This is a genomic window from Acinetobacter sp. WCHA39, assembly GCF_002165385.1.
In the GTDB taxonomy this organism is placed as follows: domain Bacteria; phylum Pseudomonadota; class Gammaproteobacteria; order Pseudomonadales; family Moraxellaceae; genus Acinetobacter.
The window spans coordinates 114861-172531 of sequence record NZ_NHRP01000003.1 but is presented as its reverse complement, the minus strand read 5'-3'; the positions used below and the strand labels follow the sequence as shown (position 1 = coordinate 172531).

Here is a 57671-nt window from a genome sequence, read left to right as displayed (position 1 = left end):
GAAACCAAATGGATTCAACAATTAAATTTTAAAGACCAAAATTTAAAGCTAGGTGCAATTATTGCCACTGCTGATCCGCGAGATCGAAAATTTAAACAGATTTTAAAAGCACATCAAGATGCCAGCCCTCTATTTAGGGGGATTCGTAAAATGGCTTCTTGGCATGAGGATTCTGGTATTTTTCGTTGGTGTGATCAAGCACATTTATATCAGTCTAAAAAATTCCTTAAAGGCTTTGAACAACTTGCCAAAATGGATTTATCTTTTGATGCGTGGACTTATTCAACACAAATTTCAGAAATTACAAAATTAGCGAAACAATTTCCTCAAACACCTATAGTCGTTGATCATTTAGCAACACCCGCAGGACTTTTTGGCCCTATTGGCAAAAAAACTGGTCAAACACCTTCACAACGTGCCGCCATTTTCCAGCAATGGCAGCGTGATTTGGCAGTTCTGGCTGAGCAGAAAAATGTTTATGCCAAGATTTCAGGGCTGATGATGCCCGTGTTAGGACACCGATTTTATCAACAATACCGTACTGCAACCGTCTATGAAATGGTGAATTTATTAACACCATTGATTCAACATGCAATACAGGTATTTGGCCCAGATCGAATCATTTTTGCTTCAAATTTTCCTATGGATAAAGCTAATACAACGCTAAGCGATTTGATCCAAGCTTATATTGAAATGATCACACCTTATGGTGATCAAGCGATGTATTCCATTTTTAGACAAAACGCTGCCAATTTTTATCAATTAAATTAGAGTCATCATATGAAAAGTTTTAATCAAAAGGTTGCTGCAATTACGGGTGCAGGTTCTGGAATCGGTCAACAACTTGCAATTTTATTAGCACAGCAAGGCGCTGATTTAGCTTTGAGCGATGTGAATGATCAAGGTTTAGCTGAAACATTATCTTTAGTAAAACAGTATCCTGTGAAAGTCACTTTAACCAAATTAGATGTTTCTCATCAGCAAGCTGTACGTGAATGGGCGGAGAATAGTTTCAAAGATCATGGCAAAATCAATTTGATTTTTAACAATGCTGGCGTTGCATTAGCAAGCACCGTAGAAGGTATGAGCTATGAAGAAATGGAATGGATTTTTAATATTAATTTTTGGGGTGTTGTCTACGGCACAAAAGAGTTTTTGCCTTATTTAAAGCAAAGTGGTGAAGGGCATATCATTAATATTTCTAGTTTATTTGGACTCACTGCTCAACCTTCTCAAAGTGCTTATAACGCAACAAAGTTTGCTGTGCGTGGTTTTACCGAATCATTACGTCAAGAATTAAATATGCAAAATAATGGTGTCAGTGCGACTTGTGTACATCCAGGTGGTATACGAACCAATATCGCTAATAGTGCTCGTATGAGTGACAGTATCCGTTCTTTGGGTATGAATCCAGCAAAGGCTAGTCGATCATTTAATAAAGTCCTGAAAACCCCACCAGAAGAAGCTGCAAAAATCATTTTAGAGGCGGTCAAACATGACAAAGCTCGGGTATTGATTGGGAATGATGCCAAAATTTTAGATTTGATTCAGCGGATTACACCAACTCATTATTCTCAAGCATTAGATTTTTTAACCCAAAAAACTTTGAAAAAAAGTTAAAATATTCTGCAATCTAAGGATGCTCATTTAATTTGTGTGAGCATCCTAGTGGATTCATTTTAATGTGAATCATCGTCTATCATTATGTTTTATATGTAGAAAGTAAAATGCTGGTTTCACTATTATAAATACCAGAAATATTTCGAATTCGTTCGAGTGCCTTGTCAAAATTTTCTAAACTGTCGGACTGTAATTCAACCAAAATATCCCATTTTCCGTTTGTAGTATGCAGACGTTCAACGGCTGATTCTAAGCGTAATTCACGAATAACCGCTTGCGCTTTGGTTCCTTCCACCATGATATTCATCCAAGCACGGATAATATTTTTTTCCACATTTGGGCGGAAGCGTACAGTATATCCCGTGATGATGCCCGTCGATTCCATATATTCAATTCGCTTTTGTACCGTTGCTCTTGATACACGTGTTTTTGCGGCCAGATCTGTAATTGAGATCCGGGCATTATCTTTGAGTAAACCTAAGATAATATGATCAATATTGTTCATTTTGATACTTACTATTAGCAAATTGATAAAAATTAATTCATTTTAATCATTATAACGAATTTTGTGAATCAATTTGATTCTTAATAATAATCAATATACGAAGCCCCAAACATTTTTTTCGAATGAATCAAGAGATCTATGTTGACACGGAACGATGGGGTAAGCGGAAACCTTTGCAGTAAGGGAATCTGTACATAACAGGGACAATTGATTAATTAAGGAAAAGATGATGTCTTTATCATATGCGGCTCAAAATGGTAGTGCTTGGCAAACCTTTCTCACTCAAGTAGATCGTGTAGCACCTTATTTGGATGCCGACCTCAGCAACTTTGTCAACACACTGAAAACACCAAAACGTACGCTAATTGTTGATGTGCCAATCGTGATGGATGATGGCACAATTCGTCATTTTGAAGGCTATCGCGTACAGCACAATCTCTCTCGTGGTCCTGGAAAGGGTGGTATTCGTTATCACCAAGATGTTGAGTTGAATGAGGTCATGGCCTTATCAGCATGGATGACCATTAAAACTGCGGTGCTTAATCTCCCATTTGGCGGAGCAAAAGGTGGTGTTCGTGTCAACCCAAAAGAACTTTCAACACGTGAATTAGAGCGTTTAACTCGTCGTTTTACCAGTGAAATTAGCCCAATTATCGGCCCACAAATTGATATTCCTGCACCTGATGTTGGTACTAATGCCAATATCATGGGCTGGATGATGGATACTTATTCAAGTATTAAAGGTCACACGGTTACGGGTGTTGTAACTGGAAAACCTGTGCATTTAGGTGGTTCACTCGGCCGTGTTCGTGCAACAGGTCGTGGCGTATTTGTTACAGGTATGCAAGTTGCAGAGCGTATCAAATTACCTATCGAAGGCAGCAAAGTTGCCGTTCAAGGCTTTGGTAACGTAGGTAATGAAGCTGCTTACTTGTTTAATCAGGCAGGTGCAAAAATTGTTGCTGTGCAAGATCACACAGGCACAATTTTTAATGCTGAAGGTTTTAACGTAAAAGCATTACAAAAGCATGTTGCTGAACAGGGTGGCGTGAAAGGTTTTGCTGAAGCGACTGTGATCTCGGATGAAGAATTCTGGGATGTCGATATGGATATTCTGATTCCAGCAGCATTAGAAGGTCAGATTACTGTTGAACGTGCACAAAAACTCAAAGCGAAAATTGTGCTTGAAGGTGCAAACGGACCAACTTATCCAGAAGCAGATGATGTATTCGTTAGCCGTAACATTACTGTAGTTCCTGACGTAATTTGTAACGCAGGTGGTGTAACCGTCAGTTATTTTGAATGGGTTCAAGATATGGCGAGTTATTTCTGGAGCGAAGACGAAATTAATGAACGTCTTGACAAGCTGATGATTCAAGCCATGAGTGATGTGTGGAATACCGCAGCGCAAAAGCAATGTAGCTTGCGTACAGCAGCTTATATTTTAGCGTGTGAACGTATCCTCAAAGCTCGTAAAGAGCGTGGTATTTTCCCGGGATAAACCATCCATAAAGTTAAAGCAAACGGCTCATTGAATATTCAATGAGCCTGCATATCAAAACAGGAAGTGAGTAAATAAAATGAGCGAAGTCGCAATTACACGTAACAATTTTAATGATTGGATGGTGCCTGTTTTTGCTCCAGCAAATTTCATTTTGGTTCGTGGTGAAGGTTCTCGTATTTGGGATCAAAACGATAAAGAATATATCGATTTTGCAGGTGGTATTGCGGTTAATGCTTTAGGTCATGCCCATCCAGTTGCGGTAAATGCTTTAACAGAACAAGCTCAAAAACTTTGGCACATTGGTAATGGTTATACCAACGAGCCAGTATTACGCCTTGCAAAACAATTGGTTGAAAGTACATTCGCTGACAAAGTATTTTTCTGTAATTCTGGTGCAGAAGCGAACGAAGCAGCATTAAAACTGGCACGTAAAGTTGGTTTACTCAGTGGTAATCCAAATAAAAATCATATTGTTGCATTTAAAAATGCATTCCACGGTCGAACTTTGTTTACTGTAACAGCGGGTGGACAACCTAAATATTCTCAAGATTTTGCACCTTTACCGGGTGGAATCGAGCATACGGCATTTAATGATTTAGATGCTGCTAAAGCTATTATTACTGAAAATACCTGTGCGGTGATTGTAGAACCGATCCAAGGCGAAGGTGGTGTGTTACCCGCTGACATCGAATTTTTGAAAGGCTTACGTGCGTTGTGCGATGAAAAAGGCGCTGTGCTGATTTTTGATGAAGTACAAACAGGCGTTGGCCGTACAGGTTCACTTTATGCCTACATGAATACAGGCGTAACTCCAGATATTTTAACGACAGCAAAAGCCTTAGGTGGTGGTTTCCCAATCGGCGCAATGATTACTACAGATCATTATGCCAACATGTATGCGGTGGGTGATCACGGTACGACTTATGGTGGTAACCCATTGGCTTGTGCAGTGGCAGGTGCGGTGTTTGAATTCATCAATACACCAGAAGTTTTAGACGGTGTTAAAAAACGTCATCAATATTTCATCGATGCTTTGCATAAAATCAATGCTGAATATGGTTTATTCAAAGAAATCCGCGGTCAAGGTCTATTAATTGGTTGCGTTCTGAAAGATGAATATGCAGGCAAAGCAAAAAATATCGTGACCTTAGCGGGTGAAGAAGGCTTGTTGGCGTTGGTTGCAGGTACTGATGTCGTACGTTTTACCCCTTCACTGATTATTCCAATGGAAGATATTGACGAAGGTTTAAATCGTTTTGCTCGTGCCTTAGCACGCCTCTAAATCTTGTTGTGAGCATCTAACCATGATGATTGTTAGACATGCAGCGCATCGGGACTTAGATGATATTTATCGTTTAGCGCAAAGAGCAGGAGAGTCGGGCATTGGCTTGACCTCCTTACCAGAAAACAAAGAAATCTTAGCTGAACGTATTACACGTACGACTCACACTTTAGCGGGCTTAACCGAAAAGTGTGAGGCAAGTTATTTGTTTGTTTTAGAAGATACCAGTATTCACAAAATTGTGGGTGTGAGTGCGATTGAAGTTGCAGTGGGGTTAAAAGAACCATTTTACAACTTCCGTGTAGCAAAACAGGTGCATGCCTCTAAAGCCTTAAATGTGTATAAGACTTTAGATACTCTTTTTTTAAGTAATGATCATACTGGTTGCAGTGAACTCTGCACTTTGTTCCTTGATCCTGAATACCGCAAAAACCAAAACGGTAAGTTTTTATCAAAAGTACGTTTTCTGTTTATTGCAGCGTTTCGTTCTTTCTTTGAAGAAAGATTGATTGCTGAGATGCGTGGTTTTTCAGATCAAAATGGACATTCGCCATTTTGGGATTCGCTCGGTTATCTATTTTTTGATATGGATTTTGCAGCTGCGGATTATTTAAGTGGTGTAGGACAAAAAGCGTTTATCGCAGAACTCATGCCGAGATTTCCAGTCTATGTTGATTTGCTGACCTCAGAAGCGCGTGCTGTGATTGCTGAAGTACATCCGCACACATTGCCTGCGGCGAAAGTGCTGATGTCAGAAGGGCTTAAATATCAGGGTTATGTGGATATTTTTGATGCAGGACCAACACTGGAAGCCAATACCGCTGAACTACGTGCAGTCAAAGAGAGTCGTTTGCTCAACGTTCAAATCACTGAGCAAGTTGAAACGACAGAAACTCATTTTTTGGTTGCGAATGACCAATACCAAGATTATTGCGTGTTGTTGATCAATAACAAAATCACTGAAAGTGACACTTTGTACATGACAGCAGCACAAGCACAAGCACTGAATATTGCTGAACACGATCAAGTACGCGTTTTAGCATTAGAAAAAATGGAGAAGAACTAATGTCACAAGGTGCATTATTAATTGATGGTGCTTGGATCCAAGGACAAGGAACCGCATTCAGTAAAACCAACCCTGTTAACAATCAGCAAATTTGGGCAGGTCATGAAGCCAGCCAAGCTGATGTTGAGCAGGCATGTCTTGCTGCTCGTCAGGCATTTCCTGCTTGGGCACGTATGCCGTTAGAAGATCGTATCGCAATTATTGAACGTTTTGCGAGTCTACTTGAGCAGAATAAAAATGAATTGGCTCAAGTGATTAGTCAAGAAACCAGTAAACCACTTTGGGAAACATTGACCGAAGTGCAATCGATGGTTGGCAAAGTCGCGATTTCAATTCGTGCTTATGATCAACGTACGGGTTTCAGTGAAACTAGAATGCCAGATGGTATTGCTTCACTACGTCATCGTCCACATGGTGTTTTGGCTGTATTTGGTCCATATAACTTCCCAGGTCATTTGCCAAATGGTCATATTGTTCCTGCATTGATTGCAGGCAATACCGTAGTGTTTAAACCAAGTGAACTTACCCCTTGGACTGCGGAAGAAACGGCAAAGTTATGGCAGCAAGCAGGTTTGCCGAATGGCGTATTGAATATCGTACAAGGTGGGCGTAGTACAGGTGAGGCACTTGCTGCGGCTGAACAAATTGATGGTTTGTTGTTCACAGGTAGTGCGAATACAGGTTATCACTTGCATAAGCAAATGGCAGGCGCGCCTGAAAAAATCCTTGCTTTGGAAATGGGTGGCAATAATGCCCTCATCATTGACGAAGTAACAGATATTGATGCGGTCGTGAATTTAGCTATTCAATCCGCTTTTGTTTCGGCAGGACAACGTTGTACTTGTGCACGCCGAATCATTGTCAAGCAGGGTGTAAATGGTGATGCCTTCATTCAACGTTTTGTGGAAGTCGCGAAGAATCTAGTTGTTGGTGAGTGGAATGCTGAACCACAACCATTTATGGGTGGTGTGATTTCTTCTCGTGCTGCTGAACAAATGTTAGTAGCACAAACTAAACTGATTGCTTTAGGCGCAAAACCATTATTAGAAATGACACGTCCACAAGCAGACAGTTCATTGTTGACCGCAGGTATTTTAGATTTAACACAGGTGGATGGTATTCCTGATGATGAATACTTCGGTCCATTGACGACGATTTATCGCTATAACACTTTTGATGAAGCATTAAGCATCGCCAATAACACTCGCTTTGGTTTGGCGGTTGGTTTGGTTTCACCTGATCGCGATTTATTTGATCGTGTGTTGATTGAAGCACGTGCGGGTATTGTGAATTGGAATAAACCATTGACTGGTGCTTCAAGTGCAGCACCGTTTGGTGGAGTAGGTGCTTCTGGTAATCACCGAGCGAGTGCCTTTTATGCAGCAGATTATAGTGCTTGGCCAATGGCATCATTGGAAAGTGATAACGTGACGCTTCCTGCAAAATTATCACCGGGCATTGTGCTCTAAGACGGATCGCATCGGGACACATGGAGAATAAAATGTCTGGTTATGAAATCAATTTTGATGGTTTAGTTGGTCCTACGCATCATTATGCGGGCTTATCATTTGGTAATGTGGCTTCAACTAAAAACCGTAATAATGCATCAAATCCTAAGCTTGCGGCAAAACAAGGCTTGAAGAAAATGAAAGCCCTTGCAGACTTAGGGCTTAAACAAGGCGTGTTTGCACCACAAGAGCGTCCGCATGTACCAACACTGCGTCGTTTAGGCTTTACGGGTAGTGATATTGATGTAATTGCTCAAGCTATGCGTACGGCACCTGCGTTGTTATCATCATTGAGTTCAGCTTCATCAATGTGGACCGCGAACTCGTGTACGGTATCACCATCGGCTGACAGTGCTGACGGGCGGATGCATTTTACTGCTGCAAACCTAAATAATAAGTTCCATCGATCAATTGAGCATCATACAACGACTCGTATTCTTCAAGCGATGTTCAAGAATGATGTATATTTCGCGCATCACGAAGCATTGCCAGAAGCTGCTTTATTTGGCGATGAAGGTGCAGCCAATCATAATCGTCTAGGTGGTGCTTATGATCAGGCTGGCGTGCAAGTTTTTGTTTACGGTCAACAACAACTTGGTGGTACGGTTGCACCACAAAAATTCCCTGCACGTCAAACACGTGAGGCGAGTGAAGCGATTGCGCGTTTACATCGGTTAGATGCAAAGCGTACTGTATTTATTCAGCAAAATCCTGACGTGATTGATCAAGGCGTATTTCATAATGATGTGATCGCCGTGAGTAACCAACAGGTGTTGTTCCATCACCAACATGCTTTTTTAAATCAAGCTGCAGCCTTAGATGAAATTCGTCACAAGATGGCCGAAATTGAACAAGAGTTTGTTTCGATTGAAGTGCCTGAAAGTCGAGTGAAGGTTGAAGATGCTGTTTCAACTTATTTATTCAATAGTCAAATCTTAACCCGTGCTGATGGTGGCATGAGCATTGTTGTACCAGAAGAATCTCGTCAGAACTCAGCCGTTTGGAGTTACTTAAATGACATGATTCAAATGGGAACACCAATTGACGACATTAAAGTATTTGATCTGCGTGAAAGTATGCGGAATGGCGGCGGACCTGCATGTTTAAGACTTCGTGTTGCTGTAAACGACGCTGAGCTGAATGCAGTCAATCCAAACTTGTTCATGAATGATGCTTTGTTCAAAACACTGAATCAGTGGGTGGATCAGCATTATCGTGATGAGTTAACGCAGGATGATTTGGCTGATCCAAGTTTATTGATTGAGAGCCGTACTGCGCTAGATGAACTCACTAAGATTTTAAATTTAGGCTCGGTTTATCACTTCCAAAGATAAAACAGCAAAGAACGGCTTTTAAGGATGAAAGTACATGGTTGATCTACTCGCGTTGACTTTAGCGCAACAGGAACCCGAGCAAATGCAGGGTGAAACAGTTGAGTTTACATGGCAATGGCTAGGTGAAGGGTTACTGCAATGTACACCTAAAACAGCGTATAGAAAAACCATGGTGCTTTCTGCTGGAATTCATGGTAATGAAACAGCACCGATTGAATTATTGTCTCGCATCATTAGTGACCTATTTGCTGAGCATTTAAAATTAGCGGTGCGTGTACTCTTTGTTTTAGGTAATCCTAAGGCAATTCGACAAGGTGTTCGTTATCTCGAAAATGATATGAACCGAATGTTTTGTGGTGCATATCAGCAGTTAGCACAAGATGATGAAACGCATCGAGCAGCACAATTAGAACAGTTTACTTCAGAGTTTTTTGAGCAAAGTCAGTTTGAAGCACAGCGCTATCATTATGATATGCACACTGCAATTCGTGCATCATTACTGCCTGTATTTGCATTATTTCCCTATCAAACACAGCCCTATGATGACTTCCTGATTCAAAGTTTGAATGCTGCGGATTTGGATGCTTTGGTGTATCACAATGCGGTTGGAAAAACCTTTACTCATTTTACTGCTGAACGATGTCAAGCGGCGAGTAGTACCTTGGAGTTAGGCAAAGCAAAGCCGTTTGGTCAAAATGATTTAGCTGAATTTGCGAGTACGGATCAGGTTTTACGTGCGGTACTTTCAGAGCAGGCTTTGCCATGTAGACAAAAGCCAAGTATTCGCCAATTTAAGGTGGTGGACTCCGTTCTAAGGCAGAGTGACGATTTCCAATTGCAATTAAGTGCTGATGCACCTAATTTTTCGACCTTTCAGAAAGGTGAGGTGATTGCAACTCAGCAAGCAGGCAATTATGTCGTCGATAATCAACAAGTTTGGATTTTATTTCCAAATCCAAATGTGAAGATGGGCTTGAGAGCTGGACTGGTTTTAAAGGAAATTGGGTAGCATACACTACATCGACTTTTAAAAAATGGATGTGATACGGAATAGGCGTAAATGGAGTTTGAATATGGATGTTCAGTAGAAAACAAAAGATCGGAAAAAATATCCATTGGATATTCATTTTTATGAAGTGGAAAGCAAGGACAGGTTGTCATAAAAAGATAGTTGGAGTGATCGTGTATGATTAACAATATGGAAGTGGGTAAGCCGCTAAAACGTGCCATGACGAAACGTCATTTGGTGATGATTTCATTAGGTGGTGCAATTGGAACGGGCTTATTTTTAGGCTCAGGTGATGTGATTTCACAGGCAGGTCCCATTGGTGCGATTCTCTCTTACCTGCTTGGTGGTATCATTGCCTACATGGTGATGCTGTGTTTAGGTGAGTTGGCAGTACAGATGCCAGTTTCGGGTTCATTTGGTGAATATGCCAGAACCTATATTGGACCAGGCACGGGCTATATGATCACATGGTTGTATTGGTTGACGTGGACTGCAACATTAGGTACTGAATTCACAGCTGCAGCTTTACTCATGCAGGAGTGGTTTCCTTCCATATCCATGTGGACATGGACCTTATTATTTGCAGCACTGGTCTTTACGCTGAATGTGAGTTCCACTCGGTTATTTGCTGAGTCGGAATTTTGGCTATCTTTGGTTAAAGTTCTCACCATTATCTGTTTTATTGCATTGGGCCTAGCCGCTATTTTTGGCTTGATCTCCTATCATGGTCATGAGTCAGCACCGCTGTTTAGTAAATTGACCGAGCATGGTTGGTTCCCAAATGGTATTTACCCAATTTTTGCCACAATGCTGATCGTTAATTTTGCATTCTCTGGTACAGAACTGATTGGGGTTGCCGCAGGGGAAGCTGAAGAACCTGCGAAAACGGTACCGAAAGCAATTAATGCTGCAATTTGGCGTTTATTGATTTTCTTTGTTGGTACGATTGTGGTGATTTGTGCATTACTGCCTTATGAAATGGCAGGACTCAATGCAGAAGGCGTAAGTAATAGTCCATTTGTAACGGTATTTAATTACATCGGCATTCCATATGCAGAAGATATTATTCGTTTTGTGATTATTACTGCACTTTTATCGGCTGCTAACTCAGGCTTATTTGCTGCTTCTCGAATGATGTGGTCATTGTCAGCGCAGAATCAACTTCCTAAAGTGTTTGCTAAATTGACACGTTCAGGTACGCCAATTATTGCCATTATTGTCACCATGTTTGGTGCAATTCCTGGTTTATTATCTGAACAATTTGCGCCTGAAACCATTTTTAAAAATTTACTGGGTGTTGCTGCTTTTACTATGGTCGTGGTTTGGATCTCAATTTGTGTGAGCCAATTTAACTTCCGTAGACAATGGATTAAGTCTGGTAAAACCGTAAAAGACCTTAAATTTGCTGCACCGTTGTTTCCGTTGACACCAATTTTAGGTGGGGCCTTCTGTGTCATTACTTGTATTAGTATGGTGGCAGATCCTTCAATGCAAGTTGGTTTTGTCTGCTGTGTTCTATTTATCATCGCCTGCTATGCAAGCTACTATATGTTTTATAAAAACAAAGCTTAACTGTATAAGCTAATCTTTCATAACAGACGAATCTACACTCAGAATCTTTGAGTTGAGATTCGTCTTTTTTACTTTAGAAAATGACGATTTGGCTGTTTATAAAATGTAAAGAACTTCAAATAGAGATGACAAAAAAGAGCAAGTGCCGTAGTACTTGCTCTTTTCATTTGATTTAGGATATTTGCTTATAGGTAAATATCGCTAGTCATGTTTTAGAAGAATCCAGCAGGTTTAGTTGAGTAGCTGACTAAAAGATTCTTGGTTTGTTGATAGTGATCTAACATCATTCTGTGGTTTTCACGACCAACGCCTGATTTTTTATAACCACCAAAAGCAGCATGAGCAGGATAGATGTGGTAACAGTTTGTCCAAACACGTCCTGCTTCAACTGCTCGACCAGCGCGGTATGAAGTATGTGCAGAACGAGCCCAAACGCCAGCACCTAAACCATAGATGGTGTCATTTGCGATTTTGATGGCTTCATCAAAATCTTTGAACGTTGTTACAGATAGAACTGGTCCAAAAATTTCTTCTTGGAAGATCTGCATCGCGTTGTGTCCTTTGAAGACAGTTGGTTCGATATAGAAACCTTCACCCACTTCTTGTCTAGCACCACCACCCGTAAGAAGTTCAGCACCTTCTTCTCGACCCATGTTAATACAACGTAGGATTTTTTCCTGTTGTTCTTGTGAAGCTTGTGCACCAACCATTGTTTCAGTATCAAGTGGATGTCCAACTTTGATACGTTTCACACGCTCAATGGCTTTTTCTAAGAACTTATCCGCAATACTTTCTTGAACTAATGCGCGAGAGGGACAAGTACAAATCTCGCCTTGATTGAGTGCGAACATTGCAAAGCCTTCAAGTGCTTTATCAAGAAAATCATCTTCTTGATCCATAACATCTTCAAAGAAGATATTTGGAGATTTTCCACCAAGTTCTAAAGTGACTGGAATAATATTCTCAGTTGCATATTGCATGATCAACTGTCCAACTTGGGTTGAACCTGTAAATGCAATTTTGGCAATACGAGGACTAGTGGCAAGTGGACGGCCTACTTCGACACCATAGCCATTCACAACGTTTAATACACCAGCAGGTAGAATATCTTGGATTAATTCTAAAACAAGTAGAATGCTTACAGGTGTTTGTTCTGCTGGTTTTAATACGACACAGTTACCTGCTGCTAGTGCAGGAGCAAGTTTCCATGCAGCCATGAGAATTGGGAAGTTCCATGGAATAATTTGTCCAACGACACCTAAAGGTTCGTGGAAATGGTAAGCAATTGTATCTTCATCGATTTCTGAAATGCCACCTTCCTGTGCACGGATACAACCAGCAAAATAGCGGAAGTGGTCAATTGCCAATGGAATATCGGCAGCAAGTGTTTCTCGAACAGGCTTACCATTATCCCAAGTTTCTGCAACGGCAAGATATTCTAGATTTTGTTCTAGTCTATCAGCGATTTTAAGTAAAATATTTGAACGTACTGTCGGAGAGCTTTTATTCCACTCAGCTTTGGCTTTGTGTGCTGCATCTAATGCGAGTTCGATATCTTCAGCTGACGAACGCGGTACTTTTGTAAATACTTTGCCATCGACAGGAGAGATATTATCGAAGTATTCTCCTTTAATAGGTGCTACCCATTGACCGCCAATAAAGTTCTCGTATTGAGCTTTGAATTGAACCTTTGAATCAGGTTGATTAGGATCGACATAACGCATATATATATTCCTTTGCTTATAATTGATCTGTTAAGCATCTACAGCTTTGGTATAAGGTACTTTTGTACGCTATTTGATTAGGATATAACTGGGAAGGTTGGAGAAAGGTTGGAAAACGTGGTCATTAGTAAGGGATACACAAATGTTTACAAAACGAGACCTATTACAACAACGAACATCAATTGATCAACTTAAGCGACACAATAGTTTGTCGCCGCAAAGTGCTGAAATGTTAGGACAAAGTATTGCCAGTTCTTGGCAACGCTCAGCATCTTGTGCTATTCCAAAAGAGCGCTTGGCTGCACCTTTATTGGCACAACATAACAAAGCAAAAACGACTTTAGATTTAGCATTAGAGGCTTGTTCAAATGATCTCAGTCATATTGCGGCACAATCATCTATGGTGATTGCGGTTGGCGATGTGGGGAGTACAATTATTTGGACTGCTTCCAGTACGCAGATGCAAAGCGCCGCTGAAAAGGTACATTTTATTGCAGGCGGTCAATGGGCAGAAGAAGAGGTTGGGACGAATGCCTTAGCGCTGTCTTTAAAGACTCAACAATCTAGTTGCGTGTTTTCAAATGAGCATTATATGGAATCCGTGCATGACTGGGTTTGTTATGCAGCGCCAGTGATTGATCCCTACTCCAAACAAGTGTTAGGTGTCGTGGATTTATCCACAACTTGGAAAAATCACAATACGCTCGGTGTATTGGCTGCTGAGCGTTGTGCATCTATTATTCAAACCGCTCTGATTGAACAGCAACGTCAGCGTTTATATATCCGCGCTTTTACTTCACCGCAAGTGATGTTTAATAATAAATCTTTGGTTTTAACGCCGCGTCAAATTGAAATTTTGGCAATTTTAGCGCTCTGTCCGAATGGTTTAAATTTAGAAAATTTACATCAAGCGCTTTATGGTGAGCGTAAAGTCAGTGTTGGAACGTTAAAGGCTGAGATGTCACAGTTACGTGATATTTTGGGCGGAATGCTAGGCTCAAGACCTTATCGCTTACTTGCAAATGTAGAAGCTGATTTTTTATATGTGGAACAGGCACTTGATTCGGGTTATATCGCCTCAGCATTACAATTGTATAAGGGTATCTTCTTATCAAAAACAGAAAGTCCTTTCCTATGCGCATGGCGAGATTGTCTTGAATCACGTCTCAGCGATATGATTTTTAAAACCAAAGAAATTGATGTATTACTGAAACATGTAGCTCATTTCCCTGAAGCAATTGATGCCGTTGAAAGATTAATTGAATTGTTACCTTTAGATCATCCTGCTCATCAATCGCTGAGCAAATTCAGAGATATGTCATAACTATAGCGGATCTAAAAAATAAAATTTTGTTTTATTATTCAATAACAATGGATGATATCTTTTGGGATGTCATTTAGCTGGCATTAGAAAAATTTGTCTAAAGGCATATCATCTAATCAAATTGAAAAATAAGATGATTCGCTTAATTTAGTTCATAACCTTTAAACAATATAGCAGCGTTTGACCTTATCAAAGACATGGTTAATTTAGAAAAAATGATTCACAAGTTCGCTGAAATTTGATTCGATTATGGATGTTGATAAGCTCAATGGAATAAAAAAGGGAATACCTTTTGAGGGGTATTCCCAAAATCAAGTAAGCCAACGGTCGGAGAGATTCAGCTTACTTCTCGGGAAAAGCGTGGATTACAATGCTGCTTTAAAAATCTCAACAACTTGGGCATGCGTTGCTTTGCGAGGGTTAGTCAGCATACAGGCATCTTTTTGAGCATTTTCAGCCATGATTGCAAGATCTTCAGTTTTCACACCAAGTTCAGTTAAACCAGATGGGATACCGATTGAAGATGATAATTCCCGAATGGCGTCAATGGCTGCAAAAGCCGCTTCAGTTTCTGTAAGCCCTTCAGTATTTACACCCATAAGTTCAGCAATTTTTGCATAACGGTCTTGGCAAGAAATTAGATTGAACTCACATACATGAGGGAGCAATACCGCATTACATACACCATGAGGGAGATTATAGAATCCGCCTAATTGATGAGCCATGGCATGGACATAACCTAGAGATGCATTGTTGAATGCCATACCTGCGAGGTATTGTGCATAGCTCATTGCATCACGTGCTTCAATATTTTCACCATTTGCAACCGCAGGGCGTAGCCATTGGCTAATCATGGTAATGGCTTTTTCTGCACAGGCATCGGTGATTGGGTTTGCTGCAGTCGATACATAAGCTTCAACTGCATGTGTAAGTGCATCCATTCCCGTTGCAGCGGTTAAACCTGCTGGCTTTGCAACCATGAGTTTAGGGTCATCGATTGCAATTAATGGAGTGCAGCGCCAGTCAACAATTGCCATTTTTACGTGGGTATCGGTATTGGTAATAATACAGAAACGGGTCATTTCTGATGCAGTACCCGCAGTCGTATTAATCGCAATAAGTGGGGTCATTGGTACTGTACTTTTATCAATACCTTCATAGTCACGGATATGACCACCGCCAGCCGTGACGAGTCCAATCCCTTTTGCACAATCGTGTGATGAACCACCACCTAAAGAGACAATAAAATCACAGCTATTGTCGTTATAGGCTTGTACACCATTATGTACATTGATGTCAGTTGGATTTGGTTCTGCGCCTGGAAAAATGTGGCTGTCAACGCCTGCATCTTTTAAATATTGTGCAATGGTGTCTGCAACACCAAATTTAAATAAGCCTTGATCAGTTACGATCAGTGCTTTTTTTGCACCAAGATTCTGTGCTTTCGCACCGATTTCTTTTGCACAGCCTGGTCCAAAAAGAGATACACAAGGGATGTAAAAACCGTTAGTTTGATCTGCAATATTTTTAAAAGCCATGGAGCGATTCCTTCTTCCATATTCCATTGTTTGTTATTCAGTGATCTCATCACTGTAGGCTCAGTATGCAAGGCTTAAAAATTTTTCCTACCTACCAAAAACCTACCAAGAAATGTCTCAGACTGTTTAAATGAAATAATATGAATTTTTATCTCGGCGCAATCGATGCATATTAGAAAATTAAATTTCTGTATTTTTACTGAATATTTATGTTGTTAAATAATTGTTTTTTAATGTAATAAAGAGTAAATCTCACATTTTATTCACGGTTTTATCTCTATAAATTGTTTAGTCAATTTTGATAAAATCAAGAGGATAAAATGAAAGCTAAAACTTTATTTGGCATGGCAATATTGTCTGCTGCAATGACTGCTGCTGTAATACCAATCCAAGCAAATGCTGAAAAACCCTCTGCTGTCGATAAAATTGATGTGAATCAATATGCTGGAAAATGGTACGAGATCGCTCATTTGCCAATGTATTTTCAACGACACTGTCTAAGTGATACGACTGCTGTGTATACGCTTAATCCTGATAAAACCATCGGGGTCTTAAATAGCTGTAGAACTAAAACAGGGCAAATGGATAGTTCAGAAGGTGTGGCTTATCCTGCTAATAGTCGGAATAGTAAATTGAAAGTTAGTTTCTTACCTAAAGGTTTACGTTGGCTGCCATTTACGAAAGGCGATTATTGGGTTTTACGCGTAGATCCTGAATATAAAGTTGCATTGGTAGGTGGGCCATCGACGAAATATTTATGGCTTCTTTCTAAGACACCAACAATTGATGACGCTACTTATAATTCATACCTTGAAACAGCGAAACAACAAGGTTACGACTTATCTAAGCTCATCAAAACTCCTCATCGAACACCATAAGTTCTTAAAATTTAATCAGGTATCTCAGTTTGATACCTGATTTTTACTATTAATTTTAGCTTGTGATTTGCATTTTTTAGAGCAATATTCAACTTCATTCCAACATCTTTCCCATTTTTTACGCCAAGAAAATGTGAGGTGGCAATTTAGACAAACTTTCTCGGGTAAATGTATTTTTTTATGCATTTTTAGAGTTCTTCGATTTGATTTTGAAGGTGGGAGGCACGTTTTAAAATACGATTTTGTTCAGATAATTCTAATTTATCCCATTGCTTATACATCATTGTCATCCGCGGATTTGAACTAAAAAAGACTCGATTTCGATGTAGAAAGTCCCAATATAAACTGTTGAATGGGCAACTATCATGATCAGTTTTGGTTTTTACATTGTAATGGCAGTGCTGACAGTAATTGGACATTTTATGAATGTAATTACCTGATGCTGCATAAGGTTTACTTGCAACAAGACCAGCATCTGCAAATAAAACCATTCCATGAGTATTTGGAAGTTGTACCCATTCAAATGCATCAGCATACACGCTCAAATACCATTCATTGACTTGCTTGGGTGAGATGCCATTCAGTAATGTGAAATTACCAATTACCATCAAGCGTTGAATATGGTGAGCATAAGCATTTTCCAAAGAGTTTCTTAAGCATTCATGCATACATTGCATTTTTGTTTCAGCAGTCCAAAAACAGCTGGGCAAGTCTCTTTCAGCATTTAATTTATTGAGATCACGATAATTCGGCATGCATAACCAATAAACGCCGCGAATAAATTCACGCCAACCTAGTATTTGTCGAATAAAACCCTCAGCAGCGTTCAACGGAATTTGGTTATTGTAATAAGCTGATTCAGCAGCATCACAAACTTCTTTGGGTGACAGCAATCCACAGTTTAGGTAGAGAGAAAGGAGGCTATGGAACATATAATCTTGTTGGTTCACCATAGCATCTTGATATTGACCAAAATGGACTAATTGATGTTGGATAAAATGGTCAAGGGCTTGAAGAGCCTGTTGACGTGTAGTTGCCCAGTTGAAATGATCAATTTGACCAATATGATCTTGAAACTCTGCTTTAACTAAAGCGATCACATCTAAATCAATCTGGTCATGAGTAAAATCTAAAGCAGGAGAAATAGTGGGGGTTCCATTCCACTTTTGACGATTATCACTATCAAAATTCCATTTTCCTCCAATTGGTTTATCCGCCTCCATCAAATAGCCTGTTTGCTGTCTTAACTTTCGGTAGAAAAACTCCATCCGTAGGACTTTGGCAGTTGAACTCCATTGTTTAAAAGCTTGAATCGAAGAGAAAAAACGATCGTCTATAAGGATTTGTATGGGAATGTTAAGTTCTTTTTCCCAACTATTTTCCATTTGATATTGTAAGCGGTATTCTCCACATTCGGTTATGACTAAACCTTTTGCTTCTTGTTTATCTAATTGAGACTTAAGAAATTGAAGAAAATTGTTTGTTGTTTTTGAACGGTCAAAAACTTGATAACGAACAGTCCATCCTTGTTGTTTAAGATGTTTGGCAAAATGTCGCATTGCACTAAAAATGAGTGCAATTTTCTGAGGATGGTGTTTTACATAAGTGGCTTCTTCAACCAGTTCTGCCATTAAAATCACATCTTCATGTTTATCAAGTCGTTTTAATGTGGCGATTTCTTCCGAGAGTTGATCACCTAAAATTAAACCGTAGCGCATAAGCTTTCACGCTTAAAAATTTGAATATAGTTTTTCGGTTGTAAAGTTCTTGTGAATACTGCAATTCTTTTTAATCGTATTGGATTGAGAGCTTTTAAATTAAGCAGCATGGGCACTTAAATAAACGGCTAAAACTTGAATATACATTATGAAATATTCTCAGTGAAGAAACAGGTGACATCAAATGCGCATCTAATTTTTGACCGTAACAATTACAGCTCAGCGTTGGTTGAATGACATTGCCACAGCTTTTGTGTGATCTATATTAATCATCCAATTTTTTGGCATAGCCATTGCTTTATGCTGGTTGAAAAATATCTATGCTCAGGCTCTTGAAATAGATACAAAGTATTTTTCGTTTGTTTCCTTCTTGAAACATATTTCACCATATTTTTTGTATTTTTGGAGTGAAATCTTTTGCTTATCGCTATATTTCTGAGAATATATTTTTAAGTATGAAGGATATTTTATCGTTCTGATTTCAATAAAATTAGAATCTTTAAAATGCGACCTTTGCAAAAGTGGAAAAGGTTTCATAATTTGGATTGCACTAAATTGAGCTGTTTTTAATTTTTGCACCAAACTGGGATGAACTCACATTAGGTGAAATTGAATTTCATCATGCTGTGAGATTTTATTTTGACTCATAGCATCATTAAAAATAGCAAAGCCCCAATCTCTGTTATTTTTAGCATATTTTTATCTTTCAATATGTTTTTAAAAATATATCGATTTCTGAGGGAAGAGAGGTATGTCGATCAATATGAAAGCGATCCGTGTTTTATGTACTATCTTTGGTTGTAGCGTATTTTCTAGTAGCAATGTTTTTGCGAATGAGTCTGTAACGGTCTATGCCGCAGCAAGTTTGACCAATGCGGTGAATGAATTAGATGCAATCTACGAACAAAAAAATAAAGTTGAAGTAAAGACTTCTTATGCGGGTTCTTCAACGCTAGCTAAGCAGATTGAAGCAGGTGCGCCAGCTGATGTATTTATTTCGGCCGATGTGCAATGGATGGATTATTTACAGAATAAGCAGCTTGTTTCAGCAAGTGATCGCGTGAATTTATTGGGTAATCGTTTGGTAGTGATTGCCCCCAAAGCTCGTCCAATCAAATTAAAAATAGATAACAGTTTTGATTTCACTAGGGTTGCTCAAGGTAAATGGTGTACAGGTGATACCAAGAGTGTACCTATTGGGAAATATGCAAAGCAGGCTTTGATCTCGATCGGCTGGTGGGATAAGGTTTCAACTCGCCTAGTGGAGACAGAGGATGTACGTGCTGCCTTAAACTTTGTGGCTCGTGGTGAATGTCAGTTAGGGATTGTTTACGCTACTGATGCAGCAATCAGCAAAAATGTCGTCATCATTGGAACATTTCCAGAAAATACCCATCAACCTATTATTTATCCAATAGGTTTAGTAAAGAAGAATACAGAGTCAATGAAATTCTATAAGTTTTTACAAAGCAGTCAGGCAACAAAAGTATTTAAAAAATATGGTTTTAGTGTACTTAAGTAATTAAATGATGATTCTGACTCCTGAAGAACTTGAGGTGTTGCTACTGTCATCTAAAGTGGCAGCAACATGTCTGATTGTGAGTTTAATTCCTGCTATTTTGATTGCTTGGGTTTTGGCTCGAAAAGAGTTCTGGGGAAAATCACTATTTGAAACACTGGTTTTCTTACCTTTAGTGTTACCACCGGTTGTACCTGGTTATTTGTTACTTCAAATTTTTGGCAATCGAGGTATCTTAGGGCAATACCTAGCACCCTTGGGGTTAGAGTTTGCGTTTAATTGGAAAGGGGCTGTGTTGGCTTCTGCAGTGATGGGTTTTCCGTTATTGGTACAATCAATTCGACTCGCCATTGAACTGGTCGACCAGCGCTTAGAAATGGCTGCAAAAACCTTAGGTGCATCCTCTTTCGGGGCATTTATGCAGGTGACATTACCTCTTGCCAGTAGTGGTATTTTGGTGGGGAGCATTTTATGTTTTTGTCGAAGTTTGGGTGAGTTTGGTGCAACCATTACTTTTGTTGGCAATATTGCCAGTGAAACACGGACACTGCCTTTAGCGATGTATAGTCTGATGCAGCAGCCTGATACTGAAGCCGCAGTATGGCGATTGATTATTTTGTCTTTATCTGTGGCGTTTTTTGCGTTGTGGTTTGCGCAATGGTTCAATCGTTATCAAAAAAATAAGCGTGGGCATTAGCGATGATTGATTGTCATATCCAACTCAAACAAGGGCAATTTGATCTTGATCAACGCTTTCAGTCTGATCAGTCCGTGATTGGTTTATTTGGGGCTTCTGGTTCAGGCAAAACTACGATCTTACATAGCATTGCAGGCTTAGTTACGCCGCAAGCAGGTTGGATCAAAATCAAAAATCAAACATGGTTTGATCAGGCACAGAAAATTAATCTGACTACACAACAACGTCGTATTGGTCTTGTATTTCAGGACGCACAGTTATTTCCGCATAAAAACGTCAAGCAGAATCTATTGTTTGGATTTAGGCATATTCAACCGCAGCAACGTCAGTTTGAACTGGACTATATTATTGAGTTACTCAAGTTAGAACATCTGATTGAGCGAATGCCCATCAAACTATCTGGCGGGGAAAAACAGCGTGTCGCATTGGGACGAGCATTGCTGTATTCACCACAATTGTTGTTATTAGATGAGCCACTTTCTGCATTGGATGCAGCACATAAAGCAGAGATCATTCCTTTTTTTCAAAGCGTCAAACAGGAATTAGGCATTCCAATGTTATATGTCAGCCATGATAAATCTGAGATTGAGCAGCTCACCCATGAAATCTGGTATTTATAAATAGCGCTGTAATAAAGCCAGAAATTTCTGTACTTCCTCATCATTGACATGATCAACATCTTTTAATAGTGGAAATTTATCATATTCAATAGATTGGGCTGACTAGAGTTGATTTGTGCATCAACGCTAGTGCAAATTTTTATACAAATAGGTATAGAACTAAACCAAAAAGTGCAGAAGCGAAAATCACATAAAGCACATTGATTTGGAATTTAAACAGCGCAATCATCGCAGCGATTGTGACGATTGCCGCTTCATAATTAAAAGCGTAATCGAAACCCTGTGGCCACAGCACATGATAACTAAAGAAAAGTGCAAGATTGAGAATAACCCCCACGACAGCAGCGGTAATTGCCGTAAGTGGTGCAGTAAATTTAAGTTCATTATGAGTGGATTCAATAATCGGAGCACCTGCGAGAATGAACACAAAGGAAAATAAAAAAGTAAACCATGTGACAATGACAGCGCCGAGTGTACCTGCCAAGAACAAATGATCTGCACCTAACAAGGCATGATTAAAGCCCCCTACAAATCCAACGAATGCAACCACCATAATCAGTGGGCCTGGAGTACTTTCACCCAATGCCAGTCCATCAATCATTTGGGTTGGACTGAGCCATGAATAATGATTCACCGCACCTTGATACACATAAGGTAATACGGCATAAGCTCCACCAAATGTCAGTAATGCAGCCTTGGTAAAGAACCATGCCATTTGGGTATAAGCATGTTGCCATCCTAAGCTCAGGGTTAAACTGATCATTGGGATACACCATAACAATACTGCGATAACGAGGATTTTAGTCAGTTGAGTCCAACGGAAAATAGCATGTGCAGGAGGAGGCGTATCATCGTCAATGAGGGCAGCACCATAATGTTTTTGCTTGCCTTGATGGGTGCTTTGAGTTGCAAATAAGTGTGGTTGCTTTTTACTCAGTAAATAGCCCAGTATCGCAGCACTCAATATAATCAATGGAAAGGGAATATTGAAGAAAAAGATCGCGATAAAAGCAGCAGCGGCAATCAAATATAAGAAATTGTTTTTGAGTGAGCGACTGCCAATTCGATAGGTTGCATGAAACACAATCGCCGTGACTGCAGGTTTGATGCCATAAAATAATCCAGCAATAATTGGCATATCACCAAACTGTACATAAATCCATGACAAGGCAATTAGAATAAATAAAGAAGGCAGCACAAATAGAATGCCTGCAACTAAGCCACCTGCGGTTCGATGCATCAACCAACCAATATAAATGGCGAGTTGTTGTGCTTCAGGGCCAGGTAAAAGCATGCAATAGTTAAGTGCATGTAGGAATCTTTTTTCAGAAATCCAACGTTTCTGTTCGACCAGTTCTTGGTGCATCACTGCAATTTGACCTGCTGGTCCCCCAAAACTAATGAAGCCTAATTTCAACCAAAATAAAAAGGCTTGCCAAAAAGGAATAGAGTCCAGAGCTTTTATTGGATCAGATTGCTGCATAATTATTCTCAGATAGAGCGTCTATTTTCTGAATATCGCGAGTTGTATTGCACACCATAAGAAGTTGTCGATTCTAAATGAATCCAATTCATTTCTTTATATATTTAATTGCTTTAATAATTCAAATTAATGACTTTTAATAAATTTTTCTGATTGCAGAATAATAAAAACAAAGTGTTTATATCGATAAAAAATATAAATATAGGACTTACGCATTGACGGATTCAAAAAAGTATTAAAATGCTTTATAAAGTATCTGTGATCAGACGAATTAAAAATGCTTCTACAGCAACTTGTACTCTACCCATTTATATGGGCTTTCTCATGACAGAACCGAACTCTATTAGCTGCACACAACTTGCCGAGACTTATAACATCTCGCATGATAGTGTAAATCGCTTTCTAGAGCGTGAAGACTACACACCTCACGACCTATATCAATAAGCAATTCAACATATTGATAATAATAAACTTATTGTTAGTATTGATGATACTGTTTTAGATAAACCGTATAGTCAGCATACATGCCGCCGAGCGCGGTAGTGAATATTTGCGAGAATTTAAAATTACAAGAAAAGGCATTTCCTGTTCTCTTTTATCTGCGCTTGGAAATTTCTAGACCGTTTGATTCTTAGGCATTAAGTAAAATGATCTCTTGTTTATAAACCGAAGGCGCTTGCCCTGTCCAGCGTTTAAAGGCACGTCGGAATTCACGTAATTCGCTAAAACCCAGTTGCAGGCTAATCTCACTCATGGACAGGTTTTGTCCCAGTAATTGTTTGGCTTTACGTTCCAATACATTTTGCCGAATTTGTTGAAAACTCAAGCCTTCTAATAATAATTGCCGTCTTAAATGGCGTTCGCTGATGCGTAAATGTTCCGCAGCTTGCTGCATTTCAAAACGTTCAGGTAAATGCTGTTCAATCAAGTGATCAAGTAAATGTACATAGCCGACTTGATTGAGCTGGTCGATTTCTTTTAAGGCTTGTTCACAGATTTGGATAGCAGTTGCGTAATTGGCAGGGCTGTAATTTTTTAAGCTGCGCTGCAACAGGCTAGTGCTAAAAAGCATGATATTCCTGTCACGGTTAAATTGAATTGGGCAGCCAAAGATATCATTATATTGCTGTTGATATTCGGTTGGTAAATAGCTGAGCTCAAGACTGATCACATCATCATGATCACCTAGCATTGCATTTAAACAGGTGATGATGCTGCTGAATAATTCATCATAGAAAAAGGCTTTGAGGTCTAAACATGGATGAGATTCAGTCACTTCCAATTCACAAACATCACCCTGAATTTTAAAGTCGATATTGAGTACACTGCCCGAAACACGATGGTAACGAAGCGCGATTTCTAGAGCATCTGCAACGGTTTTACAGGATTGCATGGCAAAGCCCAAAATCCCCATCGAAATCAGACCTTCGCTACTGCCAAGCTTTAAACCAAGGTCGGGCTGCTGATAGGTGGTCATGGCTTGACCAACCACATCACAGAGTTGGCTAAAACTGACCACAGCTTGGGTTTGCTGTATTTGTGCAATGTCTAAACCTGAATTCTGAAACCATGCAGCATAATCCCACTGTTGCTGCTCTGCATAATGGATCAGGCTCGCCAGAATGGTGGGTGGAATAAATTGCTGTTGATCATTTTTATCGCTGCTACGTATAGGCATAAGTCCGTTTTGCCCCCCAAAGAAAAGTCTCTTTAACCCTGTTGCGTATCGCATAATTTTGATTAACTTTCAACATGCTTTAACACAGTTAGAAAAAGAATCGAAAGGAAGTCGTGATGTATCAGGTGGGTTGGAATAAACAACAAATCAAAATTACACCGAAAGGTTATGCCATGTTTGGTTATGGACAATGGTCACATCGGGCCTATGAACAGCGCACAGCTTTATTTGCACGTAGCTTTAGTATTGTTGATCAGCAGCAGCATCGGCTCATCATTTGCTGTCTGGATTTAGGCTGTATTACCCATGCCACACGCAGTCAAACAGTTGAGCGACTCACACAAATCCTTGATTCACAATTTGATGAAAATCAATTGGTCCTCATGGCAACCCATACTCACTCAGGACCTGGCGGTTGTGGCTATGAAGCTTTATACAATATGCCAACCCCTGGTTTTGTGCCTGAACATTTAACTGCAATTGTTGAGGCGATTGTACTGAGTATTCAAAATGCGATTGCATCTGAACAAGACACCGAGATTTTTTTAGGGACGCAGCATTTTCCAGAACAGACACCTGTCGCATGGAATCGTTCAATCAAAGCCTATAATCGGAATCCAGAAGTTCAGCCACGTACCGAAGCTGAAACGCATTTAGCCTTGAACAGAGAAATGCAGTTGATCGGTTTCTATCGTGAGCAACAACTACAGTCGTTTATTTCATTATTTGGTGTCCATGCAACCTGTTTGGGAAATTCTTTAAACGCCTATGATGGCGATAATAAAGGCTATGCAGCCGTATTCTCTGAGCAGGCTTTAATTGAGCAAGGGATTCAAAATCCAGTCACGATTTTTGCTCAAGCAACTGCAGGGGACGTATCACCGCATTTTCATGGCAAAGATCAGCTGAAGATTCGCAATAAGATTAAAGGCGAGCAGGAATATCAATACGCACAACAAAATGGTCGTTATCAAAGTGAGCTGGCTTTGACGGCTTTACAGTCCAATATTCCTAAAAATTTACATAAAGTTGAAGGCAAGATCGATGCTGTTTTGTCCTATGTTGATTTGAGTAATATTGAGATTCCAGATGAGTTTGCAGCGGGGCAAAAGCATGCAAAAACCAGTCAGCCTTGTCATGGCACCGCATTTTTTGCAGGCACGCCTGTCGATGGTTTAGGTGCGCCAAAAGTTTTAATTAAAGGGATGCAGTTTTTAGCCGATCAATTTCGCAGACAGAAAACCAAGCATTCAAAAGCAGCTGATTTTGCAGACTATCAGCAGTTGTATGCCTCTCAAGGACCAAAACAGATCTTACTGGAAGCAGGTGCTAAAAAGATTTTAGGTCAGCCGATTGGTTTTCCACCGAGTATGCTTGATCCGTTGATTGCAGAAATGAACCGACAAGTGAAAGCGGGGGCGATTCAGCACAGTCCTTTAGTCCCGAGCGTTGTTCCATTACAGATTATACGATTAGGTCAATTGGCTTTGATTTGCTGTCCAGGCGAATTTACGACTATTGCAGGGCATCGTGTGGTTGATATCGTTAAACAGATACTTGCCGTACAGGCTTCGATTGAAACCGTTTGGTTGGCATCGTATTGCAATGATTATATGGGTTATGTCACGACCTATGAAGAATACCAACAACAAGCTTATGAGGGTGGGCATACCTTATTTGGTCAATGGACATTGGCAGCTTGTCAGAGCAAATTCAAAGATTTGGCAAAACAATTGTTGTTAGAAAAAAATAAACGTCATTACGATGAAATGACACGACCACAGCCGATTCCAGAAAACGAACTCTCAAAACGCAGCAATCATGGCAATTTAAAAACTGCCGTTAGCCAAGGAAAGGCAGTATGAGTGATTTAACACAAGGCATTTGGACAAACTGGTCAGGCTTTCAAAAAGCCAAGCCACAACAGATTTTAAAACCAGTCAATATTCAAGAATTACAGTCGATTGTTTATGAACAGCAAAAAATAAGAGTCGTGGGTGCAGGGCATTCCTTTACGCCGTTGGTGTGTACCGATGCGACCTTAGTATCTTTAGATCGAATTTCAGGTGTTGCATCTTTCGATGTAGAACACTGTCAGAGCAATATTTATGCGGGTACACGTTTATACGATTTAGATCAGCATTTACAGCAGCAATCCATCAATCAGGCTTTGATGAATCAGGGCGATATTGATCAGCAAAGTCTGGCGGGTGCAGTTTCTACAGGCACACATGGCACAGGTGCAGATTTACATTGTATTTCAGCCTATGTTGAAGCTTTTGAGTTATTGACGGCATCTGGTGAAATCCTAAAATGCAGTCGCACAGAGAACTCTGAAATCTTTGCCGCAGGGCGGGTTTCTTTGGGTAGCTTGGGAATCTTAACCAAGATCACTATGCAGAATCGACCTCGCTATAAGCTGAAAGAGCATATTCAACTTTGTCTAGTCGAGGACATGATGCAAAACATTCAGCAATGGAAGCATCAGCATCGACATATCGAGTGTTTTGTATTTCCCCATGAAAAGCAGTTGATGTTGAAAACTTTGGATGAAACCGATGAAGCAATTTTACCTCGGAAAGAGAATTTCCCATCGGATGATACCTTACTGACCTTATGCTCTGAGTTGACCAAAAACTTTCCATCACTAAATCCTTATTTACAGAAACTATTAGGCATCTTTGTCAAACCAACCACCTATGTCGATTGGTCGAGCAAGATATTTCCAACACCGCGTAATACCAAGTTCAATGAAATGGAGTATCAGATTCCGGTTGATCGTGGAATTGAGTGTTTGGATGAAATATTGCATGCTTTAAGAACGTATAAAGTCGCCACCTTTTTTCCACTGGAATTTCGCTTTGTGAAAGGTGATGATATTTGGCTCAGTCCTTTTTATCAGCATGATTCGATTTCGATTTCAGTGCATCAATATCATAAGCAAGATCCGAAGTTGATTTTTGATGTGGTTGAGCCGATTTTGCAGAAATATCGAGGGCGTCCGCATTGGGGTAAAATGCATCATATGACCAGCACACAGCTTCGAGCTTTATATCCAAAGTGGGATGATTTTATGGCTTTGCGTCAGCAGCTTGATCCAGAAGCTAAGTTTTTAAATCCCTATCTGGAAAAGCTGTTTTTAGGTTAGTTCTAACTTGGGTTGGACTTAAATGTTTATTTAATTTATTGAAAATAATTAACTTTACGGAGTCTTGCCGAGTTTTTATCTATTTTAGGATAAGCCACTTCGTCTTGCGCTTCACCAAAGCTTTAGTCGCTTTGGCTTGCTCAGGCTGGCCTTACTTTGGTTTCGCCCAAAGTAAGTAAAGGCATTGTCATCTACAAAACTTGTTTTCTACTTGCATCTATTTAGTTTTATCGCAGATACATTATCTTTTTTATACCATGCAGGTTGTAGATGACTTTTTCGCGTATCAAATTACATGTAAATTTTCTTTGATTGAAAAAGGTATAGCCATGTTGGATCATTATTTTAAACAACTCAATCTTGACCTAAAAAAACAGGGGATTGCGACCCCGCAACTTATTGTAGATGCGGCTGCGTTAAAACAAAATATCCAACATGTACAACTGCGTTTGTCACATGCACCACATTTAAAAGCACGCTTGGTAGTGAAATCATTAGCAAGCCTAGAATTACTTAAGTTGCTATCTGAACAACTGAATACGCAACGCTTTATGGTATTTCATCAACCGCATATTGTTTCGATCTTAGAAAATTTTGCCGAAGCCAATATTTTGTTGGGTAAACCAATGCCCGCTCAAGCAGTCCATCAATTTTTTGATCAGCATGCGGAGTGGTCAAATGCCAACATTCAGTGGCTGATTGATACCAAGCAACGATTACAACAGTATCTTGAGATTGCTCAGCTCTATGCTCTATCTTTGCATGTGAATATTGAGATTGATGTTGGTTTGCATCGTGGTGGCGTGCAATCGGCAGCACAGATGGTCGAAATATTAAAGTTGATTCAACAGTATCCGCAGTATTTAAAGCTTTCTGGTTTAATGGGCTATGATGCACATGTCACTAAAATTCCAGCCATCATTAAAAAACCTGAATTGGCTTATCAAAGCTCACAGCAGACCTATGCCGATTACCAAAAGCTAATTAAACAGCAGTTTCCATCGCTGTGGAGTGATGCGCTGTGTTTTAATGGCGGTGGTAGTCCAACCTTTAGCTTTCATACCACTGAAAGTGTCTGCAATGATTTGTCTTTTGGTTCAATGCTCTTAAAACCAAGTGATTTTGACAGTGATTTTTTAAAGGCTTTACAGCCTGCTTTATGGATTGCATCGCCAGTCTTAAAAGTTTTACCTTTTACCCAGCTGCCATCAATGTCTTTACTCGATAAATTGCCACATAAGTATAAGGCACTGTTTATTTATGGCGGCTATTGGCTGGCGAATTATGTCTATCCAAAACAAGCGCATCCACATGCATTGTATGGGCGAAGTAGTAATCAGGAGTTGGTCAATGTACCCAATGATTGTGATATTCAGGTCGATGATTTTGTGTTTTTAAGACCGACACAGAGTGAAGCGATTATTCCTCAGTTTTCTAAGTTGAAGCTTTATTGCGCACATGCTTTTGAGACATGGCAAAGCTTTCGGGAATAAAAAAGCCTTGTGCGATCACACAAGGCTTTACATTTTGTCTCAGTTTATTGTTTGACAATCAGCACAGGAATATGTGATTCCGTTAAAACAGCACGCGCTACACTACCCAGTAATAAGCGTTTTACGCCTGTACGACCATGTGAACCCATAATAATAAGGTCTGCGCCAATTTCATCAGCTATAAAAATAATGCCTTCACTCGCTGCACCATGCTGAATTTTGGTTTGAACCTCAATTCCATCGCGAATGAAAGATTGAGCAATATCTTGTAGTTGGGTTTTAGCATGCGCTTCAGCCTGCATAAAATGATCGGTAATGGCTGGTGCAACTTGATAAAAATCAACACCAACATATGGATCAACAGCCACCACGCTGAGTACAGTCACTTTTGCCCCTGATAATTTTGCTAAAGACAGTGTATGTTCAACTGCTGCATAAGAAATTGGAGAATCATCAACAGCGACTAAAATATTTTGATAAGACATATTTACTCCTTATAGTTTATGGTTGTAAAAGATAAAAGTATAAGCAGTTGATAACACATTGAACCCACTCTAGCAAATGGGACGATCATCTAAAACTTATGACAACGCTGAAAATAATCTAGAAATATAGGAAATTCCTCAGCAAACTATGGGTCTAAGAGAATCTCTGTATTTTTGTAATTTTTCTTCATATTTATCGGCATAGGAACATCCGTGTTAGTCAGTTTAGAAGCATTCAAACAACAAAAATTTGATCAAGTCGCAGCAAAAATTATGGCTGATCCAGAGAGTTATCTCGCATTTGACTCAGTTTCAGATTTTTATAAAGCTGAATGGCTAGATGAGTTTCCACAAGGGGCGACATGGTCTGCTACAGGATTAGATGACGGCGCTGAGCAGTTTTATGCAGTCATCGAATATGGCAATCACTATCTCTATATCAGCCGAACGGAGCGAATAACGGTAAAATTAGGTATAAGACATCATTACAATAAAAATTATTAATCTGGGCAGTCATTAATTTTTACATGTTCAGATTTTGTGATTGAAATGAGAATGATATAATTTGCTGCGATGATAAAACCTTAATTAGAACTAAACGGAAATTTAAAAAATGGCACATCAATTTACGGTAAATGAAACAATTCATGGCGTTTCAATTGAAGATTTTTCAAGATTAGTTGCTATGACTTCATTGCATGAAGCAGTATGTAAGCGTATTCCAGGTGAGAACTTAGAAATTATTGAATCTGCTGTAAAAGGTGATATTTATACCTTACGTCGTGAATATAATCTTGATGTGAATATCCCAGATGTGGCTAAAAAATTATTAAAAAATGCATTCCGTTTAAAACGTTCTGATATTACTGATTTAAAAAATCTAACCTCAACTGTAGAGCTAGGCGCAAACTTACCTTTAGAAGCAAAAGCTGAACGTAAGGTAACAGGTAACGGTAACCAAGTAGACATTACTCTGACCTGGACGGTAAAGGTGAAAGTACCTTTGATCGGTGGAATGCTTGAAAAGCATGCAGAGGGCGAGATTCGCAAGTTTAGCCAGCTTGAGATTGAAATTGTTGAGGATGAATTAAAGAAAAACCTTTAATTTAGATGCGATAAAAGAACTCTCCGTAAGGGGAGTTTTTTTATTTTAGAAGCGTAGAAAATAGGGCAATATTGAGATAACCACACCGATGACACTTAATAAAGTCGTACTTTCGATAAAATAAGGATAAATCATCAGAACTAAACCGCAAACTAAAGGCACAGTCATTTTTTGCTTTTTGCCATACATAAAATAGCCTAAGCCAATCGAGCCAAAGATGACACCTAGAAAAAGTTGAGTTGCATTCATTGTTTTATGCCGTGAATTGAATTTTTATTATGTAAATAATATGACAAGATTCTTAAATGAAAATTATAGAAGCGTGAATAAATATCGAATACGATGTGTGTGAGTATTGATCAAAAATAATTAGGTCGTGGGATGAGTGTAATTTTACCTGTAGCGCAACGCGGTGAAGAGATTTTAAAAATTAAAGCGACTGCGGTTGCTCAGGGGGAGTTTAATAGCGAGTGGCTATTGCAACTGGCTTCTGCGATGCATGCCACTATGCTTGAACGTAATGGTGTAGGGATAGCAGCGCCACAAGTGTATATCTCTAAGCGAGTGATCATCGTTGCTTCGCGATCAAATCCACGTTATCCCGACGCACCTGAAATGGATGCCGTAGTAATGGTCAATCCTGAGATTTTGGAGTTTTCTCAAGCGACTTGTTTGGCGGAAGAGGGATGTTTAAGTGTTCCTGATGAGCGTGGGCAAGTGCAACGAGCACAGAGTATCAAAGTGCGTTATCACACTTTACAAGGTGAGGTGATTGAAACAACATTTGATGGTTTTCCTGCACGAATTGTTCAACATGAAGTTGATCATTTAGATGGTGTGTTGTTTGTGGAGCGGCTCAGTGCTTAGAAATTAATTTAATAATGAAGCCTTATAATAAAAACTTAAAACTTCCATCACGGGATTTACGAAGTAACATGACTGATGTAGAACAATTGCTATGGTCAAGATTGAGCCGTAAACAGATTTTAGGGTTACAGTTCTATCGACAGAAACCTTTATTAAATTATATTGTGGATTTTTATTGTCCAGCAGTGAATTTAGTTATTGAATGTGATGGTGGACAACACTATACCCAAGATGGGTTGGAAGCAGACAGAAGTCGAGACCGTGCTTTAAACGAGCTTGAACTTGTGACATTAAGGTTTAGTAATCATCTGATTTTGACCGAAATAGATGCAGTAGTAGAGCAGGTTTATTGTATTGCTGAGCAAAGATTAGAATCTCCCTTTGATAAAAGGGGACTTTAGTGTGAATTGGATGAATACCGCGGATTCGTGCTACTCCCTCCTTTTTAAAGGAGGGTTGGGGAGGATTAAAAACTTCCTTCGTATATTTTTTTAGCTTCTACTGCTTTATCTAGTTTTCGATGAATAAGAGAAATCATTGATAAAATATCAAGAGCATCTTGTTCATTGATTTCCCATGCTATTTTTGGAGCATGCGCTGTAGTGTTTCTAAAAGTTCCAAAAACTCCTTTTAATAAATTGATGAATCCTTTCTGCTCACTTTCATGACTTTCACTTGTTAGATTATTTAGTGCTAAATAAGGAATCTTACCTCTATATGAAAAAGCTTGATCTACTAATTCTGAACCGTCTGTAGTTAAGTCTGTTTTTATTCTAATTTTTTCTGCAATACTTTTAGTTGCTTCAAATACAGCATGAAAATAATTATCGACAAGTAATTCAGCTTTACAAAAAGTAAGGACGTCAGAATGAATTTTTCGGTCTAATAATGTTTTTCTTAAATTTTGAGCTCGCTCCTCAGCCTCAGAAAAAGTGTTTACTTTAGCTGTTGTTCTAATATCACCACTTTCAGTTAGTTCTAAGCCTTCAAATGACAATACATAATTTAGTTCGGTTCTTATATTTTTAAACCATTCTTTTCTATGGATGTTGCGGGATGGACGTAGTACATATTTGATAAAAGCTAGAACATTGTTAGAACAGCGATCTTCACTTTGCTTGATACTAAGAGCATCATACAAACGCTTCCATTTTGTAGAGTTTAATTGTGGGTCTTTGATATTTGTTTCAGCAAGATATTTGGAAATTTCAGTTCCTGAAATCCCGTGATATGTATCACCTAAAATTTTACAAATACTTTCTAGACTACCAAGATCAATATTTTTAATTATTGCCATCATTTACTTTAATTTTCAAGGATGTGTATATTCTAAGTATATGTTTTTGTAATATCAATTCAATCCCTCCCAACCTCCCTTTGAAAAGGGAGGAGCAGTCACCTAATTCGATTAATCATATGATATCTCTCTCTTTTTAAATAAGGTAAACGAGATTAAATTCAAAAAAACCCCCCTCAACTGAGGGGATTCTTTTTATAGCCTTAACCAATCGAATCATCCAAATTCGGCGCTAACCAACGTTTCGCTTCATCCAGTGTCCAACCTTTACGCTTCGCATAATCCTCAAGTTGATCTTGAGAGATTTTGCCCACATTAAAGTATTCACTTTGAGGATGCGAATAATAGAAACCACTGACAGAAGAAGGCGGCATCATGGCAAAGTGTTCAGTCAGTTTTGTACCAATCTTTTCTTCTGAGCCTAACCAATCAAATAATACTGCTTTTTCAGAATGTTCTGGGCAAGCAGGATAACCTGGCGCAGGACGAATACCGACATACTTCTCTTTGATCAGTTCCTCATTGCTCAACGTTTCATCTGCTTTATAGCCCCAGAACTCTTTACGGATACGTTCATGTAAATGCTCAGCAAATGCTTCTGCAAAACGATCCGCTAAAGACTGAACCAAAATTGCTGAATAGTCATCACCTTTGGCTTTATATTCATTGGCCAATTCTTCAGCACCAAAGATCGACACCGTGAAACCACCGAGATAATCTTCAGGTTGTTCAGATGGCTTAATATAATCCGCCAAAGACAAGTTTGGTTTACCTGTCACTTTGTCTGATTGCTGACGTACGTGCTCAAACGTATGAGTGCGATTTTGACCTGATTCATCAAATACGCTGACAGTATCTGCACCAGTACGCTGAGCAGGGTATAAGCCAAACACAGCACGGGCATCGAAACGTTTATTTTCAATGATGTCTTTCAGCATCGCTTGCGCTTGATTATAAAGATCAGTTGCTGCTTCACCGACCACTTCATCTTCTAAAATTTTCGGGAATTTACCCGCCAAACTCCAAGAGATAAAGAATGGTGTCCAGTCAAAATATTTAACTAAGGTTTCAAGTGGATAATTCTTAATAACTTGTGTACCCAAAGCATTTGGTTTTGGTGGTACATAATTATTATCAATTTTAAAACCGTTTTCGACTGATTCTGCATAACTCAATTTTGCAGCTTTCGGTTGCTTATTCGCTAAGCGTTCACGAATCTTGGCATATTCAGCACGATGCTCTGCAATAAAGTTACCGCGCATTTCAGGAGAAAGTAGGGTGGTTGCGACACCCACTGCACGTGAAGCATCCGCGACGTAAATTACAGCATCATTTGAATATTGAGGATCAATTTTAACTGCGGTATGTGCTTTTGATGTGGTTGCACCCCCGATCAATAAAGGAATATTAAAACCTTTACGTTGCATTTCTTTGGCAACAAAGACCATTTCATCCAAAGAAGGGGTGATCAAACCTGACAAACCAATGATGTCACATTTCTCATCTATTGCTGTTTGCAGAATTTTTTCTGCAGGTACCATCACGCCGAGGTCAACGATGTCATAACCATTACAACCCAAGACAACACCCACAATATTTTTACCAATATCGTGTACGTCACCTTTTACCGTTGCCATCAGGACTTTACCTTTAGATTGTCCTTCTGACTTCTCAGCTTCAATGTATGGGTTGAGCCATGCTACAGCTTGTTTCATGACGCGTGCAGATTTAACAACTTGAGGAAGGAACATTTTTCCTGAACCAAACAAGTCACCCACAACGTTCATGCCGTCCATTAATGGGCCTTCGATCACATCAAGCGGACGTTTTGATTTTAAACGTGCTTCTTCAGTATCTTGATCGATATACGTGGTAATACCTTTAACTAAAGCGTATTCAAGACGTTTTTCGACAGACTCATTACGCCATTCAAGATTTTCAGCTTCTTTGGTAGCACCCGCTTGACCACGATATTTTTCAGCAACTTCTAGAAGTTTTTCAGTTGCAGCTTGACCTGTCTCACCTTGATTTTGGTTAAGTACAACATCCTCAACAGCATCTTTCAGCTCTTTATTGATATCGTCATAAATCGCCATCTGACCAGCGTTTACGATACCCATAGTCATGCCTTGTTTGATGGCATGATAGAGGAATACTGAGTGAATCGCTTCGCGTACAGGTTCATTACCACGGAATGAGAACGAAACGTTAGAAACACCACCTGAAATCATGGCATGTGGTAAGTTTTGTTTGATCCAACCAGTCGCTTCAATAAAGTCTACGGCATAGTTATTGTGTTCTTCGATACCTGTTGCCACTGCAAACACGTTTGGATCGAAAATAATATCTTCAGCTGGATAGCCAACTTCATTGACTAAAATGTCATAAGAGCGTTTACAAATTTCACGCTTACGTTCAGCGGTATCTGCCTGACCAACTTCGTCAAAAGCCATGACAATAACTGCTGCACCGTACTGACGGCAAAGGCGAGCTTTTTCGACAAACTCTTCATAACCTTCTTTTAAGGAAATCGAGTTTACAACAGGTTTACCTTGAACACATTTTAGACCTGCTTCAATGATTTCCCATTTCGATGAGTCAATCATGATCGGCACACGTGAAATATCAGGTTCTGAAGCGACGAGGTTTAGGAAATGCACCATCGCACCTTGCGAATCGAGCATCCCTTCATCCATGTTGATATCAATGATCTGCGCACCAGCTTCAACTTGTTGCTGAGCGACTTCTAAAGCTTCTGCAAAATTTTCTTCACGGATGAGACGAAGGAACTTTTTTGATCCTGTAACGTTAGTACGTTCACCAACGTTTACGAATAAAGAATCATCATAAATATTAAATGGTTCTAAACCACTCAAACGGCAAGCATGAACAGTCTCAGGAATTTTACGTGGTGGAATATCTTTAACAGCTTGGTAGATCGCACGGATATGATCTGGTGTGGTACCACAGCAACCACCAGTAATATTGATCAAACCACTCTCAGCAAATTCTTTAATAAAGGCTGCGGTTTGTTCTGGGGTTTCATCATACTCACCAAATGCATTCGGTAAACCAGCATTAGGATGGGCTGAAACAAAGGTATCTGCAACGTCAGAAATCGTTTTAACGTGAGGGCGCATTGCATCTGCACCCAATGCACAGTTAAAACCAATTGATAGCAGATCACCATGACGCACTGAGTTCCAGAATGCTTCAGCAGTTTGACCTGTCAATGTACGACCTGAGGCATCTGTGATCGTACCTGAAATCATCAATGGAAGTTCATAACCGATTTGCTTAAAGACTTCTTTGACCGCAAAGATTGCCGCTTTACAGTTCAATGTATCGAAAACTGTTTCGATCAAGATGATGTCTGCACCACCTTCGATGAGGGCATGTGTCGCCTCAATATAGTTTTCTTTGAGCTCATCAAAGGTGATGTTACGGAAAGCAGGGTCATTTACATTTGGTGAGATTGAACAGGTGCGAGAAGTTGGACCAAGGACACCTGCAACAAAACGCGGTTTATCTGGGGTTGAATATTTGTCACAGGCCGCACGCGCTAAACGTGCTGCTTCACGGTTGATCTCTGGTACGAGGTCTTCCATGTGATAGTCCGACATTGAAACACGTGTGCCGTTAAAGCTGTTGGTTTCAATAATATCTGCACCTGCATCCAAATAAGCTTCATGGATACCTTGAATAATGTGTGGTTGTGTGAGTACCAATAAATCATTGTTGCCTTTTAGGTCTGAGGCCCAATCTGCAAAACGTTCACCACGATAATCTTGTTCTTCTAATTTATGGCGTTGAATCATCGTCCCCATCGCACCATCAATAATTAGGATACGTTGGGCAAGAAGTGATTGTAGGGTGGTAAGCGTGGACATTCAGAAACCCCAGTCGATGATGAAGATAAAAAGCAGGGGCATTGTAACAGAAGCGAACAAAAAGCGCGTATTTTCAGCATCAGGATGATGTAATTCATCCAGTCAGGTTGAAAATGTCATAAAAGCTTCATGAAATTGCAATAATTTCGGTGAATAATGCCTAAAAACACAACGTATATTTCGGAATATGACAAATAAGTTTCACATTTTGTTGTGTTTGTTGCAAAATCAGACAAACAGGTTTTATTGAACTTATTTTTAATTAAGATATTGTTTTTGTTATATAAAAATAAAAATAATCTTGGTTTGAATCAAAAAAAACATAAAAAAATATAAGAAAAATATGAAAATTTGGCTTCATATGACAGTCCTTTGTCATATAATTGTCATAATTTAATTAAACAATACAGAGGATTTTATTATCCTCTTGCCGTCTACATGAATTCTAATCTTCCTCCTGTTTCGGATTCACCGCTTGCCAGTTCTACGGCAAAATCGACGAATGTACATGTTCCTACACCGAAATTTTTTATGCCGGTGTTTTTAACAATTATTATTGCAACACTTATTTATATTGGTTTTCAGGTGAGTGCTGACTTAGCGCATGTACCACCTTTGAGTTTATATTCAGTTATTCTTCTATCTACGGCACTTTTCATTGCTTTAGGCTTTGAGTTTGTCAATGGTTTCCACGATACAGCCAATGCGGTTGCCACCGTGATTTATACCAATGCATTACCTGCACCTGTTGCAGTGATGTGGGCTGGTTTCTGTAACTTCCTTGGGGTTATGGTTGCGAGTGGTGCTGTTGCGTACGGTATTATTGCTTTACTTCCTGTTGAACTGATTATGAATGTCGGTAGTGGGGCTGGTTTTGCAATGGTATTTGCTTTGTTAATTGCAGCCATTCTTTGGAACTTAGGGACTTGGTTCCTTGGTATCCCAGCATCAAGCTCTCATACCTTAATCGGCTCGATTTTAGGTGTGGGGATCATGAACCATTTCTTAAATGCTTCAACTGGTGCAACCAGTGGCATTGATATGGATCAAGTCATTAAAGTGGGTAAGGCATTATTATTCTCACCTTTAATCGGTTTTGCTTTCGCAGCAATTGTATTCTTGTTGGTTAAAAAAATTTTTAAACGCCAATTAGAACTTTTTCAACCACCAGAAGGTAATAAGCCACCACCACCTCTCATCCGTGCAATTTTGATTTTTACATGTACGGGCGTGAGCTTTGCACATGGTTCTAATGATGGTCAAAAGGGCATGGGTTTAATCATGTTGATCTTGATCGGTTTAGTGCCATTAGCATATTCACTAAACAAAAGCTTAGATGCAAATCATCTTCAATCATTTGAAAAGCTTTCAAGTCAAACAGCTGCTGTGTTGAATGTAAATCAAAATGAATTATCTGATGAGAAAGCGCGTGCTGTACTCACTAAATATATTCAAACCAAAGAGCAAACACCTGAAGTTGTTCCAGCACTTGCAAGTATGACGGAACATTTAGGAACACGCGTTGCAAATTATGGTGATCTTAAAACTATTCCTGAGACCGCTGTAAGCGAAATCCGTAATGATATGTATTTAAGTACCACAACTTTCAAGCGATTAGATAAAGCGAAAGCTTTGCCAGAAATGGATAAAGACCAAGCCAAAGTGGTAAAAGAATACCGTAGTAATCTTGATTCATTCCTGCAATATATTCCAAATTGGGTTAAAGTTGCGGTGGCACTTGCGCTTGGCTTAGGTACGATGGTGGGGTGGAAGCGTATTGTTGTGACTGTCGGCGAGCGTATTGGTAAGAACCATATGACTTATGGTCAAGGGATGTCTGCTGAACTTGTTGCAATGACAACGATTGCTGCTGCTGATGGTTTAGGTATGCCAGTTTCAACAACTCACGTTCTAAACAGTGCTGTTGCAGGGACGATGGTTGCCAACAAGTCTGGGCTGAACTTCGCGACAGTGAAAACAATCCTTTCTGCATGGATATTTACCTTACCAGCGACGATTTGTTTATCTGGTGGTTTATACTGGTTATTCTTACAGTTTGTATCATGATTTGATTTACTTTAAAGCCAAATCATGTAAAAGCTTTGCCTCGGCAAAGCTTTTTTTATGGGTCATAAAATAGCGATAGATATGGACACAAACCAAGAATATTAGGCTCTAACTCAAGTCAATCTGTTCTAATTTGAATGCCTGAATGCCTGAATGCCTGAATGCCTGAATGCCTGAATGCCTGAATGCCTGAATGCCTGAATGCCTGAATGCCTGAAGTAATGATTGTTCCTAAATAAGCGAAGAAGATCTACGTGAACCTATTACAAAAAGTTTTATTCCCCAAACGAGGAATATTTTTATTCTTGATTATCCGCTAAGATAACTGAGATATACAGTTTACTTAACTGCCTGTTTAGATATATTTAAAAATATAGGCAATCGAAATTAGGGTTTACACTCCGCCATTCTCCAAAATAGAGAGTGGCTTTTTTTATTTCTATCTCTAAATATCGAAAAAAAAGAGCTGTCGAAACAGCTCTTTACATGTATTACGTGAGTTCAATTCAATTAAGCTTGTTGAATTCCAGCAACAACCCAATCTTGTTGCGAGCCAGTAGGCTTAACAAAATGCCAAATTTCGGTGAAAGGTTGCGGCAGGCTGTTTAAATCTTCACTTACAGTTCCTGTAAAACGCACGCTGACAACATATTGACCATTTTCAGTTGCAGTGTCTGCCACCATTGCATTCAGGTTACTAAATTCAGCAACATCCTGATCCTGATTTGCCATGATGTCCTGATACATTGAATTAAAAAGCTCAGGTGTTAAATAACGGCGAATTTCTTCAACATTACTTGCACTATTCACCGATTGAATATGATTAAAACGCTGACGAGCTACACGTAAGAACGCAGCGGGTTCAGTACCATCAGGGAGTTGATTGCCACTACTCATTGATGCTCCGCCAAATGCTGCTTGAGGAGCAGCCGTACCGCCACCGACAGATTGACCAAAGATATTGGTGTTGTCACCAGCCGTTTGACGCATAGTTGGTTGTGGGCTTACAGGACGGCCAAAGTTGTTTTGACCGTTATTATTTGGAGCATATGGATTAGCTGCGGCTAATTTTTTTTTTGCGCCTAATTTGCGGAATACAAAGAAGGCGATAGCAGCTGCAAGAAGAACCCAAAGCCAGCTAGGAATGCCGCCTTTTTCTTCTTGTTGAGCTTGTTCAGCAGCTTGTTGTTCTGTTGCAGTTGGATTCTTATCATCAGCAAGCGCATTTGCAGCAACTGCACCTACAGCAGCACCTGCTACACCAGCAGCAACCATAGAACCTACGCCTGGACCTGATTTTTGAGTCGTCGTAGTTTTAGTTGTAGGTTGTTGGTACGATTGAGTTGTAGTTGGCTGAGATTGAGTCGTCGTTGTTGAACGAGTCATACCATGACTTTTGCCACCGCCCGCACGTTTAGCTTCTGCAACTGGTGCTGCGACCAAAGTTGCCATCAATAAAGCTGCCATCAAGCCACGCTGGTGTACTTGCATCGAAAATTCCTATTTAATTCCAAGATGTAAGTGTATTTATGAAGGTATTCGTTGATAATTTCAACTAAAAAAGTATGTTTTTTTATGTCAACTCGTCACTCAATTGCATTGCTTCAGTGAGAGCTTCATGTAAGCGTGCAACGGCAATGATTTGAACGCCATCAATAGTTTTTTGCGGTGCATTAGCTCTTGGTAAAATGATATATTTAAAGCCATGCTTGGTCGCTTCTTTTAATCTTTCTTGACCATTCGGTACAGGACGAATCTCACCAGATAGTCCAACCTCACCAAAAACTGCCAATTGTTGTGGCAGGGCTTTACCTCTTAAACTTGATGCACAAGCCAATAAAACCGCAAGATCAGAGCCAGTCTCGGTAATCTTTAAACCACCCACTACATTGACATAAACATCTTGTCCTGAGGTTTGTACACCACCATGACGATGCATCACTGCAAGTAACATATTCAAACGGTTTTGCTCTAAGCCAAGTGCCACTCGACGTGGCTGCCCGTGTGCATCATCAACTAAGGCTTGAACTTCGACCAGGAGAGGGCGCGTTCCTTCACGGCTGATCATGACAATTGAACCCGGAATCGCTTCATCATAACGACTGAGAAAAATTGCAGATGGATTGGCAACTTCCCGAAGTCCTTTGTCGGTCATGGCAAAGACACCAAGTTCATTCACTGCTCCGAAACGGTTTTTCACGGCACGAATCATACGATATCGAGAATCCGACTGACCTTCGAAATACAGTACGCAATCCACCATATGTTCAAGCACACGTGGTCCAGCTAAAGCACCTTCTTTAGTTACATGCCCCACGATAAATAACGCTGTTCCGCTATTTTTAGCAAAACGAGTAAGTAAGGCAGCAGACTCACGGATTTGTGAAACTCCACCTGGAGCAGATTGCAGAGTTTCTGTATATAGGGTTTGAATTGAGTCAAGAATGGCCACAGCAGGACGCTCTTGCGCGAGAACTTCACAAATACGTTCCACGCAAGTTTCAGCCATAACTCTGAGTTGGTCTGTAGGCAGATCTAAACGTTGAGCACGTAAGGCAACTTGTGAAAGTGATTCTTCACCTGTGACATAAAGAGCTGAACTTTTCTTACTAGCCATGTGAGTTGCGGTTTGCAATAAAATTGTTGATTTACCAATACCAGGATCACCACCAATCAGTACAACAGAGCCTGTAACCAAACCGCCACCGAGTACACGATCGAATTCACTGATCCCTGTTTGCAGACGAGTTTCATGTGAAATTGAGATTTGATTAAGGGTTGTGATATTAGCACTTTGACCAGCATAACCACCGCCCATTTTAGGCTGAGCTCTATGACTAACTGTTGGTTCCAGTCGAACTTCTACTAGGCTATTCCATTCGCCACACTCAGAACATTGACCAGCCCATTTAGAATGATCTGCACCACATTGTTCACATCGATAAACAGTTTTAATTTTTGCCATATATAAAATTGAAAATTTGCGATAAATTAGTTAAAAAGTAGAGTAATTACGGAAAAGATCAATATCGTTCATTTTCTTGATAAGGAATTAAGATTAAACGGTGTTTTCGTAATTGACTGGTTAAAGGGAAGTGCTCAGAAAAATAACACGATATAAGACTTTTACAAGTAAGATATAGTAGGTTTTTGAGTCGAAAATTCTTTAAATTCACTTTTTTCCACGGAAGGTCTTTGAGCATTTGCTCATTTGTTGTCATAAGAATTATATTGAATGGCATAAATATTGCTGGTGCTCAGACAAATGAAAATGTATCAATTGATATATTTTTAAATTATACAAAAGGTTGATGTTTATGAGTGCAGCAGAAATTGTTGATTGGATAAATGGTATTATTTGGAGCAAAGCTCTGATCTATTTATGTTTAGGTGCAGGTTTATTTTTCTCCGTCCTAACAAGGTTTGTTCAAGTTCGTCAGATCAAAGATATGATAAGCCTCCTCATTAAAGGAGGCTCATCGGCACAAGGTATTTCTTCTTTTCAAGCACTCGCTGTTTCACTCTCAGGTCGTGTTGGTGTAGGTAATATTGCAGGTGTAGCAGCAGCAATTGGTTTTGGTGGGCCAGGTGCGGTCTTCTGGATGTGGCTTGTTGCATTTTTAGGAGCGAGTACTGCTTATGTTGAATCAACCTTAGGTCAAATTTATAAAGTTGAATATCAAGGACAATATCGTGGTGGACCCGCTTTTTATTTTGATAAAGGACTAGGTCAGCGTTGGTTGGGTATTTTATTTGCGATTGCCGCGATCATTTCATGTGGTTTGTTTTTACCCGGTATTCAAGCAAATGCAGTAGGTAATGCTTTCACACAAATCACAGGTGAAGGTGCAATTGTTTTTGGAAATGTCGGCACTTATAAACTACTCGCTTTAGTTGTGATTGTAACACTACTTGCAGTCATCATTTTTGGTGGTATCAAACGTATTGCAAAATTCGCTGAATTTGTAGTGCCGTTTATGGCGGCTGGCTATATTGTAATGGCATTAATTATTGTCTTTATCAATATCGATAAGTTACCTGGTGTGATTTCCTTAATTTTCGCTGATGCCTTTTCTCCTATGGCAGGTCTTGGTGCTGCAATTGGTTGGGGAGTAAAACGTGGCGTGTATTCTAACGAAGCAGGTCAGGGTACAGGACCACATGCCGCTGCCGCAGCTGAGGTAGAGCATCCTGCTCAACAAGGTTTAGTACAAGCATTCTCAATTTATATCGATACTTTATTTGTTTGCTCTGCTACTGCATTTATGATTCTTATTACTGGAATGTACAATGTTCAAGGTACTCTAGAAGCAGGTCAATTTATTGTACAAAATGTTGCCGCCACGGCTGAAATTGGCTCTCCTGCGTTTACTCAAATGGCAGTAAGTACAGTATTTGGTGGTTTTGGACAAATCTTTGTTGCATTAGCTGTATTCTTCTTCGCATTTACAACGATTGTTGCGTATTACTATATCGCTGAAACCAATATTACTTATTTAAGTTATATTACTAAAACTCCATCTTTATTATTTATCACCAAATGCTTCATCATTCTTTCTGTTTCATATGGTGTAATCAGTGCAACAGGTTATATTTGGGGAATTGGAGATATCGGTGTAGGTTTAATGGCTTGGATTAATATCATTGGTATTATTGTGACTTACTTCATTTGGAAACCAACGATTAAAGCGTTGAGAGATTATGAACAGCAGCAAAAAGCGGGTGTTAAAGAGTTTACTTTTGATCCAGTAAAACTTGGTATTCGTAATGCTACGTTCTGGGAAGATCGTATTAAGAATAAACAAAACTAATATCATAATAAATTAAAGTAAATATCTAGATATAAAGGCAGCCTTCAGAGGCTGCTTTTTTATTGCCTAATTTTTAAGCTATTGAAAAATATAGAGTCAAAAAAGTGCATTGAGTTGGTACATCCTTGTGCGTATGATCAGATCCATTTGTATTTAACTTGAAATGTTGAGTTGTACAGACAGAAAATTGGCTAGCTAAAACATCATCAAAGCAATTTACAATGCAAGAAGATGCCATTAAATGGTGCGAATTGTCATTTTGATTTGAGCATTAGCTAACGAACGAAAAATACTTGAGAGTTTTTGTAAAAATGTCGAATCAAAATTTAGGTGAGGCCAACGAGCAAAGTGAGCTTCACCGTAGTCTATCTAATCGACATCTTCAACTGATTGCAATTGGTGGAGCAATCGGAACGGGATTGTTTATGGGGTCAGGCAAAACCATTAGTTTAGCTGGACCATCTATTTTATTCATTTATGGCTTGATCGGTATCATGGTGTTTTTCGTCATGCGTGCTTTAGGTGAATTACTCTTATCGAATTTAAAGTATAAATCTTTTATTGATTTATCCACTGATTTAATCGGTCCTTGGGCGGGTTATTTTGTTGGATGGACGTATTGGCTATGTTGGGTCACGATTGGTATTGCCGACCTATCAGCCATTATTTACTATCTTGAATTTTTCAATGGGGGTGAGTCATTTACTCCATTGGGCGGATTGTTGATTAGTAGTGTTGCGATTCTATTTGTACTTGGGTTGAACCTTGTCACCGTAAAATTATTCGGTGAAATGGAATTCTGGTTTGCAATGGTTAAAATCACAGCAATTATTGTCTTGATCGCCGTTGGTTTATGGATGATCTTTACGGGGTTCACTAATGCTGCGGGTACAACGGCGAGTATTAGCAACTTGTGGACACATGGTGGTATGTTCCCTAAAGGGTTAGATGGCTTCCTCGCAGGCTTCCAAATTGCAATTTTCGCCTTTGTCGGTGTAGAGTTGGTCGGTACAACCGCTGCTGAAACACAAGATCCACAACGTAACTTACCGAAAGCGATTAACTCAATTCCAATTCGTATCATTATTTTCTACGTATTGGCATTGTTCGTGGTGATGTGTGTAACACCTTGGGATCAAATTAACCCTAAAGTCAGCCCATTCGTAAACATCTTCTCACAAGCAGGTATTGCTTCTGCGGCGATTATTATGAATTTGGTGGTGTTATCTTCAGTGATGTCATCAATGAATAGTGGTGTATTTTCGACCAGTCGTATGCTATTTGGTTTATCAACGGATAAGCAAGCACCAAAATTATTTGGTAAATTGTCTAAATCTGCCGTTCCTTCAAAAGCATTGGTTTTCTCATCAATCTGTATCTTTATTGGTGCATTTGTACAGTTCATTTATAAAGTACAGACGGGAACCAATGATGAAGTGACAGCGTTTACTCTAGCAACCACTTTATCAACCATCCTGTTTATCTGTGTGTGGATTGTGATTATGTGGAGTTACATTAACTACCGCAAAAATAGACCTGAACTGCATGCACAATCAACATTTAAACTGCCAGGTGGTGTGTTTACTTGTTGGGTGGTTATTTTATTCTTCCTTGCAACGATTTATTTCCTTGCTTTGGACGAAACCACTTTAGAGTCACTTAAAGTCAGCCCAATCTGGTTTGTTATTTTGGCAATCGGTTATTTCTTAAATAAAAAGAAGTAAGCAGTTAAAGAAGTAATTGACATGAACGTCGACATCTAAGTCGGCGTTTTTTTATGGATATTGTTTTATTCCTTCAAGTTTAGACTTTAGCCAATCTGATGATCACGTTATACTGCTCCGAATTGTAAAAGTTAGGTGCTCAGATGCGTCAAGTCATTTGTTCGATCGGTTTATTATTCAGTAGTGTGGTACTTACTGCATGTGGTCAGTCAGGGGCATTGCAATTACCTTCTGATATCAATCATGACAAACGTGCAAAATACCTGCTTTATAAAAATGAAACCTCTCAGGCTAAAACGTCATCTGATGATGTGAAAGCTGAAAACCAAGCAGCAACATCTTCAAAAGTATCACAGACAACCTCACCTTAAGTTTGTAAATAAGGACATCTTCATGAGTTTCACTCGCATTAATGGAGTATTGCATGCTGAGCAATGTTCATTAGATCAGCTCGCACAGCAATTTGGCACGCCTTTATATGTTTACTCAAAATCTACATTTGAGAAGCATTATTTAGATATGCATCGTGCTTTTGATTTTATTGATCATCAAATCTGTTTTGCAGTGAAGTCAAACTCAAATATCGCTGTTCTGAATGTATTAGCAAAACTTGGTGCAGGTTTTGATATTGTGACGGGTGGGGAACTAGCACGTGTTCTCGCAGCAGGTGGTGAACCTTCAAAAATTGTATTTTCTGGTTTAGGTAAATCTGAAGCTGACATTGAAAAGGCTTTGACCGTAGGTATTGCATGTTTCAATGTTGAATCACATGCTGAGCTGGATCGGATCCAAAAAGTAGCGGCGAAACTTGGTAAAAAAGCTCCGATTTCTCTGCGTGTTAATCCAGATGTCGATGCGAAAACTCATCCCTATATCTCAACAGGTTTGAAAGAAAACAAGTTTGGTATTCCAAGTGATACAGTCAATGAGACTTATCAATATGCGGCGTCATTACCAAATCTTGAGATTGTCGGTATTGACTGCCACATCGGTTCGCAATTGACAGAAACCAAGCCTTTTGTTGATGCGCTTGATCGGGTCATTGTGATGATTGAACAGTTGAAAGGTCTGGGCATCAACCTCAAACATATTGATATTGGTGGTGGTCTAGGCGTTTGTTATAAAGATGAAACACCACCAAGTGTTGCCGAATATGCCAATGCCATGCGTCCAGCTTTGGAAAAACTGGGCCTAAAAGTCTATATGGAACCAGGGCGTAGTATTTCTGCCAATGCAGGTGTATTACTCACTAAGGTAGATTTACTCAAGCCGACGAATCACCGTAACTTTGCCATTATTGACGCAGCGATGAATGACTTAATTCGCCCAGCTTTATATGAAGCTTGGATGGATATTCAATCGGTGAATCCGAATGCTGATGTTGAAGTAAAAACTTGGGATTTAGTTGGTGCAATTTGTGAAACAGGTGATTTCTTGGGTAAAGAGCGTGATTTAGCACTTCAAGAAAATGATGTCCTTGCTGTATTAGGTGCAGGTGCCTACGGTTTTGTAATGAGCTCGAATTACAACACCCGTGGTCGTGCTGCCGAAGTTATGGTCAGTGGTGATCAAGCCTATTTAATTCGTGAACGTGAAACCATAGAATCACTTTGGGAAAAAGAACGTTTATTGCCTGAGGAGTAAATTGAGATGTATTTAGAATTTACCAAAATGCATGGTTTGGGCAATGATTTTATGGTCGTTGACCTGATCACGCAGCGGGCTTATTTAGATACTTTAACCATTCAACGTTTAGCCGATCGTCATTTTGGTGTGGGTTTCGATCAACTTTTGATTGTTGAACCACCTGATTTTCCTGATGTTGATTTTAAATATCGAATTTTTAATGCTGATGGTTCGGAAGTAGAACAATGTGGTAATGGTGTACGTTGTTTCGCTCGCTTTGTACATGAGCGTCAATTGACGACCAAAACTAAAATTCGTGTACAAACTAAAGCGGGTATTGTTGAGCCTGAATTGGGTGCCAATGGGTGGGTTCGTGTAAATATGGGACCACCAAAATTTCTTCCAGAAGAAATTCCATTTCTTACCCAAGAACATGAAGATATTGAAGGCTTATACGCACTAGAACTTGCAAACAATCAAACTATCAATATTGATGTTGTGAACATGGGGAATCCTCATGCTGTGACTATCGTACCTGATGTATTAACTGCTGATGTTGAGCGTATTGGCCCACAAGTAGAATCACATACACGGTTCCCTTCACGGGTGAATGCTGGATTTATGCAGATCATTGATGAAAAGCATATTCGTTTACGTGTGTTTGAACGTGGTGTCGGCGAGACTTTAGCCTGTGGTACAGGGGCTTGTGCAGCAGCGGTGAGTGGTATGCGCCGTGGTTTACTTGCCAATGAAGTTGAAGTTCAGCTTGCAGGTGGTAAGTTGCATATCGCTTGGCGTGAAGGTGATGTGGTTTGGATGACAGGTCCAACCACGCATGTCTACGATGCGCGATTGGATTTACGATATTTCCAAGGTTAATCTTGGAATCAGTAGACATTCCTAAATGGAGTGTCTACATGAAGAGAAAATTATAATTTCAAAGGATAACAATGAATCATTTAGTTTTTCTTGCAGGTGCGTCTGGAAATACTCAATTTTGGAATCCTTTAGTTGCCAAACTTCCAGAAGCCTACACCAAACAAATAATTCATTATCCAGGCTTTCATGGTGTGGCAACTGATCCAGAGATTAACAATTTTGATGATCTGAGCAATTATGTCGTTGCACAGATTGAGCAACCTTCTATTCTCATCGCTCAATCCATGGGTGGGATTTTTGCAATTGCTGCGACCTTACAGAAAACTGATTTGGTTAAAGGTCTCGTATTGATTGCAACTTCAGGTGGAATCAATTTAGATCGATTTCAGGTGCAAGATTGGCGTCAGCTTTATCGACAGGAATATTTGGAATCCCCTGATTGGTTTGTGACGACAAAGGTCGATTATGAGGAATTTCTATCTACGATAGAGGTGGAAACATTACTCATTTGGGGCGATCAAGATTCAGTTAGCCCAATCGAAGTTGGGCAATATTTAAATCAGATACTTAAAAAATCAAAACTTTATATTGTCGAGGGTGGTGATCATGGGCTGGCAAAGCAGGATGCAGATGAAGTGGCAATACAAATAAATGCCTATTTAAAAATGATTTAGACCATGATTAAAACGTATAAAAAGCGTGCTGTGATACCAGCACGCTTTTTTTTATGACTTATCGCTTACTCAATGCTAGTTTCAGTGCAAACAAGATAAAAATACTTCCTGTGACGCGATCCATATATCGAATAAATTTAGGTTGCTTTAAATAAGCGGAAATGGACTGCATCGCAGCAATTAGAAAAATTGACCAGATCAATCCGATTACGACATGTATCATCACAAGACTCAATGTCCAAATTACTGGAGATGCAGACTGTGGAATAAACTGTGGCAAAAAGGAAATATAGAAAATACCGACTTTGGGATTGAGTAAATTTCCCCAAAAACCTTTCATAAACCAATTTTGCCTTGTCACTGCTGAATTATTTAAACTCGCAAGTTTGCTACGAGGTTTTAAAAGTAGATTAAGTCCTAACCATGTCAGGTAAATTGCCCCGATCCATTTCAAAGCATTAAAAGCAAGATCCGAAGTCATCAACAATGCACCTAAGCCACAGGCCACGATCACTCCCCACACAATACAACCTAGATTAATTCCTAAAGCTGCTTGAAATGCTTTCATTTTACCTTCAAGTGTTGCGGTACGGATGATGAGTGTTGTATCTAGACCAGGAGTAATCGTAAGAATTGAGATTGCAATGAGATAAGGGATAAGCAACATTGACATGGTGATGGCGCTACAAAAAACTTGAAATATATTGTATTACACAGCTATATATACTTTGAGATTTGTTTAAAGATAAATCAGAAGAAAATTTGTTAAAATACAAGTTGGTCGATATTCCAAGATGGAGAGAAATTTGGAAACTCCTATAAAACTTCTTTCCATGTGGTTAAAAGAACGCATTATTCAAAATCAATCGGAACATACGATTGCAGCATATCAACGTGATTTAACCGATTTTTTAAATTTTTGTGAATACAAAAAGCTACGATTGGAAGATGTCGAAGCATCTGATTTAAGAGAATACTTGGCTGCACGAGTTGAGCAAGATCAATTGAGTTCGAGTAGTCTGCAACGCCATTTAACATCAATTCGTCAGTTTATGAAGTGGGCTGAGCAAGGTCAGTATCTACAACAAAATCCATCTGAAGACTTTCGATTAAAGCGCCAGCCGCGTCCTTTGCCAGGGATGATTGATATTGAAACAGTGAATCAGATTCTAGATCAGGCAGCGCCCGAGAAGCCGATCGAACAACAATTATGGCTACGTGATAAAGCAATGCTTGAACTTCTTTATTCCAGTGGATTGCGCTTAGCCGAATTACAAGGGTTAAAGATTAAGGATATTGATTTTAATCGACAATTGTTGCGTATAACGGGTAAAGGCAATAAAACGAGAGTTGTGCCGTTTGGAAGCAAGGCAAAACAAGGCTTGATTGAATGGCTTAAAGTTTACCGAATTTGGCAAGGAAATTTTACTGCCGAATCAGCAGTTTTCATCTCACAACGAGGAAATACATTACAACCTCGTCAAATTGAAAATCGCGTTAAATTGCAAGCACAAAGAGCAGGTGTTAATGTCGATGTACATCCGCATTTATTACGCCATTGTTTTGCCAGCCATATGCTTTCAGCAAGCGGTGATTTACGCTCAGTTCAGGAGATGTTAGGACACAGTAATTTATCAACGACCCAAATTTATACCCATGTTGATTTTGATCAATTAGCAAAAGTCTATGATCAAGCCCATCCGCGAGCACAAAAAAATGAGTGAACAACAAGAAACAGCTTTATCGTTGGATAATGAAGTATTTATTCAGTGTGCGAATTATATTGAGAAGATTTTATTTCAATATCAAACAATAATAGGTGCAGACTATCAAGGTTATTTGAATCATTGTAAGCGTGTGGCTGTTTGTTGTTTAATCCTAGCCCAAGATGAGTGCCAACAAACCCGTGATAAAATTGCAATTGCTGTTGCCTTTCATGATATTGGTATTTGGACAGCAAAAACGATTGATTACATTCAACCCTCTGTGCAGCAGATGAGGCAATATCTTGAAATCAATCAACTATCTGATTGGCAAAATGAACTAACTTTAATGATTACGGAGCATCACAAGCTAACAACTACCGAATGTGATCAATATCCTTTAGTTGAGCATTTTAGAAAGGCTGATTATGCCGATTTTTCATTAGGATTATTACGTTCAAATATTCCCTTTCAAACTTTTAAATATTTAACGCAACAATATCCGAATTGTGGTTTTCATAAGAATTTGATGTTTCTTGGGTTTAAACGTTTTTTGCATAAGCCATGGAGTCCATTACCAATGTTTAAATGGTAATTGCGGTATTCTTTTTTGAGTAAAATTAGATCATAAACAATACATGATGTTGCAAACTTGAATGTTTAATAACCGACTGTTTTTTTATTTGTATTCGCAATTTATTGAACAAACATTCTTACTTTATTGCCAAGTTTTTGCAAAATGTAAATTGGATTAAGATTTATCAGAAATGATCGGTTACAGATCTTTTGTACGTGTTTTTATATAACCATTTTAGGTGGTTGAATTATATAAAATATTAGCTAAATCAAACTCTAATATAAGTGCTGAAAGTATAATAATATTTATATGCTGAATAACCTGCCAAAATTAGTGAACTGAGCATTTCATCTTTTTTACAGTCATAGCGAAAATTGTGACTTGACCGAAATGCCAAATACATTGCAAGATAGGGCACCTAAAAAGTTTCGATCGAAGAGTTAGAATGCTCTTCACTACATTTACTTGCTTAGAACAGCCGAGGATTACATGAAGGCTCTTGTCGCTGTAAAACGTGTGGTTGATGCCAACGTTAAAGTTCGTGTTAAGCCGGACAATACTGGGGTTGACCTTACTAACGTTAAGATGTCAATTAACCCATTCTGTGAAATCGCAGTCGAAGAAGCGGTTCGCTTAAAAGAAAAAGGAACGATTTCAGAAATCGTTGTTGTTTCAGTGGGTTCTAAAGACGCGCAAGAACAAATTCGTTCTGCAATGGCTTTAGGTGCTGACCGTGGTATCTTAGTTGAAACTACTGATGAAATTGGCGCTTTAGAAGTTGCTAAAATTTTAAAAGGCGTTGTTGATGCTGAAAAACCAGAACTAATTCTTCTTGGTAAACAAGCAATTGATGATGACTCTAACCAAGTAGGTCAAATGCTTGGTGCTTTACTTGGTGCTGGTCAAGGTACTTTTGCATCTGAAGTTAAAGTTGACGGCGGTAAAGTACAAGTTACTCGTGAAGTTGATGGCGGTTTACAAACTGTTGAGCTTGGTCTTCCAGCAATCATCACAACTGACTTACGTTTGAATGAGCCACGTTATGCTGCTCTTCCAAACATCATGAAAGCGCGTAAAAAACCGCTTGATACTAAGTCTCCTGCTGACTACGGCGTTGCAACTGGTACTAAACTTAAAACAGTTAAAGTTGAAGCACCTGCTGAACGTAAAGCTGGCGTACAAGTGAAGTCTGTAGACGAACTTGTTGAAAAATTGAAAAATGAAGCGAAAGTGATCTAATACAGAAGGATAAAATCATGAGTATTTTAGTTATCGCTGATCACAACAACCAGTCACTTAACGGTGCAACTTTAAACGTTGTTGCGGCAGCTCAAAAAATCGGTGGTGATATTACTGTATTAGTAGCTGGTTCTGGCGCTCAGGCAGTTGCTGATGCTGCTGCTAAAGTTGCTGGTGTGAGCAAAGTATTACTTGCTGACAATGCTGCTTATGCAAATCAATTGGCTGAAAACGTAGCTGCTTTAGTTGCGGATTTAGCGAAAGGTTACAAATACGTATTAGCTGCTTCTACAACTACTGGTAAGAACATCCTTCCACGTGTTGCTGCACTTCTTGATGTAAGCATGATCACAGATATCATTTCTGTAGAATCTGCAAATACTTTCAAGCGTCCTATCTATGCAGGTAACGCAATCGCAACTGTTCAATCTGACGAAGCAATCATCGTTGGTACAGTTCGTGGTACAGCATTTGATGCTGCAGCTGCTGAAGGCGGTTCTGCTGCAGTTGAAGCTGTTGCTGAAGCGAAAGATGCTGGTATTTCTAAGTTTGTAAGCGAAGAAATCGTGAAACTTGATCGTCCAGAATTAACTGCTGCGCGTATCGTTGTTTCTGGTGGTCGTGGTGTAGGTTCTGGTGAAAACTATCACAAAGTACTTGACCCATTAGCTGATAAGCTTGGTGCTGCTCAAGGTGCTTCACGTGCTGCGGTAGATGCTGGTTTCGTACCAAACGACTTCCAAGTTGGTCAAACTGGTAAAATCGTTGCGCCAGATCTTTACTTGGCAATCGGTATCTCTGGTGCGATTCAGCACTTAGCAGGTATGAAAGATTCTAAAGTTATTGTTGCAATCAACAAAGACGAAGAAGCGCCAATCAACAGCGTTGCTGACTACTGGTTAGTGGGCGATTTGAACACTGTTGTACCAGAATTGGTATCTAAACTTTAATTCTCTGAATTAAGTTTGAAACGCTCCGAAAGGGGCGTTTTTTTATGTTAAAAATAAGAATAAATAAATGAGAGCATTACCGATGAATTATACTTTTAAGACCTATTTTCTGATGCTGGCTCATTATAATCAGTGGCCAAATCAAAAGTTATTTTCTACGCTCATCAGCTTAACAGAGGAGCAATTAAATCAAGATTGTAAAGTTTATTTTAAATCCCTTATGCAAACGGCAAATCATGTGTTGGTAGGAGATATACTTTGGTTTGAGCGTATCAAAGGTGTTGTTGCATCAACGTATACTTTGGATGAAATTCTTTATAATCAACTCGCCCAATTAGAGAATGCTCGAATTGAACATGATCAAAGTCTGATAAATTTTATTCATGAACATGATGAAGTTTCATTCCATCAAACCATTACTTATGTCCGTCGAGGTCAAATTTATACTGAGCCTTTGATTGAAATATTGGCACACCTATTTAACCATTAAACGCATCATCGAGGTCAAATGCACAGCATGATCTTTGAGCTAACAGCAAAGTCCTTGGAGCTAGACTTAATTTTCTTTCAAAGAGAATGTGCCTATTTATACCGCTGATTTTAAAAAACTGGATTGAATATTTTATTAAAAATGCCTTTATTTTGATTAAAAAGTAATCTTTTATTCTGTTCACTAAAAAATGGAAAACTAGATTTTTAACTTATTAATTCTAATAAATTTTTTATTGTAAAAAAATGCTATTTTCAGATTAGCAAACTCCCAGTTAACCTGTCATTTATGCTATAATTTTTCGCTATATTTTTTAATTTTAGTTCAATTTTCTGAACTAATTTTTTGCAAGATTGAATACATAAAAACAAGTAGAGCCATCTACTTGTAAACAAGGAGTATGCATGAGCGTATCGGAAATCAGACCGATTGCCATTGAGGACGAACTCAAGCATTCATATCTAGATTACGCAATGAGCGTGATTGTATCTCGTGCATTGCCAGATGTGAGAGACGGTCTAAAACCTGTTCATCGCCGCGTATTGTTTGCGATGCACGAATTGGGCAATGATTATAACAAAGCATACAAAAAGTCTGCTCGTGTTGTCGGGGACGTGATCGGTAAATACCATCCTCACGGTGACATTGCGGTATATGAAACCATTGTTCGTATGGCGCAGGACTTTAGTTTGCGTTATATGCTGGTGGATGGTCAGGGTAACTTCGGTTCTGTCGATGGGGATAGCGCTGCAGCAATGCGTTATACCGAAGTTCGTATGCAAAAGCTCACCCATGAAATCTTAGCAGACTTAGAAAAGGATACTGTTGATTGGGAAGATAACTACGACGGTTCTGAGCGTATTCCTCAAGTGATGCCGACACGTATTCCAAATCTTTTGATTAATGGTACGACGGGTATTGCGGTAGGTATGGCGACCAATATGGCGCCGCATAATATGACAGAAGTGGTGAATGCATGTTTAGCCTATGCCAATAATCCGAATATTTCTATCGAAGGCTTGATGGAGCATATTACGGGTCCAGATTTCCCTACAGGCGGTATTATTTACGGTAAATCAGGCATTGTTGATGCCTATCGGACTGGTAAAGGGCGTTTGCATATTCGTGGTAAATATCACTTCGAAGAAGATCAAAAAACGGGTCGTACTACGATTGTGTTTACTGAGATTCCTTACCAAGTTAACAAAGCAAAAACCATTGAGCGTATTGCCGAGTTAGTCAAAGAAAAGAAACTTGAAGGTATTTCTGAACTGCGCGACGAGTCAGATAAAGACGGTATGCGTATTGCGATCGACTTGAAGCGTGGTGAAAATGCAGAAGTTGCAGTGAATAACTTATTTCTGCATACCCAACTTCAAAACTCGTTCAGCATCAACATGGTTTGCTTAGACAACGGTCAGCCTAAGTTGATGAACCTGAAAGATATTATTGCGGCATTTATCCGTCACCGCCAAGAAGTTGTGACACGCCGCACCATGTATGAGCTTCGCAAAGCACGTGAACGTGGGCATATCTTAGAAGGTTTGACTGTTGCATTAGCGAATATTGATGCCATTATTGAAACCATTAAGACTTCTGCCAATCCTAGTGAAGCACGTGAGCGTTTACAGGCTGGTGAATGGGCTGGTGGTGGTGTTGTCGCACTTCTAGAAAAAGCTGGCGCGATTTCAGTTCGTCCCGATGAGATTGAAGGCGAAGACCCTACACGTCCATTTGGTTTGTCAGGTGATATTTATCGTTTATCTCCAACACAGGTTGCCGCAATTCTGGAATTGCGTTTGCATCGTTTAACGGGTCTCGAACAAGACAAGTTACATGCAGAATATTTTGAAATCTTAGGTCAAATCGCTGAATTAACAGCAATTCTCAATGATTTTAATTTATTGATGAATGTGATCCGTGAAGAGCTTGCTTTAATCTTGCAACAATATGGTGATGGGCGTCGTACTGAAATTGTTGAATCAGGCGTTGATTTCTGCCGTGAAGATTTGATCCCAGAAGAACAAGTGGTATTGACTGTTTCTCAAACAGGTTATGCGAAAACTCAGCCACTTTCTGACTATCAAGCGCAACGTCGTGGTGGTCGTGGTAAGTCTGCAACTTCGATGAAAGATGATGATATTATTCAACATTTGATTGTTGCATCGAATCACGCGACAGTATTGTGCTTTACCAATGTTGGTAAAGTTTATCGCTTGAGAGTGTTTGAGGTTCCGCAAGCTTCACGTGGTGCAAAAGGTCGTCCAATTATTAATTTGCTTCCATTGGATGCAAATGAAACCGTGACTGCAATTTTACCGTTGACTGAATTCCCTGAAAATCACTATGTATTCATGGCAACAGCATCAGGTACGGTTAAACGTGTTGAATTAGCACAATTTAGCAATGTTCGTTCTAATGGTTTACGTGCGATTGAGTTGAACGAAGAAGATACTTTAATCGGTGTTGCAATTACCGATGGTAATCAGCAGATCATGTTGTTCTCGAACGAAGGGAAGGCAATTCGTTTTGCTGAAACAGATGTTCGTGCGATGGGACGTACTGCAAAAGGCGTGCGTGGTATGCGTGTGAGTTTTGCAAGCAATACCGTTGAATCTGAGGATGCTGAAGTCGAAAATGATGATAGCGATGACAATGATGATTCATCAGATTCGAATGTTGTCAGCCGCATTGTTTCACTTGTGGTTGTACCTGAAACAGGTGAAGTGTTGTGTGCTTGTGCAAACGGTTATGGTAAGCGTACCCCAGTGGATGACTTCCCAACCAAGAAACGTGGTGGTAAAGGTGTGATTGCCATCAAGACCAGCGAACGGAATGGTGAGCTTGTTGGTGCGGTATCCATCGATGAAACCAAGGAACTAATGCTGATATCTGATGGAGGCACACTAGTGCGTACGCGTGCTGCTGAAGTTGCAACCACAGGTCGTAATGCACAAGGTGTGCGTTTAATTCGTTTAAGCGATGCTGAAACACTGGTGGGTGTGGTTTCAATTGAAGCTGTTGAAGATGACGAAGTGTTGGAAGCGACAGAAGAAGTGGAGGCTACTGAGGTTGAAGCGGTAACTTCTGAAGACGTTACGGCAGAACCAAAAGATGATACGCCAGAAGCGTAAGTCATCTAAGATCATAAAAAAGGAAGCTAATCGGCTTCCTTTTTTATTGATTTCATCATCACTAACCGATAATAAGAAAGTGCCAGTAAAATTGCAGCCACCGTCGCAAGATAAATAAGTTTAGGAACAACAATTGATGTTGCGACCCCCATCTGATTCAGTTGTACGAACACTTGTACGCCATTGGTGGATGGTAGTAACCACGCCAAGAATTGCATCCATTCAGGCATAGCTTGATGTGGCCATGCTGTTCCTGTTAATAGAAACAAAGGCACTGAAGTCACAACAATTAAATGTCCGACTCGTTCGGGCATATCCACCAATGAGCCAATAAGCATTGCTAAACCAATGATACAACTCACATAAATTGGAACAGCGAATAGCATTCCCCAGAAATTACCCCCATGCGGATATTCATATAACCAAAATGTAAAGCCAAATAAATAGAGACAACCCAAACATCCGATGGTTAATATTGCCGCAAAAATCGCAAAAAACTCTGATCGGTTGGCAACCCAACCTTTTTCTCTATAGCTCGCAATCAACATTGCGAGCCCGAGTAATATGGTTTGATGAATAATAAGACTAGATACAGCAGGAAAAATATAGCTGCCATAGCCAGATAATGTATTAAATAGAGGAATCTGATGAATTGATATCTCAGGATGAAATGAAGAAGCTTTGCCAAATTTTTCTAAATATTCTTGTAAACTCGCTTTAATTGAAGTCGCTAGACCAATTCCCACTTCTTTGGTTCGAATGAAATAGGCTGTACTTAGGTAAAGACCGATTCCACCCATTTCGCCGCGTTTCAAACTATTGGTAAGATTTTCGGGTAAAAGTAAAATGCCTTCAGCTTTCTGATTTTTTACGAGTTTCTCAGCTTCTAGGAAATTATCGGTAACTGTTGTGATTCGAATATGTGGACTATTA

48 protein-coding genes and 2 pseudogenes (2 of these 50 cut by a window edge) are annotated in these 57671 nt (G+C 39.5%); 35 read left to right on the top strand and 15 right to left on the bottom strand.

The window, feature by feature from the left end; genetic code table 11:
- A protein-coding gene (locus tag CDG56_RS02740; protein ID WP_087546866.1) for an amidohydrolase family protein crosses the window boundary here: on the top strand, positions 1-771 show its 3' portion. The gene continues 297 nt to the left of window position 1, outside the view; only the last 771 of its 1068 coding nucleotides appear in the window; the start codon falls outside the window, past its left edge; its stop codon occupies positions 769-771.
- A 9-nt stretch (positions 772-780) separates the two neighbouring features.
- On the top strand, positions 781-1620 hold the full coding sequence (locus tag CDG56_RS02735) for an SDR family NAD(P)-dependent oxidoreductase (RefSeq protein ID WP_087546865.1): 840 nt from the start codon (positions 781-783) through the stop codon (positions 1618-1620).
- An 82-nt stretch (positions 1621-1702) separates the two neighbouring features.
- Here CDG56_RS02735 and CDG56_RS02730 read toward each other — a convergent pair whose 3' ends face one another.
- Positions 1703-2125, bottom strand: a complete 423-nt coding sequence (locus CDG56_RS02730) for an Lrp/AsnC family transcriptional regulator (protein WP_004660976.1) — start codon at positions 2123-2125, stop codon at positions 1703-1705.
- Between the two features lie 226 nt (positions 2126-2351).
- On the opposite strand from CDG56_RS02730, the gene CDG56_RS02725 reads away from it, so the two are divergent.
- The 7 genes from CDG56_RS02725 (at position 2352) to CDG56_RS02695 (ending at position 11400) form a co-directional block, all read left to right on the top strand.
- Positions 2352-3626: a Glu/Leu/Phe/Val family dehydrogenase gene (locus CDG56_RS02725; protein WP_087546864.1), complete on the top strand. Its 1275-nt coding sequence runs from the start codon at positions 2352-2354 to the stop codon at positions 3624-3626.
- Between the two features lie 79 nt (positions 3627-3705).
- Positions 3706-4911 (top strand): aspartate aminotransferase family protein, encoded by a 1206-nt coding sequence (locus CDG56_RS02720; protein WP_087543387.1) that lies wholly within the window; start codon positions 3706-3708, stop codon positions 4909-4911.
- A 22-nt stretch (positions 4912-4933) separates the two neighbouring features.
- Positions 4934-5977, top strand: a complete 1044-nt coding sequence (gene astA, locus CDG56_RS02715) for an arginine N-succinyltransferase (protein ID WP_087546863.1) — start codon at positions 4934-4936, stop codon at positions 5975-5977.
- Positions 5977-7446, top strand: a complete 1470-nt coding sequence (gene astD / locus CDG56_RS02710) for a succinylglutamate-semialdehyde dehydrogenase (RefSeq protein ID WP_087546862.1) — start codon at positions 5977-5979, stop codon at positions 7444-7446. Before astA ends, astD begins: the two co-directional genes overlap by 1 nt.
- 32 nt (positions 7447-7478) lie before the next feature.
- Positions 7479-8819 (top strand): N-succinylarginine dihydrolase, encoded by a 1341-nt coding sequence (gene astB, locus CDG56_RS02705; protein ID WP_087546861.1) that lies wholly within the window; start codon positions 7479-7481, stop codon positions 8817-8819.
- A gap of 34 nt (positions 8820-8853) precedes the next feature.
- Complete coding sequence (gene astE, locus CDG56_RS02700) at positions 8854-9828, top strand: succinylglutamate desuccinylase (protein WP_087546860.1); 975 nt, start codon at positions 8854-8856, stop codon at positions 9826-9828.
- Positions 9829-10005: 177 nt separating this feature from the next.
- A complete protein-coding gene (locus tag CDG56_RS02695) occupies positions 10006-11400 on the top strand; it encodes an amino acid permease (RefSeq protein WP_005161448.1) in 1395 nt (464 codons plus the stop codon).
- A gap of 212 nt (positions 11401-11612) precedes the next feature.
- Here the strand turns inward: CDG56_RS02695 and CDG56_RS02690 are convergent, their stop codons facing one another.
- Entirely contained in the window at positions 11613-13124 is a 1512-nt protein-coding gene (locus CDG56_RS02690; protein WP_087546859.1) for an aldehyde dehydrogenase family protein, read from the bottom strand.
- Positions 13125-13266: 142 nt separating this feature from the next.
- Between CDG56_RS02690 and CDG56_RS02685 the strand changes: the two genes are divergently transcribed.
- Positions 13267-14448 carry a transcriptional regulator gene (locus CDG56_RS02685; RefSeq protein WP_087546858.1) on the top strand — a complete coding sequence of 394 codons (1182 nt, stop codon included), beginning with the start codon at positions 13267-13269 and terminating at the stop codon, positions 14446-14448.
- A gap of 365 nt (positions 14449-14813) precedes the next feature.
- On the opposite strand, the gene mdh is transcribed toward CDG56_RS02685, so the two are convergent.
- A complete protein-coding gene (gene mdh, locus CDG56_RS02680) occupies positions 14814-15986 on the bottom strand; it encodes an iron-dependent methanol dehydrogenase (protein ID WP_005161441.1) in 1173 nt (390 codons plus the stop codon).
- 344 nt (positions 15987-16330) lie between these two features.
- On the opposite strand from mdh, the gene CDG56_RS02675 reads away from it, so the two are divergent.
- Positions 16331-16864, top strand: a complete 534-nt coding sequence (locus CDG56_RS02675; protein WP_413772779.1) for a lipocalin family protein — start codon at positions 16331-16333, stop codon at positions 16862-16864.
- Between the two features lie 24 nt (positions 16865-16888).
- On the opposite strand, the gene CDG56_RS02670 is transcribed toward CDG56_RS02675, so the two are convergent.
- Together CDG56_RS02670 and CDG56_RS02665 are read right to left on the bottom strand one after the other, a co-directional pair.
- On the bottom strand, positions 16889-17050 hold the full coding sequence (locus CDG56_RS02670; protein WP_087546856.1) for a DUF2256 domain-containing protein: 162 nt from the start codon (positions 17048-17050) through the stop codon (positions 16889-16891).
- Positions 17051-17052: 2 nt separating this feature from the next.
- Positions 17053-18582: a cryptochrome/photolyase family protein gene (locus CDG56_RS02665; protein WP_087546855.1), complete on the bottom strand. Its 1530-nt coding sequence runs from the start codon at positions 18580-18582 to the stop codon at positions 17053-17055.
- Positions 18583-19333: 751 nt separating this feature from the next.
- On the opposite strand from CDG56_RS02665, the gene modA reads away from it, so the two are divergent.
- The 3 genes from modA to CDG56_RS02640 are packed head-to-tail and all read left to right on the top strand — an operon-like array spanning position 19334 to position 21418.
- Complete coding sequence (modA, locus tag CDG56_RS02650) at positions 19334-20104, top strand: molybdate ABC transporter substrate-binding protein (RefSeq protein ID WP_143225210.1); 771 nt, start codon at positions 19334-19336, stop codon at positions 20102-20104.
- Positions 20105-20108: 4 nt separating this feature from the next.
- A complete protein-coding gene (modB, locus tag CDG56_RS02645) occupies positions 20109-20798 on the top strand; it encodes a molybdate ABC transporter permease subunit (RefSeq protein ID WP_087537202.1) in 690 nt (229 codons plus the stop codon).
- A 2-nt stretch (positions 20799-20800) separates the two neighbouring features.
- A complete protein-coding gene (locus CDG56_RS02640; protein WP_087543409.1) occupies positions 20801-21418 on the top strand; it encodes an ATP-binding cassette domain-containing protein in 618 nt (205 codons plus the stop codon).
- Between the two features lie 139 nt (positions 21419-21557).
- On the opposite strand, the gene chrA is transcribed toward CDG56_RS02640, so the two are convergent.
- Positions 21558-22901 (bottom strand): chromate efflux transporter, encoded by a 1344-nt coding sequence (chrA, locus tag CDG56_RS02635; protein ID WP_087546853.1) that lies wholly within the window; start codon positions 22899-22901, stop codon positions 21558-21560.
- Between the two features lie 258 nt (positions 22902-23159).
- Here chrA and CDG56_RS02630 point away from each other — a divergent pair.
- Positions 23160-23423, top strand: a pseudogene (locus CDG56_RS02630) (IS701 family transposase); the annotation flags it as partial.
- A 109-nt stretch (positions 23424-23532) separates the two neighbouring features.
- On the opposite strand, the gene CDG56_RS02625 reads toward CDG56_RS02630, so the two are convergent.
- Positions 23533-24633, bottom strand: coding sequence for an AraC family transcriptional regulator (locus CDG56_RS02625; RefSeq protein WP_087546852.1), 1101 nt, complete (start codon positions 24631-24633; stop codon positions 23533-23535).
- A gap of 62 nt (positions 24634-24695) precedes the next feature.
- On the opposite strand from CDG56_RS02625, the gene CDG56_RS02620 reads away from it, so the two are divergent.
- From CDG56_RS02620 to CDG56_RS02610, 3 genes are all read left to right on the top strand, one after another.
- Positions 24696-26444 (top strand): neutral/alkaline non-lysosomal ceramidase N-terminal domain-containing protein, encoded by a 1749-nt coding sequence (locus CDG56_RS02620; protein WP_087546851.1) that lies wholly within the window; start codon positions 24696-24698, stop codon positions 26442-26444.
- On the top strand, positions 26441-27727 hold the full coding sequence (locus CDG56_RS02615) for a D-arabinono-1,4-lactone oxidase (protein ID WP_087546850.1): 1287 nt from the start codon (positions 26441-26443) through the stop codon (positions 27725-27727). The genes CDG56_RS02620 and CDG56_RS02615 overlap by 4 nt, the downstream gene beginning before the upstream one ends.
- A 329-nt stretch (positions 27728-28056) precedes the next feature.
- The gene (locus CDG56_RS02610) at positions 28057-29220 is read left to right on the top strand and encodes an alanine racemase (RefSeq protein ID WP_087543418.1); all 1164 of its coding nucleotides are present in this window, start codon (positions 28057-28059) and stop codon (positions 29218-29220) included.
- A gap of 44 nt (positions 29221-29264) precedes the next feature.
- Here the strand turns inward: CDG56_RS02610 and CDG56_RS02605 are convergent, their stop codons facing one another.
- Positions 29265-29705, bottom strand: coding sequence for a universal stress protein (locus CDG56_RS02605; RefSeq protein WP_087543420.1), 441 nt, complete (start codon positions 29703-29705; stop codon positions 29265-29267).
- Positions 29706-29918: 213 nt separating this feature from the next.
- On the opposite strand from CDG56_RS02605, the gene CDG56_RS02600 reads away from it, so the two are divergent.
- Positions 29919-30209 (top strand): hypothetical protein, encoded by a 291-nt coding sequence (locus CDG56_RS02600; RefSeq protein ID WP_087546849.1) that lies wholly within the window; start codon positions 29919-29921, stop codon positions 30207-30209.
- 109 nt (positions 30210-30318) lie between these two features.
- Positions 30319-30810: a DUF2505 family protein gene (locus CDG56_RS02595; RefSeq protein WP_087537194.1), complete on the top strand. Its 492-nt coding sequence runs from the start codon at positions 30319-30321 to the stop codon at positions 30808-30810.
- Positions 30811-30855: 45 nt separating this feature from the next.
- Here CDG56_RS02595 and CDG56_RS02590 read toward each other — a convergent pair whose 3' ends face one another.
- Positions 30856-31059, bottom strand: a complete 204-nt coding sequence (locus tag CDG56_RS02590) for a hypothetical protein (protein ID WP_050041691.1) — start codon at positions 31057-31059, stop codon at positions 30856-30858.
- 132 nt (positions 31060-31191) lie between these two features.
- On the opposite strand from CDG56_RS02590, the gene def reads away from it, so the two are divergent.
- Together def and CDG56_RS02580 are read left to right on the top strand one after the other, a co-directional pair.
- Positions 31192-31677, top strand: a complete 486-nt coding sequence (gene def, locus CDG56_RS02585) for a peptide deformylase (RefSeq protein ID WP_087546848.1) — start codon at positions 31192-31194, stop codon at positions 31675-31677.
- 14 nt (positions 31678-31691) lie between these two features.
- A complete protein-coding gene (locus CDG56_RS02580; RefSeq protein WP_087546847.1) occupies positions 31692-32078 on the top strand; it encodes an endonuclease domain-containing protein in 387 nt (128 codons plus the stop codon).
- Positions 32079-32143: 65 nt separating this feature from the next.
- Here CDG56_RS02580 and CDG56_RS02575 read toward each other — a convergent pair whose 3' ends face one another.
- A complete protein-coding gene (locus CDG56_RS02575) occupies positions 32144-32977 on the bottom strand; it encodes a TIGR02391 family protein (RefSeq protein ID WP_087546846.1) in 834 nt (277 codons plus the stop codon).
- Positions 32978-33177: 200 nt separating this feature from the next.
- Complete coding sequence (gene metH / locus CDG56_RS02570; RefSeq protein WP_087546845.1) at positions 33178-36864, bottom strand: methionine synthase; 3687 nt, start codon at positions 36862-36864, stop codon at positions 33178-33180.
- A gap of 438 nt (positions 36865-37302) precedes the next feature.
- Between metH and CDG56_RS02560 the strand changes: the two genes are divergently transcribed.
- Positions 37303-38931 (top strand): inorganic phosphate transporter, encoded by a 1629-nt coding sequence (locus CDG56_RS02560; RefSeq protein WP_087546844.1) that lies wholly within the window; start codon positions 37303-37305, stop codon positions 38929-38931.
- 510 nt (positions 38932-39441) lie between these two features.
- On the opposite strand, the gene CDG56_RS02555 is transcribed toward CDG56_RS02560, so the two are convergent.
- On the bottom strand, positions 39442-40422 hold the full coding sequence (locus tag CDG56_RS02555) for a Tim44 domain-containing protein (protein WP_087546843.1): 981 nt from the start codon (positions 40420-40422) through the stop codon (positions 39442-39444).
- Positions 40423-40504: 82 nt separating this feature from the next.
- On the bottom strand, positions 40505-41896 hold the full coding sequence (gene radA, locus CDG56_RS02550) for a DNA repair protein RadA (protein ID WP_087546842.1): 1392 nt from the start codon (positions 41894-41896) through the stop codon (positions 40505-40507).
- Positions 41897-42248: 352 nt separating this feature from the next.
- Between radA and CDG56_RS02545 the strand changes: the two genes are divergently transcribed.
- The 6 genes from CDG56_RS02545 (at position 42249) to CDG56_RS02520 (ending at position 48645) form a co-directional block, all read left to right on the top strand.
- Positions 42249-43742 (top strand): alanine/glycine:cation symporter family protein, encoded by a 1494-nt coding sequence (locus CDG56_RS02545; protein ID WP_005161364.1) that lies wholly within the window; start codon positions 42249-42251, stop codon positions 43740-43742.
- Between the two features lie 311 nt (positions 43743-44053).
- Entirely contained in the window at positions 44054-45466 is a 1413-nt protein-coding gene (locus tag CDG56_RS02540) for an amino acid permease (RefSeq protein ID WP_005161361.1), read from the top strand.
- A 143-nt stretch (positions 45467-45609) separates the two neighbouring features.
- On the top strand, positions 45610-45837 hold the full coding sequence (lptM, locus tag CDG56_RS02535; protein ID WP_087546841.1) for an LPS translocon maturation chaperone LptM: 228 nt from the start codon (positions 45610-45612) through the stop codon (positions 45835-45837).
- A 22-nt stretch (positions 45838-45859) separates the two neighbouring features.
- Entirely contained in the window at positions 45860-47110 is a 1251-nt protein-coding gene (gene lysA, locus CDG56_RS02530; RefSeq protein ID WP_087545833.1) for a diaminopimelate decarboxylase, read from the top strand.
- 6 nt (positions 47111-47116) lie between these two features.
- The gene (dapF, locus tag CDG56_RS02525; protein ID WP_087546840.1) at positions 47117-47971 is read left to right on the top strand and encodes a diaminopimelate epimerase; all 855 of its coding nucleotides are present in this window, start codon (positions 47117-47119) and stop codon (positions 47969-47971) included.
- Positions 47972-48042: 71 nt separating this feature from the next.
- On the top strand, positions 48043-48645 hold the full coding sequence (locus CDG56_RS02520) for an alpha/beta fold hydrolase (RefSeq protein ID WP_087545830.1): 603 nt from the start codon (positions 48043-48045) through the stop codon (positions 48643-48645).
- Positions 48646-48703: 58 nt separating this feature from the next.
- Here the strand turns inward: CDG56_RS02520 and CDG56_RS02515 are convergent, their stop codons facing one another.
- Entirely contained in the window at positions 48704-49318 is a 615-nt protein-coding gene (locus CDG56_RS02515) for a LysE family translocator (RefSeq protein ID WP_087546839.1), read from the bottom strand.
- A 160-nt stretch (positions 49319-49478) separates the two neighbouring features.
- Between CDG56_RS02515 and xerA the strand changes: the two genes are divergently transcribed.
- The 6 genes and pseudogenes from xerA (at position 49479) to gyrA (ending at position 56738) form a co-directional block, all read left to right on the top strand.
- Positions 49479-50369, top strand: a complete 891-nt coding sequence (gene xerA, locus CDG56_RS02510; protein WP_162620868.1) for a site-specific tyrosine recombinase/integron integrase — start codon at positions 49479-49481, stop codon at positions 50367-50369.
- The gene (locus tag CDG56_RS02505) at positions 50362-50943 is read left to right on the top strand and encodes an HD domain-containing protein (RefSeq protein WP_087536381.1); all 582 of its coding nucleotides are present in this window, start codon (positions 50362-50364) and stop codon (positions 50941-50943) included. The genes xerA and CDG56_RS02505 overlap by 8 nt, the downstream gene beginning before the upstream one ends.
- A gap of 471 nt (positions 50944-51414) precedes the next feature.
- A complete protein-coding gene (locus tag CDG56_RS02500) occupies positions 51415-52164 on the top strand; it encodes an electron transfer flavoprotein subunit beta/FixA family protein (RefSeq protein ID WP_005161342.1) in 750 nt (249 codons plus the stop codon).
- Positions 52165-52181: 17 nt separating this feature from the next.
- Positions 52182-53114 (top strand): electron transfer flavoprotein subunit alpha/FixB family protein, encoded by a 933-nt coding sequence (locus CDG56_RS02495; protein WP_087545827.1) that lies wholly within the window; start codon positions 52182-52184, stop codon positions 53112-53114.
- 82 nt (positions 53115-53196) lie between these two features.
- Positions 53197-53712 (top strand): annotated as a pseudogene (locus tag CDG56_RS02490) (DinB family protein).
- A 296-nt stretch (positions 53713-54008) separates the two neighbouring features.
- Positions 54009-56738 (top strand): DNA gyrase subunit A, encoded by a 2730-nt coding sequence (gene gyrA / locus CDG56_RS02485; protein ID WP_087546838.1) that lies wholly within the window; start codon positions 54009-54011, stop codon positions 56736-56738.
- Positions 56739-56764: 26 nt separating this feature from the next.
- Here gyrA and CDG56_RS02480 read toward each other — a convergent pair whose 3' ends face one another.
- Positions 56765-57671, bottom strand: partial view of an ABC transporter permease gene (locus tag CDG56_RS02480; protein WP_087546837.1) — the 3' portion only. It continues 206 nt past the right edge of the window; the window shows 907 of its 1113 coding nt (coding positions 207-1113); its start codon lies off the right edge, out of view; its stop codon occupies positions 56765-56767.

Coding starts and splice junctions, on each gene's coding strand:
- CDG56_RS02735 (WP_087546865.1), top strand. CDS start 781: ATGAAAAGTTTTAATCAAAAGGTTGCTGCAATTACGGGTGCAGGTTCT.
- CDG56_RS02730 (WP_004660976.1), bottom strand. CDS start 2,125: ATGAACAATATTGATCATATTATCTTAGGTTTACTCAAAGATAATGCC.
- CDG56_RS02725 (WP_087546864.1), top strand. CDS start 2,352: ATGATGTCTTTATCATATGCGGCTCAAAATGGTAGTGCTTGGCAAACC.
- CDG56_RS02720 (WP_087543387.1), top strand. CDS start 3,706: ATGAGCGAAGTCGCAATTACACGTAACAATTTTAATGATTGGATGGTG.
- astA (WP_087546863.1), top strand. CDS start 4,934: ATGATGATTGTTAGACATGCAGCGCATCGGGACTTAGATGATATTTAT.
- astD (WP_087546862.1), top strand. CDS start 5,977: ATGTCACAAGGTGCATTATTAATTGATGGTGCTTGGATCCAAGGACAA.
- astB (WP_087546861.1), top strand. CDS start 7,479: ATGTCTGGTTATGAAATCAATTTTGATGGTTTAGTTGGTCCTACGCAT.
- astE (WP_087546860.1), top strand. CDS start 8,854: ATGGTTGATCTACTCGCGTTGACTTTAGCGCAACAGGAACCCGAGCAA.
- CDG56_RS02695 (WP_005161448.1), top strand. CDS start 10,006: ATGATTAACAATATGGAAGTGGGTAAGCCGCTAAAACGTGCCATGACG.
- CDG56_RS02690 (WP_087546859.1), bottom strand. CDS start 13,124: ATGCGTTATGTCGATCCTAATCAACCTGATTCAAAGGTTCAATTCAAA.
- CDG56_RS02685 (WP_087546858.1), top strand. CDS start 13,267: ATGTTTACAAAACGAGACCTATTACAACAACGAACATCAATTGATCAA.
- mdh (WP_005161441.1), bottom strand. CDS start 15,986: ATGGCTTTTAAAAATATTGCAGATCAAACTAACGGTTTTTACATCCCT.
- CDG56_RS02675 (WP_413772779.1), top strand. CDS start 16,331: ATGGCAATATTGTCTGCTGCAATGACTGCTGCTGTAATACCAATCCAA.
- CDG56_RS02670 (WP_087546856.1), bottom strand. CDS start 17,050: ATGCATAAAAAAATACATTTACCCGAGAAAGTTTGTCTAAATTGCCAC.
- CDG56_RS02665 (WP_087546855.1), bottom strand. CDS start 18,582: ATGCGCTACGGTTTAATTTTAGGTGATCAACTCTCGGAAGAAATCGCC.
- modA (WP_143225210.1), top strand. CDS start 19,334: ATGTCGATCAATATGAAAGCGATCCGTGTTTTATGTACTATCTTTGGT.
- modB (WP_087537202.1), top strand. CDS start 20,109: ATGATGATTCTGACTCCTGAAGAACTTGAGGTGTTGCTACTGTCATCT.
- CDG56_RS02640 (WP_087543409.1), top strand. CDS start 20,801: ATGATTGATTGTCATATCCAACTCAAACAAGGGCAATTTGATCTTGAT.
- chrA (WP_087546853.1), bottom strand. CDS start 22,901: ATGCAGCAATCTGATCCAATAAAAGCTCTGGACTCTATTCCTTTTTGG.
- CDG56_RS02625 (WP_087546852.1), bottom strand. CDS start 24,633: ATGCGATACGCAACAGGGTTAAAGAGACTTTTCTTTGGGGGGCAAAAC.
- CDG56_RS02620 (WP_087546851.1), top strand. CDS start 24,696: ATGTATCAGGTGGGTTGGAATAAACAACAAATCAAAATTACACCGAAA.
- CDG56_RS02615 (WP_087546850.1), top strand. CDS start 26,441: ATGAGTGATTTAACACAAGGCATTTGGACAAACTGGTCAGGCTTTCAA.
- CDG56_RS02610 (WP_087543418.1), top strand. CDS start 28,057: ATGTTGGATCATTATTTTAAACAACTCAATCTTGACCTAAAAAAACAG.
- CDG56_RS02605 (WP_087543420.1), bottom strand. CDS start 29,705: ATGTCTTATCAAAATATTTTAGTCGCTGTTGATGATTCTCCAATTTCT.
- CDG56_RS02595 (WP_087537194.1), top strand. CDS start 30,319: ATGGCACATCAATTTACGGTAAATGAAACAATTCATGGCGTTTCAATT.
- CDG56_RS02590 (WP_050041691.1), bottom strand. CDS start 31,059: ATGAATGCAACTCAACTTTTTCTAGGTGTCATCTTTGGCTCGATTGGC.
- def (WP_087546848.1), top strand. CDS start 31,192: ATGAGTGTAATTTTACCTGTAGCGCAACGCGGTGAAGAGATTTTAAAA.
- CDG56_RS02580 (WP_087546847.1), top strand. CDS start 31,692: ATGAAGCCTTATAATAAAAACTTAAAACTTCCATCACGGGATTTACGA.
- CDG56_RS02575 (WP_087546846.1), bottom strand. CDS start 32,977: ATGATGGCAATAATTAAAAATATTGATCTTGGTAGTCTAGAAAGTATT.
- metH (WP_087546845.1), bottom strand. CDS start 36,864: ATGTCCACGCTTACCACCCTACAATCACTTCTTGCCCAACGTATCCTA.
- CDG56_RS02560 (WP_087546844.1), top strand. CDS start 37,303: ATGAATTCTAATCTTCCTCCTGTTTCGGATTCACCGCTTGCCAGTTCT.
- CDG56_RS02555 (WP_087546843.1), bottom strand. CDS start 40,422: ATGCAAGTACACCAGCGTGGCTTGATGGCAGCTTTATTGATGGCAACT.
- radA (WP_087546842.1), bottom strand. CDS start 41,896: ATGGCAAAAATTAAAACTGTTTATCGATGTGAACAATGTGGTGCAGAT.
- CDG56_RS02545 (WP_005161364.1), top strand. CDS start 42,249: ATGAGTGCAGCAGAAATTGTTGATTGGATAAATGGTATTATTTGGAGC.
- CDG56_RS02540 (WP_005161361.1), top strand. CDS start 44,054: ATGTCGAATCAAAATTTAGGTGAGGCCAACGAGCAAAGTGAGCTTCAC.
- lptM (WP_087546841.1), top strand. CDS start 45,610: ATGCGTCAAGTCATTTGTTCGATCGGTTTATTATTCAGTAGTGTGGTA.
- lysA (WP_087545833.1), top strand. CDS start 45,860: ATGAGTTTCACTCGCATTAATGGAGTATTGCATGCTGAGCAATGTTCA.
- dapF (WP_087546840.1), top strand. CDS start 47,117: ATGTATTTAGAATTTACCAAAATGCATGGTTTGGGCAATGATTTTATG.
- CDG56_RS02520 (WP_087545830.1), top strand. CDS start 48,043: ATGAATCATTTAGTTTTTCTTGCAGGTGCGTCTGGAAATACTCAATTT.
- CDG56_RS02515 (WP_087546839.1), bottom strand. CDS start 49,318: ATGTCAATGTTGCTTATCCCTTATCTCATTGCAATCTCAATTCTTACG.
- xerA (WP_162620868.1), top strand. CDS start 49,479: ATGTGGTTAAAAGAACGCATTATTCAAAATCAATCGGAACATACGATT.
- CDG56_RS02505 (WP_087536381.1), top strand. CDS start 50,362: ATGAGTGAACAACAAGAAACAGCTTTATCGTTGGATAATGAAGTATTT.
- CDG56_RS02500 (WP_005161342.1), top strand. CDS start 51,415: ATGAAGGCTCTTGTCGCTGTAAAACGTGTGGTTGATGCCAACGTTAAA.
- CDG56_RS02495 (WP_087545827.1), top strand. CDS start 52,182: ATGAGTATTTTAGTTATCGCTGATCACAACAACCAGTCACTTAACGGT.
- gyrA (WP_087546838.1), top strand. CDS start 54,009: ATGAGCGTATCGGAAATCAGACCGATTGCCATTGAGGACGAACTCAAG.